52 protein-coding genes and 7 pseudogenes are annotated in these 56,237 nt (G+C 64.1%); 20 read left to right on the top strand and 39 right to left on the bottom strand.

The window, feature by feature from the left end:
- The first annotated feature begins 266 nt into the window (after nt 1-266).
- Nucleotides 267-590, top strand: coding sequence for a hypothetical protein (locus tag QTI66_RS31280; protein ID WP_286564232.1), 324 nt, complete (start codon nt 267-269; stop codon nt 588-590).
- A gap of 498 nt (nt 591-1,088) precedes the next feature.
- On the opposite strand, the gene QTI66_RS31275 is transcribed toward QTI66_RS31280, so the two are convergent.
- The 4 genes and pseudogenes from QTI66_RS31275 to QTI66_RS31260 all read right to left on the bottom strand — a co-directional run bounded on the left by QTI66_RS31275 (nt 1,089) and on the right by QTI66_RS31260 (nt 5,337).
- Complete coding sequence (locus QTI66_RS31275; RefSeq protein WP_286564231.1) at nt 1,089-2,360, bottom strand: peptidoglycan-binding domain-containing protein; 1,272 nt, start codon at nt 2,358-2,360, stop codon at nt 1,089-1,091.
- Between the two features lie 452 nt (nt 2,361-2,812).
- A pseudogene (gene tnpC, locus QTI66_RS31270) lies at nt 2,813-4,036 on the bottom strand (IS66 family transposase); the annotation flags it as partial.
- A gap of 352 nt (nt 4,037-4,388) precedes the next feature.
- On the bottom strand, nt 4,389-4,844 hold the full coding sequence (locus tag QTI66_RS31265; RefSeq protein ID WP_286564229.1) for an RrF2 family transcriptional regulator: 456 nt from the start codon (nt 4,842-4,844) through the stop codon (nt 4,389-4,391).
- A 90-nt stretch (nt 4,845-4,934) separates the two neighbouring features.
- Nucleotides 4,935-5,337: pseudogene (locus tag QTI66_RS31260) on the bottom strand (group III truncated hemoglobin).
- Nucleotides 5,338-5,436: 99 nt separating this feature from the next.
- Between QTI66_RS31260 and QTI66_RS31255 the strand changes: the two are divergent.
- Together QTI66_RS31255 and hmpA are read left to right on the top strand one after the other, a co-directional pair.
- Nucleotides 5,437-5,850, top strand: a complete 414-nt coding sequence (locus tag QTI66_RS31255; protein WP_286564228.1) for a PAS domain-containing protein — start codon at nt 5,437-5,439, stop codon at nt 5,848-5,850.
- A gap of 166 nt (nt 5,851-6,016) precedes the next feature.
- Nucleotides 6,017-7,230 (top strand): annotated as a pseudogene (hmpA, locus tag QTI66_RS31250) (NO-inducible flavohemoprotein).
- 665 nt (nt 7,231-7,895) lie between these two features.
- Here hmpA and deoA read toward each other — a convergent pair.
- Genes deoA through QTI66_RS31205 form a run of 9 tightly spaced genes read right to left on the bottom strand, consistent with a single transcriptional unit; the run spans nt 7,896 to nt 17,545 of the window.
- Nucleotides 7,896-9,233 (bottom strand): thymidine phosphorylase, encoded by a 1,338-nt coding sequence (gene deoA, locus QTI66_RS31245; protein WP_286564226.1) that lies wholly within the window; start codon nt 9,231-9,233, stop codon nt 7,896-7,898.
- Nucleotides 9,233-10,009 carry a deoxyribose-phosphate aldolase gene (gene deoC, locus QTI66_RS31240; RefSeq protein WP_286564224.1) on the bottom strand — a complete coding sequence of 259 codons (777 nt, stop codon included), beginning with the start codon at nt 10,007-10,009 and terminating at the stop codon, nt 9,233-9,235. The genes deoA and deoC overlap by 1 nt, the downstream gene beginning before the upstream one ends.
- A gap of 1 nt (nt 10,010) precedes the next feature.
- Nucleotides 10,011-11,633 (bottom strand): bifunctional UDP-sugar hydrolase/5'-nucleotidase UshA, encoded by a 1,623-nt coding sequence (gene ushA, locus QTI66_RS31235; RefSeq protein ID WP_286564223.1) that lies wholly within the window; start codon nt 11,631-11,633, stop codon nt 10,011-10,013.
- Nucleotides 11,634-11,655: 22 nt separating this feature from the next.
- Complete coding sequence (locus QTI66_RS31230) at nt 11,656-12,462, bottom strand: purine-nucleoside phosphorylase (RefSeq protein WP_286564222.1); 807 nt, start codon at nt 12,460-12,462, stop codon at nt 11,656-11,658.
- The gene (locus QTI66_RS31225) at nt 12,459-12,881 is read right to left on the bottom strand and encodes a cytidine deaminase (RefSeq protein WP_286564221.1); all 423 of its coding nucleotides are present in this window, start codon (nt 12,879-12,881) and stop codon (nt 12,459-12,461) included. The genes QTI66_RS31230 and QTI66_RS31225 overlap by 4 nt, the downstream gene beginning before the upstream one ends.
- On the bottom strand, nt 12,882-13,850 hold the full coding sequence (locus QTI66_RS31220) for an ABC transporter permease (protein ID WP_286564220.1): 969 nt from the start codon (nt 13,848-13,850) through the stop codon (nt 12,882-12,884). It abuts the gene before it with no gap.
- Nucleotides 13,843-14,988, bottom strand: a complete 1,146-nt coding sequence (locus QTI66_RS31215; protein WP_286564219.1) for an ABC transporter permease — start codon at nt 14,986-14,988, stop codon at nt 13,843-13,845. The genes QTI66_RS31220 and QTI66_RS31215 overlap by 8 nt, the downstream gene beginning before the upstream one ends.
- Nucleotides 14,985-16,529 carry an ABC transporter ATP-binding protein gene (locus QTI66_RS31210; RefSeq protein ID WP_286564218.1) on the bottom strand — a complete coding sequence of 515 codons (1,545 nt, stop codon included), beginning with the start codon at nt 16,527-16,529 and terminating at the stop codon, nt 14,985-14,987. The genes QTI66_RS31215 and QTI66_RS31210 overlap by 4 nt, the downstream gene beginning before the upstream one ends.
- A gap of 47 nt (nt 16,530-16,576) precedes the next feature.
- Entirely contained in the window at nt 16,577-17,545 is a 969-nt protein-coding gene (locus QTI66_RS31205) for a BMP family lipoprotein (protein ID WP_286564217.1), read from the bottom strand.
- 171 nt (nt 17,546-17,716) lie between these two features.
- Here QTI66_RS31205 and QTI66_RS31200 point away from each other — a divergent pair, with 171 nt between their 5' ends.
- Nucleotides 17,717-18,772: an adenosine deaminase family protein gene (locus tag QTI66_RS31200; RefSeq protein ID WP_286564216.1), complete on the top strand. Its 1,056-nt coding sequence runs from the start codon at nt 17,717-17,719 to the stop codon at nt 18,770-18,772.
- Nucleotides 18,773-19,376: 604 nt separating this feature from the next.
- On the opposite strand, the gene QTI66_RS31195 is transcribed toward QTI66_RS31200, so the two are convergent.
- Nucleotides 19,377-19,673, bottom strand: a complete 297-nt coding sequence (locus QTI66_RS31195; RefSeq protein ID WP_286564215.1) for a hypothetical protein — start codon at nt 19,671-19,673, stop codon at nt 19,377-19,379.
- A 33-nt stretch (nt 19,674-19,706) separates the two neighbouring features.
- Between QTI66_RS31195 and QTI66_RS31190 the strand changes: the two genes are divergently transcribed.
- From QTI66_RS31190 to QTI66_RS31170, 5 genes and pseudogenes are all read left to right on the top strand, one after another.
- Nucleotides 19,707-19,871 carry a hypothetical protein gene (locus QTI66_RS31190; RefSeq protein WP_286564214.1) on the top strand — a complete coding sequence of 55 codons (165 nt, stop codon included), beginning with the start codon at nt 19,707-19,709 and terminating at the stop codon, nt 19,869-19,871.
- A gap of 274 nt (nt 19,872-20,145) precedes the next feature.
- A complete protein-coding gene (locus QTI66_RS31185; protein ID WP_286564212.1) occupies nt 20,146-20,418 on the top strand; it encodes a YlcI/YnfO family protein in 273 nt (90 codons plus the stop codon).
- 85 nt (nt 20,419-20,503) lie between these two features.
- Nucleotides 20,504-20,734: a type II toxin-antitoxin system RelE/ParE family toxin gene (locus QTI66_RS31180; RefSeq protein WP_353506246.1), complete on the top strand. Its 231-nt coding sequence runs from the start codon at nt 20,504-20,506 to the stop codon at nt 20,732-20,734.
- Nucleotides 20,735-21,020: 286 nt separating this feature from the next.
- A pseudogene (locus tag QTI66_RS31175) lies at nt 21,021-21,362 on the top strand (IS3 family transposase); the annotation flags it as partial.
- Nucleotides 21,363-21,602: 240 nt separating this feature from the next.
- Nucleotides 21,603-21,866: a hypothetical protein gene (locus QTI66_RS31170; RefSeq protein WP_286564211.1), complete on the top strand. Its 264-nt coding sequence runs from the start codon at nt 21,603-21,605 to the stop codon at nt 21,864-21,866.
- Between the two features lie 250 nt (nt 21,867-22,116).
- On the opposite strand, the gene QTI66_RS31165 is transcribed toward QTI66_RS31170, so the two are convergent.
- The 9 genes and pseudogenes from QTI66_RS31165 to QTI66_RS31125 form a co-directional block, all read right to left on the bottom strand.
- Nucleotides 22,117-23,430, bottom strand: coding sequence for a YVTN family beta-propeller repeat protein (locus QTI66_RS31165; protein WP_286564210.1), 1,314 nt, complete (start codon nt 23,428-23,430; stop codon nt 22,117-22,119).
- A 48-nt stretch (nt 23,431-23,478) separates the two neighbouring features.
- A complete protein-coding gene (locus tag QTI66_RS31160; RefSeq protein ID WP_286564209.1) occupies nt 23,479-24,285 on the bottom strand; it encodes a creatininase family protein in 807 nt (268 codons plus the stop codon).
- A 500-nt stretch (nt 24,286-24,785) separates the two neighbouring features.
- A pseudogene (locus QTI66_RS31155) lies at nt 24,786-25,044 on the bottom strand (transposase); the annotation flags it as partial.
- 391 nt (nt 25,045-25,435) lie between these two features.
- Nucleotides 25,436-25,870: a hypothetical protein gene (locus tag QTI66_RS31150; protein WP_286564208.1), complete on the bottom strand. Its 435-nt coding sequence runs from the start codon at nt 25,868-25,870 to the stop codon at nt 25,436-25,438.
- 558 nt (nt 25,871-26,428) lie between these two features.
- Nucleotides 26,429-28,708, bottom strand: coding sequence for a 2OG-Fe(II) oxygenase (locus QTI66_RS31145; protein ID WP_286564207.1), 2,280 nt, complete (start codon nt 28,706-28,708; stop codon nt 26,429-26,431).
- 394 nt (nt 28,709-29,102) lie between these two features.
- Nucleotides 29,103-29,360, bottom strand: a complete 258-nt coding sequence (locus tag QTI66_RS31140) for a beta-barrel domain-containing protein (protein WP_286564206.1) — start codon at nt 29,358-29,360, stop codon at nt 29,103-29,105.
- 3 nt (nt 29,361-29,363) lie between these two features.
- Nucleotides 29,364-29,495 (bottom strand): hypothetical protein, encoded by a 132-nt coding sequence (locus tag QTI66_RS31135; protein WP_286564205.1) that lies wholly within the window; start codon nt 29,493-29,495, stop codon nt 29,364-29,366.
- Nucleotides 29,482-30,462: a Crp/Fnr family transcriptional regulator gene (locus QTI66_RS31130; RefSeq protein ID WP_286564204.1), complete on the bottom strand. Its 981-nt coding sequence runs from the start codon at nt 30,460-30,462 to the stop codon at nt 29,482-29,484. The genes QTI66_RS31135 and QTI66_RS31130 overlap by 14 nt, the downstream gene beginning before the upstream one ends.
- A gap of 421 nt (nt 30,463-30,883) precedes the next feature.
- Nucleotides 30,884-32,047 carry an ATP-binding protein gene (locus tag QTI66_RS31125; RefSeq protein WP_286564203.1) on the bottom strand — a complete coding sequence of 388 codons (1,164 nt, stop codon included), beginning with the start codon at nt 32,045-32,047 and terminating at the stop codon, nt 30,884-30,886.
- 451 nt (nt 32,048-32,498) lie between these two features.
- On the opposite strand from QTI66_RS31125, the gene QTI66_RS31120 reads away from it, so the two are divergent.
- Both QTI66_RS31120 and QTI66_RS31115 read left to right on the top strand, forming a co-directional pair.
- Nucleotides 32,499-32,669 carry a hypothetical protein gene (locus QTI66_RS31120; protein WP_286564202.1) on the top strand — a complete coding sequence of 57 codons (171 nt, stop codon included), beginning with the start codon at nt 32,499-32,501 and terminating at the stop codon, nt 32,667-32,669.
- A 236-nt stretch (nt 32,670-32,905) separates the two neighbouring features.
- Entirely contained in the window at nt 32,906-33,448 is a 543-nt protein-coding gene (locus QTI66_RS31115) for an H-NS family nucleoid-associated regulatory protein (RefSeq protein ID WP_286564200.1), read from the top strand.
- Between the two features lie 654 nt (nt 33,449-34,102).
- Here QTI66_RS31115 and QTI66_RS31110 read toward each other — a convergent pair.
- From QTI66_RS31110 to QTI66_RS31100, 3 genes are all read right to left on the bottom strand, one after another.
- On the bottom strand, nt 34,103-34,603 hold the full coding sequence (locus QTI66_RS31110) for a hemerythrin domain-containing protein (RefSeq protein WP_286564198.1): 501 nt from the start codon (nt 34,601-34,603) through the stop codon (nt 34,103-34,105).
- Between the two features lie 66 nt (nt 34,604-34,669).
- Complete coding sequence (locus QTI66_RS31105) at nt 34,670-35,260, bottom strand: uracil-DNA glycosylase family protein (protein WP_286564196.1); 591 nt, start codon at nt 35,258-35,260, stop codon at nt 34,670-34,672.
- A gap of 192 nt (nt 35,261-35,452) precedes the next feature.
- A complete protein-coding gene (locus QTI66_RS31100) occupies nt 35,453-35,953 on the bottom strand; it encodes a hemerythrin domain-containing protein (protein ID WP_286564307.1) in 501 nt (166 codons plus the stop codon).
- A gap of 284 nt (nt 35,954-36,237) precedes the next feature.
- Here QTI66_RS31100 and QTI66_RS31095 point away from each other — a divergent pair, with 284 nt between their 5' ends.
- Complete coding sequence (locus QTI66_RS31095; RefSeq protein WP_286564194.1) at nt 36,238-36,420, top strand: hypothetical protein; 183 nt, start codon at nt 36,238-36,240, stop codon at nt 36,418-36,420.
- A 506-nt stretch (nt 36,421-36,926) separates the two neighbouring features.
- Here QTI66_RS31095 and QTI66_RS31090 read toward each other — a convergent pair.
- Complete coding sequence (locus QTI66_RS31090; protein ID WP_286564193.1) at nt 36,927-37,898, bottom strand: hypothetical protein; 972 nt, start codon at nt 37,896-37,898, stop codon at nt 36,927-36,929.
- 188 nt (nt 37,899-38,086) lie between these two features.
- Here QTI66_RS31090 and QTI66_RS31085 point away from each other — a divergent pair, with 188 nt between their 5' ends.
- On the top strand, nt 38,087-38,497 hold the full coding sequence (locus tag QTI66_RS31085) for a hypothetical protein (RefSeq protein ID WP_286564192.1): 411 nt from the start codon (nt 38,087-38,089) through the stop codon (nt 38,495-38,497).
- Here QTI66_RS31085 and QTI66_RS31080 read toward each other — a convergent pair.
- Genes QTI66_RS31080 through QTI66_RS31070 form a run of 3 tightly spaced genes read right to left on the bottom strand, consistent with a single transcriptional unit; the run spans nt 38,477 to nt 42,296 of the window.
- The gene (locus QTI66_RS31080) at nt 38,477-40,078 is read right to left on the bottom strand and encodes an SCO family protein (RefSeq protein WP_286564191.1); all 1,602 of its coding nucleotides are present in this window, start codon (nt 40,076-40,078) and stop codon (nt 38,477-38,479) included. The two genes, QTI66_RS31085 and QTI66_RS31080, sit on opposite strands and share 21 nt — an antisense overlap.
- Nucleotides 40,079-40,091: 13 nt before the next feature.
- Nucleotides 40,092-41,012 (bottom strand): hypothetical protein, encoded by a 921-nt coding sequence (locus QTI66_RS31075; protein WP_286564190.1) that lies wholly within the window; start codon nt 41,010-41,012, stop codon nt 40,092-40,094.
- Nucleotides 41,013-41,039: 27 nt separating this feature from the next.
- The gene (locus QTI66_RS31070; RefSeq protein WP_286564189.1) at nt 41,040-42,296 is read right to left on the bottom strand and encodes a tyrosinase family protein; all 1,257 of its coding nucleotides are present in this window, start codon (nt 42,294-42,296) and stop codon (nt 41,040-41,042) included.
- 1,126 nt (nt 42,297-43,422) lie between these two features.
- On the opposite strand from QTI66_RS31070, the gene QTI66_RS31065 reads away from it, so the two are divergent.
- From QTI66_RS31065 to QTI66_RS31050, 4 genes are all read left to right on the top strand, one after another.
- On the top strand, nt 43,423-43,959 hold the full coding sequence (locus QTI66_RS31065) for a hypothetical protein (protein ID WP_286564187.1): 537 nt from the start codon (nt 43,423-43,425) through the stop codon (nt 43,957-43,959).
- Nucleotides 43,960-44,024: 65 nt separating this feature from the next.
- Nucleotides 44,025-44,744 (top strand): sugar transferase, encoded by a 720-nt coding sequence (locus QTI66_RS31060; protein ID WP_286564185.1) that lies wholly within the window; start codon nt 44,025-44,027, stop codon nt 44,742-44,744.
- 521 nt (nt 44,745-45,265) lie between these two features.
- A complete protein-coding gene (locus QTI66_RS31055; protein ID WP_286564306.1) occupies nt 45,266-45,949 on the top strand; it encodes a response regulator in 684 nt (227 codons plus the stop codon).
- On the top strand, nt 45,946-46,071 hold the full coding sequence (locus QTI66_RS31050) for a hypothetical protein (RefSeq protein WP_286564184.1): 126 nt from the start codon (nt 45,946-45,948) through the stop codon (nt 46,069-46,071). The genes QTI66_RS31055 and QTI66_RS31050 overlap by 4 nt, the downstream gene beginning before the upstream one ends.
- Before the next feature lie 43 nt (nt 46,072-46,114).
- Here the strand turns inward: QTI66_RS31050 and QTI66_RS31045 are convergent, their stop codons facing one another.
- The 3 genes from QTI66_RS31045 to QTI66_RS31035 form a co-directional block, all read right to left on the bottom strand.
- Nucleotides 46,115-46,609 carry a low temperature requirement protein A gene (locus tag QTI66_RS31045; RefSeq protein ID WP_286564183.1) on the bottom strand — a complete coding sequence of 165 codons (495 nt, stop codon included), beginning with the start codon at nt 46,607-46,609 and terminating at the stop codon, nt 46,115-46,117.
- 322 nt (nt 46,610-46,931) lie between these two features.
- Nucleotides 46,932-47,126 carry a hypothetical protein gene (locus QTI66_RS31040; RefSeq protein WP_286564182.1) on the bottom strand — a complete coding sequence of 65 codons (195 nt, stop codon included), beginning with the start codon at nt 47,124-47,126 and terminating at the stop codon, nt 46,932-46,934.
- 11 nt (nt 47,127-47,137) lie between these two features.
- A complete protein-coding gene (locus tag QTI66_RS31035; RefSeq protein ID WP_286564180.1) occupies nt 47,138-47,671 on the bottom strand; it encodes a DsbA family protein in 534 nt (177 codons plus the stop codon).
- Between the two features lie 159 nt (nt 47,672-47,830).
- Here QTI66_RS31035 and QTI66_RS31030 point away from each other — a divergent pair, with 159 nt between their 5' ends.
- Nucleotides 47,831-49,051 carry an alkene reductase gene (locus QTI66_RS31030; protein ID WP_286564179.1) on the top strand — a complete coding sequence of 407 codons (1,221 nt, stop codon included), beginning with the start codon at nt 47,831-47,833 and terminating at the stop codon, nt 49,049-49,051.
- Nucleotides 49,052-49,225: 174 nt separating this feature from the next.
- On the opposite strand, the gene QTI66_RS31025 is transcribed toward QTI66_RS31030, so the two are convergent.
- From QTI66_RS31025 to QTI66_RS39995, 3 genes and pseudogenes are all read right to left on the bottom strand, one after another.
- Complete coding sequence (locus QTI66_RS31025) at nt 49,226-50,932, bottom strand: IS1634 family transposase (RefSeq protein ID WP_286564177.1); 1,707 nt, start codon at nt 50,930-50,932, stop codon at nt 49,226-49,228.
- A 679-nt stretch (nt 50,933-51,611) separates the two neighbouring features.
- Nucleotides 51,612-52,022: an AAA-type ATPase lid domain-containing protein gene (locus QTI66_RS40000; RefSeq protein WP_444815075.1), complete on the bottom strand. Its 411-nt coding sequence runs from the start codon at nt 52,020-52,022 to the stop codon at nt 51,612-51,614.
- A 111-nt stretch (nt 52,023-52,133) separates the two neighbouring features.
- Nucleotides 52,134-52,588, bottom strand: a pseudogene (locus QTI66_RS39995) (sigma-54 factor interaction domain-containing protein); the annotation flags it as partial.
- Between QTI66_RS39995 and QTI66_RS39990 the strand changes: the two are divergent.
- Nucleotides 52,565-52,923: pseudogene (locus QTI66_RS39990) on the top strand (IS1634 family transposase); the annotation flags it as partial. The pseudogenes QTI66_RS39995 and QTI66_RS39990 overlap by 24 nt on opposite strands.
- 29 nt (nt 52,924-52,952) lie before the next feature.
- Nucleotides 52,953-53,285, top strand: a complete 333-nt coding sequence (locus QTI66_RS39985; RefSeq protein ID WP_444815074.1) for a hypothetical protein — start codon at nt 52,953-52,955, stop codon at nt 53,283-53,285.
- A 398-nt stretch (nt 53,286-53,683) separates the two neighbouring features.
- Here the strand turns inward: QTI66_RS39985 and QTI66_RS31010 are convergent, their stop codons facing one another.
- The 3 genes from QTI66_RS31010 to QTI66_RS31000 are packed head-to-tail and all read right to left on the bottom strand — an operon-like array spanning nt 53,684 to nt 56,003.
- Complete coding sequence (locus tag QTI66_RS31010; RefSeq protein ID WP_286564176.1) at nt 53,684-54,919, bottom strand: hypothetical protein; 1,236 nt, start codon at nt 54,917-54,919, stop codon at nt 53,684-53,686.
- Nucleotides 54,920-54,933: 14 nt separating this feature from the next.
- On the bottom strand, nt 54,934-55,545 hold the full coding sequence (locus tag QTI66_RS31005; protein ID WP_286564175.1) for a PIN domain-containing protein: 612 nt from the start codon (nt 55,543-55,545) through the stop codon (nt 54,934-54,936).
- 5 nt (nt 55,546-55,550) lie between these two features.
- Complete coding sequence (locus tag QTI66_RS31000; RefSeq protein ID WP_286564174.1) at nt 55,551-56,003, bottom strand: helix-turn-helix domain-containing protein; 453 nt, start codon at nt 56,001-56,003, stop codon at nt 55,551-55,553.
- Nucleotides 56,004-56,237 lie beyond the last annotated feature (234 nt).

Here is a 56,237-nt window from a genome sequence, read left to right as displayed (position 1 = left end):
AACATTTACTATCGTCGTCGCAATTCAGCCCCTGTTTGATGTTTAAAGGCGCTTGGCGCCGTTCTGCGGGGCGGGGCGAGGGGACTCGGTGGTAACGTGAGTGAGGTCAGGACTGTGCGATGGGGGGTCGGATGCGAAAGGCTGCGCAGCGCCTTGAAGCCGCTGTGGCAAAGCCCAGTTCTTCCGTTCTTCCGCCAAGTCGCCTGAATCGACCTGCCCGCCACCCAGACGGGTGATCGCGATGTCTCGCCGCAGTTCATCCTTCAATGACTGGAACGAAGCTTGTGCCGCGGCCAACCGTCTCCGGCGTCATCCAGATCCTCGATGCCACTGTAATGATAGAAGTCGAGCTGCCCCGTGCCCTGATTGATCAATTCTTCCGGGCGGATCGAATTGGACGTCCGGGTGTGGCGGACAGGCCAGTGAACGCCAAGAAAATGAACCGTTCGGAGCTCATGCGATGCATGACCTTCGCCGAACGGGACGTGGTCCGCGCGCGAGCGATCAACCTGGGAAGTTCGATGTCCGGGGAAGAAGAGCTGGGGAGCGCCGTCTTCGCAGTCGAGCGTCTGTTCGCCGCGGCGAAGTGACAGTGCTTTCGTCCTCACGCATGTCTGCGCGATCACGTTGTCATCGCCCAAGAGGGCGAAACGATTCTTGCGTCCTGATCACGTGCGGCGGCTGCCAGCTCATCGCGGTTCTCGTTGACATCACGCGTCCACACGGCCACTGCGTCTGGGCCGTCGCGCAATCCTCCGAGCTGTGCGCCCCGGTCGACGCTGATGGTGGGCCCATGTCGAATGCTGCGTCACGTTCATCCAAAGCCTCGCGCACCAGCATCAACGCAATAGCGGCTCCGTTGCCGTCGCCACAGGGGCGCCAGCTTCCAGCGGGCGTTCAAGGCGCGGACAAGCTGTCCGCCCGGTGCGTATCGGGCGCGCTTTGCTCAGAAGTGAACCGTCGCCCGCTCCCTTCAGGGTGAACGCCCAGGCAGGCCAACGGGCCAACGCGTACGGCGGCTGTCATCAATCTCCGGACATGCATTCACAGGGGCGCTGTGGTCGAGCCGCGCGATGCCCGTGCAAACGTCAGTAGCCGCAGACGGCAGCCAGGCGCGCCTGGGTTCGCGGACCGGGGATGGCATCCGGCTTCAGCGGCGAATTGTCTTTCTGAAAACTGCGCACCGCACGTTCGGTGCGTGGCCCCATCGCGCCATCCACAGGCCCGGCCCCATATCCGAGGTGGTTCAGGCGGTACTGCACGCCTGTCAGCCAGTCGGAACGCGGCACACCGGAGGCAGGGCGCGCTGAAGCACGCGGCGCCTCCCCGCCCTTGCGGAGCACGAAATTGTCGAAGCTTTCGACGATCACGGCCGATGGCGAGGGGTCGCTCGCTGCCGGCAGGGCGGCTGCCGCGAGCGTGACCGGCACCGCCAGTTCGGCGCCTCCGAATGCTGTCTCGATCAGCTCGACACCTTGCAGCACAAGCGCCGGTACGTGGGTAAGCAAGGTGACCTGGTTGCGGACAATACCGTCAATGTGACCCGTCTCCACCATCACTGCGCTCGCGTTCTTTTGCATCAGCGCGAATGGCTGCGACGCTTGGCCCCAACGCTGCACCAACGCCTCCAGGCTCTCGAACACCTTGCCGCCATAGTCGGCGAACCTGACCTGGCCGGCAGTATCGCGGAAAGCCATCACCGAATGACGGATCGGCTTTTCTTTCCCCTTGATCGCCACCTCGAACGCGAACACGACAACGCGCCGCGTACCGCGCGTCAGCTTCACCACGTCTTCTACGTTTTTCAGGTCGATCACGCGGCGGGCCTGAACGCCAGCCGCACGCAACGTTGGCAGGAGGTCGTCGATGAACGCCGCGAGCACGCGCCTGCCTTTATCGTCCACCGCCAAGTCCGCCACCTGCTTGCCTCGCGCGCGTGCCATGTCCGTAATGGTCACGAATACGCTCTTTCCCTTGGCCAGCTGGGCCACGTTGTTGGCGGCCTGGAAGGTGCAGGGCCCACTGATGCCTGCAGGTTTGACTGCGAGCCGGAGCCCACTCAACAGTTGCTGCTGCCGCAGCAAAGGCGTGAGCTTGCCGGTGACTCGCCCCATCGGCCCCAGCAACGACAGCAGGCGCAATGCGTCTTTACCGGCGCCGCTCCAGCTGCCCTCGGCCACGCCTTCACCCAGGCGTAGCAGATCGACGTAGCCGCCGGTGAACTCCATCGCCGTGGCGCCAGTCGTGGCCAGCGCCACGGCCCACCACTGCGGATTGTCCTGGACCCATTCCTCGAGGTCTTTCACCCGCTTGAGGCGTTTGGCGTCGAAGGCGTCGGCAATCGAGGAGGCGGATTCCATATCGTTTCCTGGAAATGTGCCTTCATCGTAGTTGCGCACACGAATCGCGCATCCTCCCCAGGAGGGACGGCGCGCCACGCGAAGCAGATGGTTTACGACAAAGGGCTTGGACAACCGATTCAGCTTGCCGCATTTCATCCTCATTTGAACCGCCTTTCGTCGATGACGGAGGGCAGCCATAAAGCGATATTGCTGCGTGTGTTCAAGGAAAGTGTCCGGCGAAGTCACATCGTGTGATGTGCCGGCAATAGGGCCGTGTTCCAATGAAGCTTATGAAGACGAATTTTGGTTCCATGCCCATTACTTGCCATCGTTGCGGCAAGCCTGCGCTTTGCAGCCCTAGCAAGGGCATTTGGTGCTCCTACTGCATGTCTGGTGAGCAGCGCCGATCGAACTAAGCAACTGGCCAGTTCACTTTGCCCCGAGCGGGGAGCGTGTAGTGACGACTGCGCTCAGGCTGACGGCTTCCAACGGTGCGGCAGCAGGTCGTCAATTTGGCTGGCCGGTTGAGTCGGCAGCGGCTCGAGCACATCCTTGAGGTACGCATAGGGCTCGTGCCCGTTGATGCGCGCTGAGTGCAGCAGGCTCATGATTGCCGCAGCCCGCTTACCGGCGCGCAGGCTCCCGGCGAACAGCCAGTTCGATCTACCCAAAGCGATCGGCCGGATGTTGTTCTCCACCCAGTTGTTCGAGATCGGTACGTCGCCGTCATCGACGAAGCGCGTGAGTTCTTCCCAGCGCTCAGGCTGTAGTCGATGGCCTTGATCGTCGCCGAACCCGGCGGCACCAACTGGCGCTGCGCCACCAGCCAGCGGTGGAAAACGGCAAGCAGCCGTCGCGACTTGCGCTGCCGTATTCGTCTTCGCTCTTCGGGCGTCTTGTCCTCGATCTCGCGCTCGATGCGGAACAGGCTCTGGCAGAAACGCAGCGCCTGGCGGCCGACTTGGCTGCCATGGTTGACCCACAGTTCGTGGAACTTCCTCCTGGCGTGCGCCATGCACTGCGCCGAGGTCACGCCCTTGTCGAAGCAGGCTCGATAGCCGCTGAACCCGTCGGTAACCAGGGTGCCCTTCCAGGCGCCCGGAGTATCCAGTCGCAGAAACTCGCGCACGTTTGTGCCGCTTCGGGTCTCGCTGAACTCGAACACCACCGCCTTGATCAGGTTGCTGCTCGGGGTGCAGTACGACCACATGTAGGCCCGGTGCGTCTTGCCATTTCCCGGCTTGAGCATCGCCACCGGCGTCTCGTCGGCGTGCAGCACCGCATGTCGCCGCAACTCGTCGGCCAGCGCCTGCACCAGCGGTTGAAGTTGCGCGCCGCACTCGCCCACCCATGCGGCAAGCGTAGAGCGGGCGATGACGTGCCCGGCGCGCTCGAAGACCGCTTCCTGGCGGTACAGCGGCAGGTGGTCCAGGAACTTGGCGACCAGCACCTGGGCCAGCAGGCCCGCGGTGGGGATGCCTTTGTCGATCACATGCGCTGGCACGGGAGCTTGCAACGAGCGTCTCGCAGTGGCGGCAGACCCACTTGCCGCGCACATGGCGCTCCACCGAGAAGACGCCGGGCTGGTAGTCGAGCTTCTCGGCCACGTCTTCGCCCATGCGCTGCATCTGGCAGCCGCAACCGCACACCGTGGACGCGGGCGCATGGTGCACGTCGCGCCGCGGCAGGTGCGGTGATCAATTGATCAATTGATCTCCAGCAAAGGGAACCACGACCGACCCGGCGTGCCGGCTCGCGCTGCTTTGGGAGCTTCCCGTACCCACCGTGATGGACCACCATGGATGTCCTCGGAAAGAGCCATGCGTGGGTTGTCTCGCCGACGGCAAATACATTCCCGGGACGCCTGGAAAACATCCACACCGCGCCATCCGGGGCACAAGAGAGTGCGTCTTCCATCGACATGCAGGACACCCCGTCCCCTTGAAACGGCGACGGCCTGGGAACGATTCGCCTTGGAGAACGGCGTTCGTTGCGTTGCAGATGGTCTGTCCTGTCGAATGGACAAGCATTTGGGATCTCGCGATCTCACGACAACGCCTTGCGATGAACTCTTACCGGGAGCGAGTCGACGCCGACGGGTCTGGTAGTCCGCAGGGCGTCGGTCAGCGTGAAACCGTCCAGGTGCGCCAGAAAACGCTGAAGCGCGCCGTCAAGGAGGCCGGCCAGCCCGCAGCGACCCGTCAGAGTGCAGGTGCTGTCGGTCCCGAAGCAATCAACGAGTTGAAAGTTCGCCTCGACCTCGCGCACCAGCGCGCCCAGGTTGATGTCCTCGGGCCTGCGCGCCAGCCGCAAGCCGCCACCCTTGCCGCGCACGGTCTCGATCCAACCTTGCAGGCCAAGCTGGTGGGTGACTTTCATGAGATGAGCTTCCGAGATGCCATGCGCCTGGGCGATCTCGGCAATGGTGCACAAGCGATCCGGACGTTGTGCTGCGTACATCAACAGGCGCAACGCGTAGTCGGTCATTGCGGTCAGCCGCATCGGCAATCTCCGTGCAGCGCACCGCCGCAAATGTGATGTTGACGCGCAGGCGAACCGGAAAGAAGCGCCGCACGGATCGCGCGAAATGAATCAGCCATGCTGCAGTTCCGTGGGTGCGGTCTCGGGTCGGCGGCTCATCTGGTAGCCATACCAGAGGCTTTCGGCGATCCGCTGCGCCGTGTCATATGCCTGTTCGCCCATGGCGGTTCGGCTGCGCGGCTGTGGCTTCGCGAAACAGGACCAGCCAGCGTTCGAACAGTTGCGCACTCAGGTTGGGCAAGGCCACATGCTTGGGCATGGGCGTACCGCGAAACCGGCCGCTGCCCAGGAGGATCGACGACCAGAAGTCCGTCAGCTTCAACAGGTGGGAGTTCCAGTCATTGACAAAGGTGTTGAAGACCGGGCCGAGTTCCTCATCCTGGCGCACCGAGTCATAGAAGTTGCGCACCATCGCTGAGATTTCCAGTTCGGTGCAAAGGGCAGACGGACGCATGGGACTTCTCCACGGGAAGGTTTATCTGTAATATATCTTATAGCCACCGGAATGCGTGCGCCAGTTCCGGGATTGACGTAGCTCAAACGAGGACAAGACATGCCATCCCACGAGCCCATCGAGGTCCTGATCCTTGAACAGGCGGCGGAAGCCGTCATCTATGCCAACAAGGCCGGCGTGATCGAACGGTGGAATGCTGCTGCAGTCGCGATGTTCGGCTACGCCGCGTCCGAAGCGTTGGGGCAGAACCTCGACCTCGTCATTCCCGAGCATTTGCGCAAGGCGCACTGGCGAGGATTCGACGCCGCGATGGAGAACGGCAAGACCCGGCTGGGTGGGCGCCCGACGATGGCCCGGGGGTTGCACAAGACAGGGCAGAAGCTCTACCTGGAAATGAGCTTTGCCTTGGTCGCGGATGCCTCCGGTTCGGCGCTGGGATCGGTGGCGGTGGCGCGGGATGTGACCGAGCGGGTCGAGCGCGACAAGGCGGCAATGGCGGCGCAGCCGCGTTGACCACCACAAGTTTCACGACGGCGCCAACGCGTCGGCAAGCCATGCAGCCTCCGACAGGAGGCGTTTGCAATGCGTCATTCCCTGCATGCCGCCAGCACCGCGTCCGCGTGAGATGAAAGCCACCGCAATCCCTCCCCCAAGACACCCAAAGAGCCAAGGAATGCAGATGCCAACGCCGTCCACCATTGCCACCGTCAAGGCCACCGCGCCGGTCCTCGCCGTTCACGGCTACGCCATCATTGAGCGGTTCTACCAGCGGCTGTTTCAAGCCCACCCGGAATTGAAGAACATCTTCAACATGCGGCACCAGGAACGTGGCGAGCAGCAGCGCGCCCTCGCCGCGGCGGTGCTGGCCTACGCCACCCATATCGACAACCTGTCGGTGCTGGGTCCGGCGGTCGAACGGATCACGCACAAGCATGCCAGCCTGAACGTGCAACCCGCGCAGTACGCGGTGGTGGGCGAGCACCTGCTGGCCGCAATCAGGGAGGTCTTGGGGGACGCGGCTACTGGTGACATCGTGGCTGCCTGGGGCGAGGCCTACCAGGCCCTCGCAGAGATCATGATTGCCGCCGAGCAGGCGCTGTACGAAGAGGCGCAGCGGCGCCCTGGCGGCTGGCGGGGCTGGCGCAACTTCGTGGTAAGGCACAAGCGCTCGGAGAGCGACGTCATCACCTCCTTCTTTCTCGAAGCCGAAGACGGCCGGCCGATCGCCGACTTCAAGCCGGGCCAGTACATCAGCATCGTGGTTGACGTGCCGCGCCTGGGCTTGCAGCAGGTGCGGCAGTACAGCCTGTCGGACGCGCCGAACGGGCGTTACTACCGGATTTCGGTCAAGCGCGAGAGCGAGGGCGCGCCAGCGAGCGCAGGTATGTCTCGAACCTTCTTCATGACCACGTCAAGCCGGACGACGTGGTGCGGATCACCCCGCCGTTCGGGCCCTTCTTCGTCGACATGGATGCCTCCACACCGGTGGTGCTGATCAGTGGTGGCGTGGGCTTGACCCCGCTGGTCAGCATGCTCAAGACCGTCCTGAAGAATACTGATCGTGAGGTTGTGTTTGTGCACGGTGCCCGGAACGGTGCCGTCCACGCCATGAAAGACCGCCTGAAGGCCTCTGCGGACACAAACAGGCGGCTGACCAGCATCGTGTTCTACGATTCGCCACTCCCCGGCGACGTTTTGGGCTACGACTACGACCAGCAGGGACTGGTGGACCTGCGGTGCATCGCAGGGTCGGCGGTCAAGCCGGATGCTGACTACTACATCTGCGGGCCACTGCCCTTCATGCGCGCGCAGGTGGAAGCGCTCAAGTCGTTGGGCGTTCCCGACGCACGCGTTCATTACGAGGTTTTCGGGACCGACGTTTTCGAGGAATAGGATTGGGCGGGGTTCGGGGCGCAGCCGGCGCCTGAAGGCGCAGCGCACCGCCACGCCGGTTGTCCAGCGAGGACGCGCGCGTACGACGGGAGATTCCGGACGCCTGCATCGAGGGGGTTCACTGCTTCAGCGGTGCATGGCTCGCTTGGCCGAGGCCTCCGCGGCACCTGAAGACTGCAATCCGCGCCAAAGCGTGTGCTGGCAGATCGACCCGCAAAGACAGAAACCGCTTCAGGCCGTCGAAATTCAAGGCCGACGGTGACGCGCAGTGGCGGGAAAGCGCCGGCCGCCGTTCGCGCTCAGTGGGGCCTGCGCCACCTTGAAAAGGCGCTGAGGCTGCCGAACCCGGGAAGGGGAGCGATTTCCGACAGGAGGCGGCCTCTCCGGATCGGCCATGGGCGCGTGTTCGACCGAGGGCAAGATCGCAGGCATTCAACTCGACAGACCGGACAGGCCACTGTCGGCGCGAGAGCAGACCCGAATGCTCCAAATCCCTTGCGGCCGGCTGCCCCAGAAGTCACAGGTACTCCGCACCTCCGGCAACCCAGGCAAGAAGGTCGCGAGCGTCGTCATGGTCGTTCTTGTACGTACAGGCTGGTGTCTGCCAGGTGGGCCCGGGCATTGTCCAGGCGGATCGGACGCCAGCAAGCAAAGCGGGAAAGTCGCTACGGCACGTGCCCGACCTCCGCGCAGATGACCGGAGAGGGAGCAAATGGCGTTGCCGACCCTTGCGGGTCCGATTCGATGCGCGCGGCCGCTTGCAGCGCCGCGATCGCCGCTTCGGCTTCGGCCCGGCTGGCCGCATGCACGCGCGCCAGCGGCTGTCCCTCGCGCACGCTGCTGCCCAGCGGCAGCACGTGCGTGATGCCGACGCGCGGATCGATGCGCTCGTCGGCGCGGCGCCGGCCGCCGCCCAGCGCAACGATCGCCAGCCCGATGGCGCGCACGTCCTGTTCCACCAGCACGCCGCCTTGCGGTGCTGGCACATCACTGTGCACCGGCGCCTGCGGCAGCCCGCGCGCTGCTTGCCGAAGGTCGCTCGGACCACCCAGGCCTGACACCATGCGCGCAAAGCGCTCGGCGGCCGCGCCGTTCTCGAGCGCGCGTGTCGCCCGGGCCTGGGCCTCGGGCAAGTCGGCCGCGAGGCCGCCAAGGCGCAGCAGCCGTGCTGCGAGCGCCAGGGTCACTTCGAGCAGTCGTGGCTCGCGTTCGACGCCTGTCAGAAAGTCGATCGATTCCTGTACTTCGAGCGCGTTGCCGGCGCTGTGGCCCAGCACCTGGTTCATGTCGGTGATCAGCGCCTGCGCAGGCAACCCGGCGCCGGACGCCACCTCGACCAGGCTGGTGGCCAGCGCACGGGCGTCGTCCATGCGCGCCATGAACGCGCCGTTGCCGACCTTCACGTCGAGCACCAGTCCCTGCAACCCGGCCGCGAGCTTTTTGGAGAGGATGCTGGCGGTGATCAGGGGCACCGATTCCACCGTGGCCGTCACATCGCGAATCGCGTAGAGCCGCTTGTCGGCGGGTGCGAGGGTGGGGCCCGCGCCGATGATGGCGCAGCCCGCATCGCGCAAAACGGCGAGCAGCGTTTCGCGCGGCGGCACGACCTGGTAGCCGGCCAGCGATTCGAGCTTGTCCAGCGTGCCGCCCGTGTGGCCCAGGCCGCGGCCGGAGATCATCGGCACCACGCCGCCGCAGGCCGCAACGATCGGCGCGAGCATCAGGCTCACCTTGTCGCCCACGCCGCCGGTGGAATGCTTGTCGAGCACGGGACCCGGTACATCGGGCCATCGCAGGACGTCGCCGGAGTGCGTCATGCCACGCGTGAGGGCCACGCATTCGCCGCGGTCCATGCCGTTGAGCAGGATGGCCATCGCCAGCGCGGCGATCTGGCCTTCGCTCCAGCTGCCGTCGGCCAGTCCGCGCACGAAAGCCTCGATCTGCGCCGGCGAGAGGGCGCCGCGATCACGCTTGCCGCGGATGACCTCGGCCGGCAGCAGCATCAGTAGTCTCCGGCAGCGGCTGCCTTGCCGGGGCCCTCGTGCCGCAGCAGCGCCGACTCGATGTCGGCCAGCAAGCCGCTGGCCCCAAAACGCAGGCGCTGCGGTCCGAGCGCCGACTCGCCCAGGATCTCGCGTATCAGCGCGATGTAGATCGCTGCATCAGCCACCGTGCGCACGCCGCCCGAGGCCTTGAAACCCGTCACGCCCTTGCGTGCGTGGCCGGCCATGCTTTCGAGCATCACGCGCGCAGCAACGGGCGTTGCGCCGGCGGGCGTCTTGCCGGTGCTGGTCTTGAGGAAGTCGACGCCGGCGTCGAGCCCGATCTGGCAGGCCTGGCGGATCAGTTCGGACGAAGACAGGTCACCGGACTCGATGATGAGCTTGAGCGTCTTGCCCGTACACGCCGCGCGCACCGCTGCGACAAGGGCGGCCGCGCCCGCCGCATCGCCCGCCGCGAGCGCCCGCCAGGGAAGGACCAGGTCCACCTCGTCGCCGCCGGCGGCGAGGATGGCGTGGGCATCGCGCAAGGCACGCCCGGTGTCGAGCGCGCCGTCGGGGAAGTTGGCCACGGACGCGATGCGGATCGATGGCGGCAGCGCGGCCCTGGCTTGCGCCACGAAGCGCGGCCACACGCACAGTGCCGCCGGCCGGCCCGCCGGCCCGAGCGCCCTGGCGCACAGCGCATCGATGGCCGCCGCGTCGTCATTGTCATTGAGGCTGGTCAGGTCCAGGCAGGCGAGCGCGAGGCTCGCGTCGCGGGTCGTGTCGGTGTTCACGCTATTTCCTTTGCACGTCGTCGCCCGGCGCGTAGTCCGCGGCCTTGAGCGGGCTGCGCCTGGCAATGTAGGCGCGCAGCACGTCGGCATCGACCAGACCGGTGTCGAGATAGCCCGGATGCGTCGCCAGCTTGGGATAACCGTCGCCGCCCCCGGCGGTGAAGTTGTTGATCGCGAGCCGGTACTCGCGACCGGGCTCGATGGGCTGGCCGTTGACCCGGGCTTCCTTCAATTGCTCGTCCTCGATCCTCATCTGCACGCCCGCCGTCTGCGGGAGGGCCCCCGAGCCCGGCGTCATCCTGGCCGCGGCCTGGAGGTAGCCCAGCAGTTCGGCGCCCGTGAGCCGCACCACCGCCACCTGGTTGCCGAAGGGCTGGACCTTGAGCACGTCGCGGTAGGTGATGGGGCCTTCGGGCAGCGAATCGCGCACGCCGCCCGAGTTCATGAGCGCGACGTCGGCACCCATCCTGTCGCGCATGGCCTCGGCGATCAGCCGGCCGAGGTTGGTCGGCTGCCTGCGCACCCGCTGGCGATCGCCATCGAACACGCCCACGGTCTCACCCACCGGCACCACCAGGCGCGCCTGGCCCTTGTCCTGGAAGGGCTGCAGGAAGGCGCGCACGCTGGCGTCCTCCGGGATGGGGTCGGTATAGGTGACCTTCTTGCCGTCCACCGTGTGCTTGAGGTTGACCGGGATCAGCTGGTACTTGATGAGTTCAATGCGGCCCGCCTGCACCCGGAAATCGGCCCGGCCCACGTATTTGCCCCATTCGTGCGCCTGCACGATCCAGGTGCCGTTCTGCCGGTCGGGCGCGCAGGGCGTGCCGGGCACGTAGGCGTCGTTGCGCAGGTTTTCCTGCAGCATGCAGACCGGGTTCTGGCTGTGGCCGCCCACGATCAGGTCGAGCCCGCGGGTGGCGCGCGCCATCTCCACATCGCCCGCTGCGTTGACGCCGCGGCGGCCGTCGGTGTAGTGGCCCATGTGGGTGGCGGCGATCACCATGTCGGCCTTGGCGCGCAGCTCGGGCAGCAGGGTCGCCGCCTCGTCGATGGGCTTGCGGAATTCGATGCCCGCGACGTTGGCGGCCAGCACCATCCTGGCCGTGTCGTCGGTGGTCAGGCCCATCACCGCGATCTTGTAGCCGCCGCGCTCGAAGATGCGCCAGGGCTCGAACATGCGCTGGCCGTTGCGATAGATGTTGGCCGAAAGCAAGGGAAAGCTCGCCCATTGGCGCTGCTTCTCCAGCACCGCGGGCGGCTTGTCAAATTCGTGGTTGCCCACCGCCGCGGCGTCGTAGCCGAGCAGGTTCATGCCCTTGAAGTCGGGCTCGGCATCCTGGAGGTCGGACTCGGGCACGCCGGTGTTGATGTCGCCGCCGTCGAGCACCAGCGTGTAGCCGCCGCTGGCCTGCACCTCGGCGCGCAGGCGGTCGAGCAGGGTCTTGCGTGCGGCCATGCCGTATTCACCGTCGGCATTGGCCCAGAAGCGGCCGTGGTGGTCGTTGGAGTGCAGGACCGTGAGCTGGATGGGCCCGCGCCCGGTCGGCGCCGTGGCGCAGCCGGGCAGGCCCAGTGCGGCAAGGGCGGCGAGGGCGGCGAGGGCGGCGATGAGGGGCATGCGCATGGCTTGGATCTTCCGCAGGAAATCAGATCGCTGCAATGACGGCTGCGAGCAGGCGCGATGCGTCCTGATCGGCGGCTTGCGCGCTGCGCAGGGTGTGGGCGTGGCTGAGCGCCTCGTCCGAGAGGCCTGCAGCCATGTTGGTGAGCATCGAGAAGGCCAGCACCCTCAGGCCCGCATGGCGCGCCAGGATGGTTTCGGGCACGGTGCTCATGCCCACCGCCTGCGCGCCCAGCAGGCGCAGCATGCGGATCTCGGCCGGCGTCTCGAACTGCGGGCCAAGCATCCAGGCATAGACACCCTCGTGCAGCACGATGCCCGCCTGCGCGGCCGCGGCACGGGCCAGCGCGCGCAGGGCGGGATCGTAGGCGTCGTTCATGTCGACGAAGCGCTCCGAGCCGGGCTCGTCGTGCAGCGGCGTGCGTTGGGGCATGTTGAGGTGATCGGCGATCAGCATCAGCGAGCCCGGGTGCATGTTCGCGTCCAGGCTCCCGGCGGCATTGGTGAGGACGAGGATGCGGCAACCGGCTGCCGCCAGGCTGCGTATCGGGCCCTTCATCGCCGCCGCGTCGCCGCTTTCGTAGGTGTGCTTGCGCCCGCGCAGCAGGGCGACCGAGCGGCCACCGATGCGGCCCAGCCGCAGCATGCCGGCGTGGCCGGCGACGCCCAGCGTCGGGAAGGCCGGCAGTTCAGGGTAGGGGATGTCCGCGGGCGCTTTGACCAGCTCGGCGGCACGGTCCCAGCCGGAGCCAAGTACCACGGCCAGTTCGGGTGCGGCGCCGGTGGCGCGGATGCGCGCAGCGCTCGCTTCGATGGCTTGCTGTGGGGTCATGTCAAAGGAAGATGCGATGGACCGAAGCTCGCCGGCAGCAGCTCGCCGAGCGTGTAGCGGCCGCGCACCGCGTGCAGGTCGGCACACCACACCGGCATGTCGTCGTCCGCGAACTCGCGCAGCTTCTGGCGACAGCCGCCGCACGGGGTGACGGGCGCATCGGCCACGCCGACGACCACGGCCGCCAGCACCCGCGTGCCGCCGGCCAGCACCAGGTGCGCGAGCGCCGAGGCTTCGGCGCACTGGCCCTGCGGAAAGGCCGCATTCTCGATGTTGCAGCCGGCGTGGACATGGCCGCGTTCGTCCAGCAGCGCGGCGCCGACCGCGAACCTCGAATACGGCGCATAGGCGCGCTCGCGGGCGACGCGGGCGGCGTCCACGAGTTGTGCCATCAGGCTGTCGTCAACGGAGGGCTTCATTCATCGCTCCTTCACATACGGGATGCCCAGCGCCTTGGGGGTGCGCGCCTTGCCGACGAAGCCGGCCAGCAGCACCACCGTCAGCACGTAGGGCAGGGCCTGGACGGCCTGTACCGGTACGGTGCCGATCCAGGGCAGCGCCGTGCCCTGCAGCCGGATCGACACCGCATCCAGGAAGCCGAACAACAGGCACGCGAAAAAGGCGCCGACCGGATGCCACTTGCCAAAGATCATGGCGGCCAGGGCCATGTAGCCGCGCCCCGCCGTCATGTGCGGCATGAACGACGGATTCTGCGCCAGCACCAGGTAGCTGCCGGCCAGGGAACACAGCGCGCCGTTGAGCATGAGCGCCCGGTAGCGCAGGGCGTTGATGGACACGCCCGCCGAATCGACCATGGCCGGGTTCTCGCCGGTGGCACGCAGGCGCAGGCCAAAGCGGGTGCGAAACAGCAACCACCACACGGCCGGGACCAGGGCGATGGCCAGGTACACCAGTGCGTTGTGGCCGAACAGGCCCAGCCCCAGCACCGTGCCCAGCCAGGGCAGCCCACGCAGCGCTTCGCCGGCGGCCGTCCCCCACGGCGCGAGGCGCACTGCGTCGGCCAGCGGGGGTGTCTGGCCGCCTTGCTGGAACCAGGCGATGCCCAGCACCACCGTCAGGCCGGCGGCGGTCATGGTGATGGCCATGCCCATCACCACCTGGTCGCCACGATGCGTCACGCAGCCGAAGCCCTGCAGCAGCGAGAGCGCCACGCCGACGATGAGCGACACCGCCAGGGCAAGCGCCAGGGAGCCGCTCAGCGCAGCGACGCTGCCGGCGGTGAAGGCGCACGACAGCATCTTGCCCTCGAGCCCCAGGTCGATGACGCCCGAACGCTCGGCCAAAGTGCCAGCCAGCGCGCACAGGATCAGCGGCGTCGCCACGCGCAGGGTCGAAGCGAGCAGGGTTCCGAGGGCGACTTCATCCATCGACGCCACCCCCTGCGGCGGCCTTGGGCGGTGTGCGGCGCGCCGCGCGCCACAGCCGCGCCAGCGTCGGCGCTGCGACCTGCGACAGGGCGCCGGAGAACAGCACGATCAGGCCTTGCAGCGTGAACACCATGTCGCGGCTGAAACCTGGAATCTCGAAGGCCAGTTCAGAGCCGCCCTGGTACAGCGCACCGAACAGCAGCGCAGCCAGCACGATGCCCACGGGGTGGTTGCGCCCGATCAGCGAGACCGCGATGCCGGCGAAGCCGGCGCCCACCACGTACTCCAGCAGAAGCCGCCCGTGCACGCCCGCGATTTCGTTGATGCCCACCAGCCCGGCCAGCGCGCCGGACAGCGCCATCGACACCATGACCTGCACCCGCGGCCGCATGCCGCCGTAGTGCGCCGCGTCCGGCGCATGGCCGACCGCGCGGATCGCATAACCCGGCTGCGAGTGCCACAGCAGCAAATACACGGCCACGGCGGCCGCCAGGGCCAGCAGCACGCTCAGGTTGAGTGGCGAGGCCGGCCATTCGATGCCGAGGCTGGCGAGCGCTTCGTGCACCCCGGGCAGATGCGCCGACGGCGCGAACGCGCGGCTTTCCACCGTCATGTTGCCGGGCTCCTTGAGCACGTGGACCAGCAGATAGGCCAACAGCGCCGAGGCGATGAAGTTGAACATGATGGTGGTGATCACCACATGGCTGCCGCGCCAGGCCTGCAGGGCCGCCGGCACCGCGGCCCAGCACATGCCGAACAGCATGGCGGCGCCGATCATCAGCGGCAGCATGGCCCAGCGCGGCAGATGCTCGCCCAGCGCCAGTGCCGCCAGCGCGGTTCCCAGCCCGCCCATCATGGCCTGGCCTTCACCGCCGATATTGAACAGGCCTGCGTGGAACGCCACCGCCACCGCCAGGCCGGTGAAGACGAAGGTGGTGGCGTAGTACAAGGTGTAGCTGACACCCATGCGGCTGCCGAAGGCGCCCTGGACCAGCAGCCCGAGCGCCTGCCAGGGGTCATGGCCGACCACCGCCACAACGATGCCGCAGGCCAGCAGCGCCAGTGCGAGGTTGACCAGCGGCAGGACGATGAGGTCGATCCAGCGCGGCAGATCGGCGCCGCCCGTCACCGCACTCATGCGACCTCGTCGCCCGCGCCACACATCAGGCGGCCCAGCGTGGTCTCGTCGCACTGGGCAACCGGTCGCTCGCCGACGATGCGCCCGCCCGCCATCACGAGCACGCGGTCGGCCAGCGTCAGGATCTCGTCGAGCTCGGACGAGACGACGAGCACCGCGCCGCCGCCCGCTGCCATCGCGCGCAAGCGGCCATGGATGAACTCGATGGCGCCGATATCGACTCCCCGCGTCGGCTGGCCCACCAGCAGCACGCGTGGCTTCGGGGCGGCCTCGCGCGCCAGGACCAGCTTTTGCTGGTTGCCCCCGGAAAAGTGGGTGCTGGGGAGATGCGTATTGCGCGGGCGTACGTCGTATTCGTCCATCATCCGCGCGGTGTCGGCTTGCATGGTCGACTGGCGCATCCAGCCGTGCCGGTTGTAGCGCGCGCGCTGCTGGTAGCCGAGCACGGCCGATTCCCAGGCCGCGAAAGGCAGCACCAGGCCGCGCCGGTGCCGGTCTTCCGGCACGTGGGCGAGCCCCGCTTCGCGCGCGGCCTTGGGATCGAGCCAATGCTCGCGCGTGAAGGTGCGCGAGCCGAGCACCAGCGTGCCGGACTGCGGCGCCAGCATGCCCGAGAGCACCTCCAGCAACTCGCTCTGGCCATTGCCCGAGACGCCCGCGATGCCCACGATCTCGCCCGCCCCCAGATGCAGCGACACGTCGACCAGGCGCGGCGTGCCCTGGGCGTCGCGCCAATGCAGGCCACGCGCTTCGAGCAGCGGCGTGCCGCTTTCAGCGGGCGTGGCGCCGGTCATGCGTCCCATTTGCACGCGGCGCCCGACCATGGCCTGCGCAAGCGCGTCGATGCTGGTGTCGACCGTGGCGCAGTCGAGCACCACGGCGCCCGCGCGCATCACCGTCACGGCGTCGCACAGCGCAACGATTTCCCTGAGCTTGTGCGTGATCAGCAGCACCGTGGTGCCGCGCGCGCGCAGGCCGCGCAGCGTGTCGAACAACTGCCCGGTCTCTTGCGGCGTGAGCACTGCCGTCGGCTCGTCGAGGATCAGGATGCGCGCGCCCCGATACAACGCCTTCAGGATCTCGAGCCGCTGGCGCTCGCCCACTGGAAGTTGTTCGACCGGCAGGTCCAGCCGCACCTGCAAGCCGCTCTCGCGCATCAGCGTTTCAAGGCGCGCGCGCACCTGCCTGCGCGCGTTGGGCAGCCGCCAATGCGGCTCGGCGCCGAGCAGGATGTTGTCAAGCGCTGAAAATGGTTCGACGAGCATGAAGTGCTGGTGCACCATGCCGATGCCCAGTGCAATGGCTTCGTGCGAGTTGCGGATCTTCACCGCCTGGCCGTCGATCTCGATCTCGCCGCTGTCGGCCTGATAGAAGCCGTACAGGATCGACATCAACGTGCTCTTGCCGGCACCGTTCTCGCCCACCACGCCATGCACCGTGCCGGCGGGCACGGTGAGCGTGACTTCGCGATTGGCGTGCACCGCGCCGAAGCGCTTGTCGATGCGCGTCATGCGCACCGCGGGCGCGGGGCTGCCGGTCATGAGATCTCAGCGCACCGCACGCAAGGTGCGCGAAGCCCGGGGGAGGGTCACAGCTTGCAGGCGTTATCGGCCATGTAGTCGGCTACCTTGATCTTGCCGGCGATGATGTCTGCCTTGGCCGCGTCGACTTGGGCCTTCATGTCGGCGCTCACCAGCTTGGCGTTGTACTCGTCCAGCGCGTAGTCGACCCCGCCTTCCTTCAGGCCCAGCGACGTGATGCCCGGGGTCGGCTTTTTCGCGGCGTTGAGCACCGCCACATCGACGCGCTTGACCATCGAGGTGAGCATGGTGCCCGGCTGCATGTGGTTCTGGTTGCTGTCCACCCCGATGGCCAGCTTGCCCGCGTCCTTGGCGGCCTGGTAGACGCCAGAGCCGGTACCGCCGGCGGCAGCGAACACCACGTCGACGCCCTTGGCGAACTGCGCCTTCGCCAGCTCGCCGCCACGCGTCGGATCGCTCCATGCAGCGGGCGTGGTGCCCGTCATGACGGAGGTCACCTCGATTTTCGGATTGGCGTACTTGGCGCCTTGCTCGTAGCCGCACTGGAACTTGCGGATCAACGGGATGTCCATGCCGCCGACGAATCCGACCTTGCCGCTCTTGCTGGCCAGCGCCGCCATCATGCCGACGAGAAAACTTCCCTCATGCTCCTTGAACACGATCGATTCGACATTGGGCAGATTGACCACCGAGTCGATGATCACGAAGTTGAGCTTCGGAAACTCCTTGGCCACCTTCTCGATACTGCTGCCCTGCGAGAAGCCGACGCCGATCACCGGGTCGGCGCCGCGCCCGGCCATGCGGCGCATGGCCTGCTCGCGCTGCGCCTCGTTGGCGATCTCGAAATCGAGGTAGGGCTTGCCGCTTTCCTTCTTCCACATCTCGGCGCCGCGGTAGGCCGCCTCATTGAAGGACTTGTCGAACTTCCCGCCCATGTCATAGACGATGGCGGGCTCGGCACCAGCCATGGTGGCGACGGCTGCGAAAGCGAGGACGAGGGCCTTGTTGAGCTTCATGGTGCGCATCCTTGGTTGGCGATCCGGCTGAGCGACTTCTTGCTGGGTTGCACGTCTTCCGTTCGAGGCTCTCGCGGAGCCCCGGGGCAGGATAGCAAGTCCCGCGCCGCGCAAGACCGGGGAGCACCCTATGTGTGGCTCCTCCACTAACATTGGGCGATGGCTGCCCCGTTGACCCGCGCGCTCGTGGAACGCCTGCAGGCGTTGCCGAAGGTCTTGCTGCACGAGCATCTCGACGGTGGCCTGCGACCGGCCACCCTGCTTGAACTGCTGCGCGCACGCGGCATGGACGCGCCGGTCCAAAACGCCTCAGCGCTGGTTGACTGGTTCAGCGCTCGAGCCCAGGCGGGCAGCCTGGCCGAGTACCTGCGCGGCTTCGCCCTCACGGTCGCGGCCATGGCCAGCCCCGCGGCGCTCGCGCGCGTGGCCTTTGAGGCGGCCGAGGATGCACGGCTCGACGGTTGCGTGCTGGCCGAGTTCCGCATCGCGCCGACCCTGTTCGAGCCGTTCGGCTTACCGCCGGAGGCCGCGGTCGAGTCACTGCTGACCGGCCTTCGGCAATGCCCGCTGCCCAGCGGGCTGATCTTGTGCGCCATGCGCGACCAGCCCAGCACGCAGAGCGAGCGTGTGGTGAGCCTCGCGCTGCGCTACCGCGACCAGGGCGTGGTCGGCTTCGACTTGGCGGGCGCCGAGCGGGGCCATCCGCCGTCGCGCCATGTAACAGCCTTTGCCATGGCGCGTGAGGCCAGCCTGCCGATCACCTGCCATGCGGGCGAGGCCGATGTGGCCGAACGCGTTCTGGAAGCGGTGCGGCTGGGCGCGCGCCGCATCGGACACGGCGTGCGAATGGCCGACACGCTGGGAGCAAAGGTTGGCAGCGCGGCACGCGCGACCTTCGACGAGGTGTGCGCCAGCGGCGTGCATCTGGAACTGTGCCCCACCAGCAACATCCACACCGGCGCTGCCGCCTCAGTGGCAGCTCACCCCATCCGGCGCCTCTGGCAGACCGGCCTGAGCGTGTCGTTCCACACCGACAACCGGCTGATATCGGGAGTCAGCATGAGCGGCGAGGCGATGGGCTTGTTGTGCGAGAACGGTTTGAGCCTGCACGATCTGGCGGCGATGAGCCTGCAGGCGGCTGCGCACTCCTTCCTGCCTGCGCCGGCACGCGAGAAGGCGCAGGCCGCGGTGCAGGCGTGGCAGCGCGCGTCTGGTGAACGGTCCTAGAGGAGCCTGTGCAGAGCTTGACAGGAGTTCGCAAGCGTGCCTTCCTTGCTGGCAGAGGCCGCTCAAATCTCGCTGCAACGATGCATCTTGAATGAAATACGCTCGAGAACCTCTGGTGATCGCGTCTCGATTCAGGCGCTTCTTCGCGCAAGCTTCACCTTAACTCCGGAGCATTCGCACTGGATTCGGGCGGAATCAGTTTCGAGGCGGCTTGCTACCGGACGGAGTAGGCGGTGCGGCCGAAGTGATCGACAAGCTCGAAGAGGACTTCAAGCAAGAGGACTGACCCTGACCGACCACCCAACTGACATGGGGGGCCGCATGGGCGGTGTCAAGCGACATCAGAAACTGCCCCGCACATTTGCACGCGCTCCTTCACGCCTGCTGATGGGGCTCGCGAAAAAAGCCGAACACTTGAGCCGCGCGTTCAGTAGAGATTGCATCGCTCACGCGCAACATGCCAGACCATGGCACCGGTCGCTCTCGAGGCTGCAAGCGTTCCATCTGGATCCGCAGCACGAACCTGAACACAAGGGGGTGTGCCCACTGTTCCAACCGTCGCATACCTTGCCATCGCGCCTACGCTTGAGCGCCGAGAAGCGCCTCAGTCTTCGTCGGCTTCAGTCACCTTTTGAGGCAGATCGCTTTCGTTCATGGGACGCGGCCCATTCATCATGAAGTCGACGGCATGGGGCGGGCCGAAATCCTCAGGCCGGCACGAACTGAGACCATTGATGATCTTGACGACTTGGCGGTGAATCCGTAACTCTTCGCCGTCTTCAAGCACGACGACGGCAAGCGCGTTTCCGATCAAATGGAACTCGCGAACGGCGCGATTGTCGATATGGACGTTGTCAGCGGTAGCGAGAGCTGTGAAGAAATCAGTGATGTAGAGGGCCATGCCTGTACTTTAGAAAATCCAGCGGATTCGCGCATGCAACTACTGCACGGTCATACGACCATTGCACTCATGGCGATCGCGATCGTGAGTTTTTTCACGCATGCACACAGCCGGATCCGGCTTTTCCCGCTTTCCGGCGCCCGGGAAAGCTGGCTGGAAATGCGGTTCTACGTGTCGGACCCACTTGTCCAGTCGTGAAAAAGCAGGTTCTTTCCTGCGAGAATTCCTTTTGCGCCGTGCGTGGCTGGGTGCGTATTTCAGCCCATCGTGGACGGCGCTTCAGGCTAATCGTAGACGACGTTTCAGCGTGATCGTGGACGGCATTTCAAAGCTGATCGTGGACGCTGCTTCAGCGCGATCGTGGACGATTTGGGAAGCGCCGAATGGGGCTTCGGGCGCAAAAGCGCGGGGCCTGTTGGCTTGACAGCCGCCAGCCCGCTAGACTGATGCGTCGCATTTGCAACGCACCACCATGAAGACTGCCACTTTCCCGTCCCTTCGAGTCGACTCCGACCTTCGCGAGGCGACAGAAAGCGTTCTTCGCGAAGGTGAGACCTTGTCCGGTTTGATAGAGACCGCGGTGCGAGACACCATTCACCGCCGCCAGGTCGAGACGGAGTTTCTGGCCCGTGGCCTCGCGTCCAGCGAGGACGCCAAACGTACTGGCGTCTACCACACTGCGACGTCCGTGCACGAAGAGCTTCAGCAGCGGCACAATGCACGGCGCAGGAAGGTGGCCGGGTGACGGCTGACTTTGAGGTCCGGTACACCACGGCGCTCGCGATGACCTATTACGTCTGTTTGACTTCCTCCTGGATCGCGCACAGACCGTGGAGGATTTTGACGCGGCCCAGCTCGCCATCGACACCATCAGCCTGGCGGTGGAAAGCCACCTGACGCGCACTCCGTTCATCTTTTGCAAGGTCGGTAGGAGCCCGTTCCTGCGCGAACTGGTCATTCCATTTCGTCGCTGCGGCTACGTGGCCCTGTACGAGATCGAGGGCGACGCGAAAGTCAACATCCTGGCCGTCCGGCACCAACTCGAGGACGACTACCACTGAAGCCGTTGATGGCGACCGCCGCTGGCCGCGTCATGGTTGGCGCCATGACCAACCCGAGTCAACTCTGAGGTTTGGAACGCAAGGGGTCGGTCCGCCGCGAGTCGGGCACCGATGCAATCTCACCCACGGAGAGCCGTGGTAGGCAGCGCACCCTGGCCGACCCCGATGCGCGCGTGGACGAGATTTACAGTCGCGGTGGCGCCTCGCCCCGACTGCGGGAAAGGTTCGCGTTGCTCGTTCATCGGCAAGGCACGCCTGTTCGGGGCCACATTGCGCTATTCCAGGCGCAGCTCAAGGCCGGTTTGCTGAGCGCAAAGCGATGATCGAGCGCGAACACGAACTGCCGATCAAGCGCCAGGCCGAGCTGCTGGGCCTCAGCCGAGGCACGGTGTACTACCACCCCGAGCCGATTTCCGAGAGCGAGCTGGCATTGATGCGCCGCATCGATGAGTTGCATCTTGAGCACCTGTTCGCCGGCAGTCGCATGCTGCGCGATCTGCTGCGCCTGCGGGGCATCGATGTGGGACGGCGGCACGTGGGCACGTTGATGCGACGCATGGGCATTCAGGCGCTGTATCGCAAGCCCAACACGCGCAAGAAGCACCCATCGCATCCGGTGTTCCCGTATTTCTCTTGCGTTTTCGTGGTGTACAGCGGCGTTGCCCCCGGTGTGTCGAACGACTTTCACTCCGGCCCGTAGGTCGAAAAGGGGTAGCCCCTTGCCCACGTGCGCAGCCCGATCTCATCCTTCCCGGCGTGCGAGCTTGCCCGCGTCCACCTGATGTGGGAGGCGCTGTTTTGTTAATCGTTAATCAAACAGAACGCAATCTGAGGTTGCTGCAACTCAGTGGCAGACAAGGAGAACGACTTGGAAGACGAACTTCGCCCCGTCAACGTCATTCGGGCTGATCTGGCCCGCGCCAAAGATGTGCTTGCTGCCTTGGGCTTCCACACCAAGGGCACCATCCATAGCTTCACCCGCCACCGCGTCACGCGCCTGGCAGAGGAACTTCGCATCGCCGAGGACGCGGCCATGCGCCTCGCAGAGACGGTCGCATTGAAATGGATCTATCGCTACGCCGGCGGCAAGCTCCTGGTGATTGACGAATCCAATGCTCCAAAGGGCCCCTGACACGCCAAGGGCAACTCCGGGGAGCGCGAGGAAACGTACCGGGCGAGCCTCTTGGTCAGACACCCGCTGCCATTGTCGTGCTTGCAGCCACAGTAGTCGCCGGCCGAACGCCGGTTGATTGTTTCGTCGTTCACGTCTTCGCTCCCTGCGTCGAGCGAGGCAGTCTTTGACCGTGGACGTTGGAACCGCAGCATGCTGCTCTTGCCCGCATTCTGGCGACCCTCAAAAGGCCAGAGGTCACATCTTCCGGCTATCGCAGGTTGCCGGTATGTCCCAACGAGAAACGCCCAGGCTGAGGCCAAACCGTCAATCCGTGCGGTTCGCGGCCGACCTTGATCTTGTCGACGTTGCCCGAGCGGGTGTCGAAACGGTACACGACATCGTCATATCGTCCCGAGAGCCACAGATAGGAGCCGTCGGCGCTGACATTGCCCATGTCCGGACTGCCGCCGCCGGGGATGGTCCAGTTCTTGGTGACCTTCCGGGTGGCAAAGTCAATCACCGAGACGCTGCCTTTGCCGCCCGGTTTGCCGTGGATCACGTTGGTACCGCGATTGGCCACGTACAAGCTCTTGCCGTCGCGACTCGGGTACAGGCCGTGGGCGCCGACGCCGGTCGGAACGAAGTCGATCTGTTTGAAGGACTCGGCGTCTACCACGTGCACGCCATCGGCCATCATGTCAGCGACGAAGAACGTCTTGCCATCCGGCGACGCACGAACATCCTGGGGCATGCCGGGGGTCGTGCAAATCTCCGCGCCAAGCTCGGTGGGGTCAGGGACTTTCTTCGGCTTTTTCCCTGGTGCAGCGATGAGCGCTAGCACCTCCGGGCGACTGAAGTACTGGCTCAACTTGATGGTTCCGACCACGCGGCGATTGACAAGATCGATCTTGGTGATCGCACCTGCAAACTCGCAAGTGAAGAAGGCGAACTTGCCGTCAATGGAAAAGTCGGCGTGGTTGATACCGCCACATGTCGGCGTTGCGATCGAATATTGCAGGCTCATGGTGCGTGGATCGCGGAAGTCGAGCCGTTTGTACGCTTCCGCTACCACGATGGCGGACTGACCGTCAGGCGACCAATAGAGGTTGTAGGGATCTTCGACGCGAATCGAGGCTCCGGGCTTGCCGGTTTTCGGATCAATGGGCGTCAAGCTGCCATCGGGGCGTCCTTCGGCATTGTTTGCGACCCACAAGGTGCGCAGGTCCCACGCCGGCACAACGTGCTGTGGATTGATCCCGACCTTGAACGTATCGATCACCTTCAACGCCACCGGGTCGATGACGGACACCGTATTTGCAGTGTGGTTCGGAACGTAGACGCGCTCCAGCGCTCCAGCCACCGCAGCGCTCATGTGGCGTGCTTCAATCTCGCTGTACAGGTTCTGTGGGTCGACGACGGCCGGCATTCCAGGCACCGTGACCACGGCCACGGCCACGGCCACGGCCGGTCGGGCAGCGTCGGGTGCCGCGGGCGTGGCAGTGGGCTGCGCGGCGACCCACCAAGCCGCCGACCCCAACAGGACGAGCAATGTTGAAACTGCTGAAACACTGTACTTTGGCATGGTCGGCTCCTCAGATCCACGGTCTACAGAACGGGTATCACAGCGGCCTCAGCGCGCAGCGCTCCTCGCAGCGCGGATGGCGGTCGCTGTCTTCGTCACGATCAATTCGACGCCGAGCTGGCCCAACGCTGCACTGGAGGCGCGCGGATCGCCTGTGACGCCGTTGGCCTCGCCTTCGCGTGGATCAAGTGTCATTTGACCCGGGCGAACCAGCGCGGTGTCTATCGCCATCATCAGCGAAGTGTCGGCCGCGCCTGCATGCACGCCAATCTGGGCGTCGTTCAATCCCTTGGCCTTGAGCGCCTGCACGTAGTCGGTCTGGGTGACGCGGTAGTAGTCGCCGATGAAGTGGGCCCGGGCGGGTGTTGCCGCCCAATCGTGATTGAGACGCGTCGCCACTGCTTTGAGTTGGGCCTGGTATCCGCCGTGATCACCGATCAGCACCACATCGACAAACCCGTTTTGCTTGAAACTGCGCGCAGCACCCTCCAGGACGCCCTTGAATGCGTCCTCAGGCACCGAAATCGTGCCCGCAAAGCGCATGTGCCCTGCGGGTGGGACGATGCTGCCTTCGGGCACGTAGGCGACCACCGGCGCGACCAGCGTGTGTCCCAGCGAAGCGGCGATCCGTCCTGCAAGCACCTTCACGCGCACATTGTGTTTTCCCAGCGCCATGTTAGGACCGCTCTGCTCGGTGCCGCCGACCGGAATGATGATCGTCGTCGTGCCGGCGCGCACGGCATCGCGGACCTCGGTGGAGGTCAACTCCTCAAGGTAAACACTGGTCGGGGCGGACCAGCTCGCGGTGCTGCAAGTGATCGCCAAGATCATCAGCAGGCGAGGGGGGATGAGCATCTTCGGTCCAAGGTGGTTATGTACTGAGATTTTGTCAAACCTGCGAACATCCGGAGCGCGTCAAAAGCGCGGGATCCCATGTCGCGCATTTCCATGACGGGGCAAGCGTACGTTGCTTAGACAAGTCGGTGCGTCTTGCTTCGAGCATTCTCCCGTTTCGGCACTGATGAAACTGGCGTTCAGCCGAACTCCTTCCAGAAAGCGTGAACTCCACAGGTTGGTTGGGAGGCAACGTGTCGCATCGCGTTCAGGTATGTACGACGAAAAAACTCGACCAAGCTTTGATCATCATCAATCAGTAGCGCTCCCAAGGAAATGCGCGTACTGACCCTCCATGTTCCGACCGACCTGGCCGTCAAAGTGGATGAGGCCTCCCGGCTTCCCGGCTGGCGGCAGCGGCGGAGACTCCGAGCTCGCGTTCCCTAACCACATGGCCCTGCCGAAGATCGCCCGCGGCGAGAGCAGCGGGCGTGTTTAGACGCCCGGAACGGCCGTCATCCGGCCGGACGATAGCGCTGGATGCTTTGTTCGATCTGCCGCTGGCGTGCATCGATCTTGCCAGGGGTGAAGTTCCGATCTCGACTGTTGACCGCCTTGAACTTGCTGCCGTCGATCGCCACGATGGCGTGCGTGAACAGCTTCAACTCTCGGCACGCCGATGAAGCGCTTGCAGACGTTGCGGATGCCGGGACCATTGTCATGGCGGAAGTTGGAGATGGTCTTGAAGTCCGGCGTCAGATGGCCGGTAAGCCACATCACTGGAGGAAAACTAGTTTGCGGCGGTCAGACCGCGTTGTCATCGATAAACCTGAGGATTGAATGAGTCGCGTGCAGCGGCTGGGTTGCTTCGCCGTGAATTGTGCTGTGACGACGGTGCTGCATCGCCACCCCCATCTCCCTACTCAACCCCTACTTCGATGCTAGTAACTAAATCTGTTCACGGGATGTCGTATGGACGTCAAAAGCCGCCCAGCTCCAGTAAAGAACTGACAGGATAAGGGGAAGACGTTAGGACTCCTAAGGATCGGATGTCCGCGAAATCGGGTCTACTTCAACTTCATTTCATGGGCCGGATCTTTCCATAGATTACTCACTGCCGGCTCGGCGCCATGAAGCTCCACACAGGTGGGTGCGCGCTGTCTCCCAATACTCATAATCCCATAAGGTAGTCGTAGCTGCGCGAAACGCGATCGATCAGCACTGGATCGCGCGCGCCCGTGGTATCGAACTGCACGCTCACTCTGTCATCGGGCAGCTGAAGGACCGTGGCGGTCACGGTGGCGCCCGTGCCGAGCCGGCCCACGATGGTGCCGCTACTGCGGTCCTCAAGGCTGATGACCATGCCTTGGGCGCGTAGCGCGCCCGCGGCGGCCGCGAAGCAACGGTCGAAGCTGGCCGTCGCGATTCCCGGGGCTTGGTAGCCGTAGTACACGCATCCCGCCAAGGCCAGCGCGGCAGCGCAGGCAAGGGTGCGGGCCATACGCACCGTTGTGACGTACGCCTGCGCCGCAGTCCTTGCCGGACCAACTTTCCGGGGATTGCGCTCACCGTTCACTTTGTCATGCTTATCCGCGAAGTTCTCCACGACGTCCTCCCTGTAGTTCTTGACGAACTTCTGCGCACACCAGGAAGCTCATTGTTGCATGCAAGATTGGTTTTCCCAATCTGCGGCTGGCGCGCGCGGAGGAAACGACCTGCTCATTGCACGGCGAACTGCTTGTCGTGACCCGCCCCTTGATCACGTTCGGAACGGCGAACTCGCTGAGCATCTGACCGGCGGTGGTGAACAGCGCCGTATGCCTAGGAGCACCGCCATGGTGCGCGATGTTGGCCGCCCCCATCTCTTGGCCCAGATGCTGGTGCAGGGTCGGGCGGCGCTCGTCGGGGCTGGGCAGGCTCGGTCAGTGGCGACGCCTCCAGTGTTTCGGCCACGTACCGCAGCAAGGTTGCGTGACAGGATGGAAACGCGGTCCATTGGTCGCCCGCAGACCAAATCAACCAAACGCCTCGAACACAAAATACGGACAACCCCCGCGCGATCGCATCGAAGAGTGCCCTCAATAGCCAAGCCTCGTCCGCGGCACACCTGTTCTATTCCCTGGCATTTTGATCGGCAGCGCACGGCACGGCTTCGCACGCGCTGCTATTGCAACAGAGCCAGATCCTCCAGATCCTGCTTGCGCTGTGCCACCCGTCTTTCATAGCTGGCCTGGTTCTTGGTGCACACCAAGCTGTACGGGCGCCCGCGTTTATCGGTCGCGCAGTCCACGTCGCACCCCTTGCGTCGGATCGTTTCCTCAACATGCCGGCGATCCGGTTCACTTGCCTTGAACGCCCAAGTCCGCTGGCCGGGGTTGGCCAGGAACTGGCTCAGTTCACCGCAGCGGGGACATTGGCAACCGGGCGCGGCAGCGCGAGTCCAATCGCTGGGCGCTTCGAGGGCAAGCGCCATTCGCGCGCGGAGATGTTCCAGGCAGACGGCACGCAAGCGCTGAACGGCTGCGAGCGTCCGGGTTCCGGTCTTTCCGGTCAGTTGACGGACGGCGGGCAGGATGACAGCGTCGACACCATAGGTCTTCGGCCAAGCCAGTAGATGACCCACCGCGGAGTCCGTCATGTTGGCGTCGATCCGCGAAAGCGCCGACACGATGTCGACAACAAAGCCGACATCGATGCGCTGCCTCTGCCATGCAAACTCAGCCTGCAGCCCTTGCGCCGGATCGCCTGGCAGCGCCAGGACCAAAGCCTTCCCGGCAGGGACGAGGCCGTCTGCCAGCGAGTCGACTCGCGCGCTGCGAGCCAGCAAGTCAGCGCAGCTGCAAGGGCACATCTCGGCGTTGGAGGCAACGATGCGCTGGACCAATTCTCCGGCCCGCTGCGCGGGCAGCAGGCCCAGAGCGATCAGCACCGCGTCGTTGTCGCTCTTGCCATGGCCTCCCGCGGCGATCATGTCGACCATGATCGCCTCGATGCGCTCTGTGTCCTTGAGTCGGGCCATCAATGCGAGCATCCTGGCGCCTTCACTCTCGCCGTCCCGCTGCGAATAGCAGGTGGACTTGCGCCAGGTGCGCAGCATGTGGCCAGAGAGTTGATGCGCCTCGCGCCGCAAGGGCGATTCGCGATCTTCGCCGCTCGCGACCCAGCGTTGGGTCAACTCTTCCAGGTAAGGCAAGGTGACCGGCAAACCGGCCTGATTGAGAACCGCGAGGCGTCGCTCCTTCGGCCAAAGTACCAGCGCCGCCCGACGGTAAGTCCTCTCGAAAGAAGCACCTTCGTTGCCCGTCGCCTCCTGGAAATACTGCTCGTCGGGTTCCATGTCCGCCAAGGCATCGGGCGGGGAAAGTTCTGCGTCTTTGATCGGAAAGTGACCCATCGCCGCCGGGCTACCATCGGGGCGGCCCCAGTCGGAGAGAGTCCTGCTGCAGTCAATGATCTCGCCGATCTCGAAGTGCTCGTCGCTCTCATCATCGTCGCTCCTCCAACGGCGCGTTCGGGAATAGCCGGTGTACTCGGCAGAGCCGCTTTCTTCGATTGTCAGCAGCGCGACATGAAGATCGCAGCCGGACTGCTGAGCCGACGCGGTGAGCACAGCGGCCGCGGCGGCGTCGGCGCCTTTCAGCGTCGGGAACGACAGTTCGGCCGGCGTGTAGGCGTGCTCGAGCGGGAAGACCAGCTTCTCGGGCGTATCGTCGTCAGGCGCTGCCTTGCGAGCAGACCAGCGCTGCAGTAGCGCCACGAGGCCGGCTTGCTCCTTGTCATAGCTCGGCGGCATGGGCAAGCGGCCTCGCCCCTGGCGCAGCAGGTTATAGACCAGCACCATCCGGCAACCCGAGGTCACTGGCAAAACCTCGTGCACGCAATCGGCATAGAAGGCTGCGAAGGCCGCTTCCGAAGGATCTTCGCAGCGCACATCCAGCCGCACTTCGCGGCCCTTGTGCCGCACCAGCAGTTCGCCGCCCGCGTGCAATGAGGGCAGCGTGATGATGAGCGTGGCGAACATGCCGGGCGCTTTCTCGGTGTCGCGGTGGCCGACGAAATGACTGCCCTGATCGTAGATCAGGAGCTTGTATAGGTCGGCCGCCACAGGTTCGCTCACTCCGAGCCCTGCGGTGGCTCGTGCCACGATAGCCTCCAGGGTCCGTGCCCAGCTCTTGCCTTCGATCCGGATCTGATTGGCATCGATCTGCCAAGTGCGCCGGACAGTGGTGTCGAGCAGGGTCTTTCCACCGCGGCCGTAAGGTGCATGCTCCGCGACGGCGATGAGTTGCTCGGCCTGGGTCGCCAGCAAGGGTAGGGCAATCGGACCGACACCGTTCACCTCCAAGCGGGGAAGCAGCAGTTCGGTCACGCCGGCGGCATAGAAGTCCCCAGGTGTCCGGACCGTGCTCAGCAGCGCGGCCAGTTCGTCTGCGATGGAAGACATGGCGTGCTCTCTCAGGGGCTCTCAGCACCGGCGAATGGGCGCTGCCAAGGCAATGGTACAAGCATCCCTTGCACGAATTGCCATGCGGCTGCTAATTCGCCCCCCGCGAATGCTGGTCTTCGCTCAAGCTGCTCGACGCCAAGAATGATCTCAATGATGCACAGGCCAAACTGGGTGCAAAGCATGCACAAGATGAGGTAAGAGACCTGCGCTTTGCTTCAGAAGATCTGAGTCCACCATTGCCAGAATCGCCAGACACTTCTGGCCGTGCAGCAGTCCCAGCAGAGCCCTCCTGCCGCGACCCAAGCTGCGCTTGACAAGGCGGTCAAGCCCCGGTGTACGTCCAGTTCGCTGGTGGGTGCAACGACCATTTATCGATGGCCTGTGGGACACGCTAAATGACAACGGGTTCAATGTGCCAGGTGCGGATCGTATCAACAAAAGCCAAAGCAACGAAGTGCGCGACTTCGCCGACATGGCTGACGAGAGAGAGCGCGCCGAGAAGGTCGCCCAGGTAGTCGGCCGACACATAGAAAACCTTGCCATGCACCAGCATGGTTGTCCGTTGAGAAAAGGCTGTGAAGCGGATGTCGGCGCTCTGGCCGTTGTGTACGCGGTCGATGTCCTGCAGACGCAGGTGCGCCTCGACCACCAATCACTGCTGGCGCGGAACAATTTCCGCCAAGGTATCCCGCCCGCGGATGACCGCCCCCGGCGCGGTGACCTGCAGGCCGATCACCTCGCCAGCCACCGGCGCCACGATGACCTGCCGCTTAGCGGCGTCCACCGTCTTGCGCTGCTCCTGTTCGATTTCGGAAAGCTGTGCCAGCGTCGCTTTCAGTTGATCGCTCGCCTGCCGACGGTAGTCGCTCTCCAGGCCTTTGATGCGCAGGTCGATTTCCGTCAGGAGCTGCCCGGGTTGCGTCCCGCATCAAGCGCTCCGCCGCCAGTTCGAGGAAGAAGAAGCCGAACTTCGGATTCTGGAAATACATCTGCCGTACTTCGTCGTAGGTCACCAGCAGAAGGGCTCCGGCCTGTTCGCAGACTACCGTCTGTGTTCGCTTGCGCTCCCGGTTGATCAGGCCCAGTTCTCCGATGAAGTCGCCCTGCTCGAGTGCCACGTCGGCTTCCACCGCGCGAAAGCGCCCACCCAGCACGAACATGACTTCTGCCGCATTGTCGCCTTGGCGAAAGAGCGTTTCGCCGGCCCGAGCAGCCTTGCGACGCGAGAATGGCTTGAGCCATTCCAGCGAGAGACCGCCTGCCGAGGCTTCCATGATCTGGCGCGTGAGGCGCAACAATTGCCAAAGTCGCCACAGGTTCAAGGGCAGCAGCGTCAGGTGAAGCAGCATCACCGGGTAGACGTGGCCCAGCGCGCCATAGGTGATGAAGGCCATATTGGCGACGATGCCCACCATGCGCAGGTGCAGCATCGTTTTCATCGAGAAGGTGGCCAGCGTCATCAGCGCGCCGAGATACCCGAAGGCCTCTATCCATTGCATGCCGGTAGCTCCATGGGTCGGTGTTGGTGGCAGTGGAAGCGGCTGCACTCGCATGTGTCCGCACGCATGACGCCAGCCAGCTGCGCACATCCTGTGGTCGATGGCCCGGCTGGCTCCCGCGTCTGACATGACGATGCTCTCCCGTCTTGCAAATGAAGTAAACCCACACGTATGCTGACCCGTTCGTTGTCGATAGATCTCGCGAACGTCACCGCGTCGCCAGTGGCGTTGGCAACGTTGATCGGCGAGCAACTGTCAGCTCAAGAGGGTGTTGAGGCCCCGCTTACGTTGATAAAAGTTCGACACAGGAAAGGCTTAGCGAACCGCCTGCCCCGAGTCATGCGGCGCCGCCCGCGAGGGCGTCGTCGAAGCGTTGTCAGGGAGAGTGCAGGCCAGCCATTGAGCCGCGAATTCAGGCAGTCTGGGGCGCCGCCTCTGTTGAGCGAACCGGAAGGCCACATCGGCGAGGGCGCTACACGCGAGCCCTTGGTCAAACAGGGGAGGGGAACTTCACGACGGCCTAGACTTTTCCGAATGACCCTGCGTTTGGCTCAGAGCCGACTGCGGCCGCTTGAGGCAAGGCTCAACGCAACACGCGCCCGCAATGCTGCAGCGTGGATAGAGGAGATGCCACCAAGCGGCAATGCACCGCTCGTGTGAGCCCACTCAACTATCACCGCGACGGCGGGTGCTGCAGGCGTTGCCAACCGATCACCGGCCAGTCACTTCGTGCTTGGTCGGTTTCGCCGCCATAGACAACGCTGCCCCCTTCCAAAGCATCGGGGAAGGCCGCCGCGAAGCTTCGAAGGCCCCGGAAGTAATCGGCGTTGACTGTCGCGCCGGCCTTGATCTCGACAGCGCGAAACTTCCGTCCCGAGGGAATCAGCAAGTCGATTTCGTTGCCTGTCGCATCGCGGAAGAAGTACATCTCTGCCGACTCGCCCTGATTAAATCTGGTTTTGAGGGCTTCGATGATCACCAGATTCTCGAACAAGCTGCCGACCAGCGGATCGCGCGCCACCTGCGCGGCGCTGCGCAAGCCAAGCAACCAGCAGGCCAGGCCCACGTCGTGAAAGTACAGTTTGGGGCTCTTCACGAGCCGCTTAGACGTGTTGGTGAACCATGGCGGCAGCACGTGCACGATGTAGCTGGTCTGCAGCAAGTCAAGCCAAGCCCGGGCGGTGGCGTGCGAAACGCCGGCATCGTTGCCCAGACTGGTGAGATTCACGAGTTGCCCAATGCGACCTGCGCACAGTCGCACGAAACGATCGAAGCGCTGAAGGTCGTGGACGGCCGCCAACTGGCGCAAGTCACGCTCCACGTATGTCGTGAAGTAGTCGCTGAGCGCTTGCGAGGGGTCCAGATTGCGGTCGTGAATGCGTGGATAGAAGCCCGTGAGCAGTGTTTGCGCCAGCGACGGCACCCGATGCAGCCGAGCCACCTCGGCAAGGGAGAACGGCAGCAAGCGCAACACGGCAGTGCGGCCGGCCAGGGACTGGCTCACTTGGGACATGAGTTCAAACTGCTGGCTTCCCGTCAGGATGAAACGCCCAGGTGTCGCGTCGGCATCGACCATCGCCTGAAGGTAGGAGGGTATCTGCGGCGCGCGCTGGATCTCGTCGACGATGGCGCCTCCTTCGATGCCCTTGAAGAAGCCACGAGGGTCTTCGACGGCGAAACGCCGCGTGTCGGGATCCTCCAGCGTGACGTAGGGCTTGTCGGGAAAGAGGCTGCGGCAGAGTGTCGTCTTGCCACTTTGACGCGGTCCCGTCAGCGTCAAGACCGGATACCGGCGTGCCAGTTCGGAGGCGAGCGGGGCGACGTCGCGGGGAATCATGAACGCCATCCTATGACGGGTGTGCAAATTGAAGATTCAATCTTGCATTTGCAGAATCTATTTAGTTGCCTGTGCGCGGCAGAAATGCCATTGAAATGAATGATGTTGTTTGCTGGGTTCCGTGGCTCAGGCTGCACATCAGTGCCGTGAACTTAGACCGCTTCTGCGCGCGGGCTCGCGCCGACATTCCGCAGGATCGCGCCGCCCGAGATCGGCTTGATAGGTCCGCGATCGTCCCGCCGCGTTAACAAGGCGTCAAGAAAACTGCGTCGCGTGTTCTCCTTGAATGCCGCTGAGTGAATGCCGCTGAGTGATTGCGGCGGGGTCTGATCCATACCCACATGGAACGCTACCCGGACACCCCTGTCGCAGCGACTGATGAGGCTGCAGCAACGACCAGCTGACGCAGGACACACGGGAGCGGTTCGACGATCTCCGGCATCACACACCCATGCCCCATGTGATCGGGGCTGGCAAGATTGCCCTCGGCATTGCATCAACCACCGAACTCGTGCAGCTGTTGCGCGGGGAGCGCCCCTTTCCGACCGCAGTATTGAACGTGGCCACGAAGGTGGCGACCGCGGCCGGGGCGACCGCTGTAACGGCTTTTCTGTTCAGCTGAGCCAACTTTCCCGGGATCGAACTGCACGGACTTAGCCAAGGGCTGCGCCAACGGACCCAATGAGGAGGCGACGCATTTGCCGCTCGCACCCCCTCGGATCAAAGTTCCAGCGGCGCGCCGGCACCCTGCACTTCAGCCATACGAGACAGGTCGGACATTCCTCGCTGAATGTGGGCTGTTTTCTCCTACGCCGGCCGTGAAACAAATCGTTCAGGCTCGAAGCCCATGATGGAGACATGGGTCTGCTCCTGGCGTTGCAACTTTTCGGGAGTATCACAGTCGGACCGTCACTCTCGCTGATGGCACAAAGCTACATTCAAATTCAGAAGCAGATCGAAGCGCTTCAACTGAAAGCAAAGAAACTGCGAGACAAGGAAGTTGGGGGCGTGATCGAGCGCATTCGCGTCGCCATTGACCACTACGGCATCACCGCGGACCAACTCTTCGGTCCCCGGGCGACTGCTTCCAGAGCGACATCGAATGGCTCTCTCCGGACGGTCAAATTCTCCGATGGCAACGGCAACAGCTGGTCGGGGATGGGCAAGCGTCCGTTATGGCTGCGCGATGCATTGAGCGAGGGTCGGACACTGGACGAGTTCAGGACCGACGCTCCACCACCCGCCAAGACCGCGACCGCCAAGCCTGCTTCAAAGAAGCGCAAGACCAGAACGGTCTATCGCGACGACGCCGGACACACGTGGACCGGCATGGGGCCACGGCCGCGTTGGCTTAAAGATGCGCTGGCGGCAGGCAAGACGCTTGAAGAGTTGAGCGCCTGACATCCTGCCGGCGCGGGGATTCGGTGGCGATTCCAGGCCTGCAGAAGTCTGCCGGCTCGACCGGTCGCGGTCACGGATCAGGCGCGATGCTGCGCGAGAACCACGAGCGACAAACCAATCAAGCCGGATGCGAGGCCAAGCCAGTAGAGCGATCTACGTCCTCATGCGCTACGTGATGCAGGATGACCCCAAGCAGTCCCCAAGGCCAACAGGCTCGTCGAGGCATTGACGCCCGACCAGCCGGGCTTTGTGCCCTCGAGCAGTTCGCAGCCCTGCGCAATTTCCTTCTTCGTCGAGAGAGGCCTCTCAGCACTGGAGGCGCTGTTGAAGCGTTGAAGCTCCGAGACTTGCGACGGGGCGTGCGCAAACAGCGAGTCTTTACCCTCGATAATGCCCCTTATCGAGGGCAAGGCGAATATGGAAGTTGGCATTGACGCCAGCATCTCCATCTCGTGCTTGTGTCAATGAATGTTGCGCACTTGCTCTTTCTGGGCAGGCGTTAACTATCTTGTCCGCCGGACAAGGTAGTTGACGCCGGCCACTGAGCGCTGCGCGTGTCGCGCTACGTCGGCCACGCTTAGGCATAGGCTGCTGCAACGCTGGATTTCCGCTCGTGAATAGGCCCGTGGGCTACCTTCGTGAAACGATCCGCACTCACTTCTTCATGAGCGCCATAGCGCTCGAGATCGAGGACGCGATCGCTGCCCACTCGTCGCGCGTGAGGTGCGCCGTCGATTCCCAATGCAGGAACGAATCTTCCGCGTTGAGATGCGCTATGGTCAAGGTTCGATGCTCTTCCAGCAGGCCTTCGACCCCAACAGCTGCACCTACATTACCCGCCGCTGCAGCCCTGAGTTTGGGGAGGACGCGCGACAACAGGCGGTCGCCGCGTTCGCGCATCGTGACGAGGCGCTGTAGAAGGCCATCAGCTTCAATCGAGCGCCCGCGCAGCACCGACAACAGCATCACGCCCTTGGGCCGGTGCGTGGCTTCATCAAAGTGCTGTAGGCGCTCGACGAGTTCAAGCAGCGCCCCCGCCTGGATGGCGTTGGCGCAGCCCCCGCTGCTTGCAGCTTTATCGACCGCTGCCAACAACTCCCGGATCCTCGCGTGCTCGGCGCATAGGACCGCGCGTGCGCTTTCGGCTGCCAGCATGCTGCACCTCCTTAGGAAAAAATCCTGGAAATGAAAATACGCCGCATTGGTCTGAGCAAAAGGCCGTCAGCCGACTGGGCCGATTAGAGGGAACGCGATGTTTGCCTCCCCTTCGGAAGCGACGCGTTTCACGTGGCTCGTGGCCGCTTGAGACTCTGGTCGGGCGTCTCCAACTTGCCTGCGCAACAGTGCCACTGACGCCGCTAACGCGCGCACGACGTTGCGACCGGCATCGTGCTGCCAGTGACCGGAAGCTTGGACGCTTGCCGCGCACTCGTATTTGAAGCGCTTGACCGCGTTGGTCATGTACAGGTCTTTCCGGGACCAACCGAGTTCTACGAGTACGCGGTCGAACAACTTGCCTGCCGGGCCGACGAAGCGCCTGCGAAATCCTCCCGGTCGCCCAGTTGTTACACCATCATGATCCTGCGCGAACGACATCGTCTCCGCCCGACAGCGGAGGAGGCAGGGAAGGAATTCGCCGACACGTGATTGGGGTGCATGGCCGTGCGCCGGGGGAACGCCGTTGCGACTGTCGAGATTTGGATGGAGTTTAGCCATGAGCACTGCGAGCACGCGATGTCCCGCCACGGGCAATTGGAAGGTCAATGAAGAGCCGGAGCCCGGGTCGAAGAATGGGTAGCAGATCGTGACCATCAAGCCCTTCCTTAAACGCGAGGGTGCACTGGGCTTGTACTGATGGAAGGGGGACATCACGTGCGTGTGACCCAGGCGGATCATGTTCGTGACACTCGGGGTCAGACGGGACATTAGGCTCGTCATCGCACTCTCCGGCAAAAAGTGCGGCAGCCAAGCTGCCGCCCAAACCCACACAGGAAATAGCAGCGGTCAAGCAGGCGCGCCGGTCAGCTCCGCCATCAATTCTTCTTTACGCGCCTCGAGTTGCTCGCGCATGGCCACAAGGTCCAGACCACGTGCGGCGCGCGCCTTCACGAAGATCTCGTTGCGCTCTTCCTTAACGTGGTGATCGATGTACTCGCCCAGCACGATCACCTTCGCGTCGAATTTGTCATCGACGTCCGCAGCGCCCTGAATCTGGGCAATCAAGTCCTTGGCGCTGGCATGCTCGACTTCCGCTTCGTCGAGTAGATCGGTGTCTTTGATGGCTTCGCGCAGCGCCGGATAGAAGATCTCTTCCTCGACCTGCGCATGCACGGTCAGCTGCGTGCAGATTTCGTTAGCGAGGTCGCGCTTCTTCTGCGAGGCACTCGCCGCCTTGGACTTTGTGAGTTCCTCATAGGCCTTGAACATCTTCTTGACGTTGCGATGGTCGCTGTCGAGCAGGCTGCAGGCATCCGGATCTGGGCGCTTGGTAGTGGTATTGGGCATCGTGGGCTCCGAGATAATTGATGGGGGAGTCGAAAATGCGGCGCGCGCCTTTCTACTCTCGTAGGATGGCATCCAATGCCATTGGCAGTGAACTTGCTGGGAGCCTCCGAGCTTCATTGCAAGGGCGGCCACAGAGGCCAATCTCGAAGATCAAGGCGCCGGGTGGATGCGCTCAAGCTGGTCGGTCGCGATGGGATTGGCTTGCGCGTGGGCAAGCTCGGCCAAGCACTTCGAGCTGACCATCGGCGACACCACCTTCACCTTCGCGCAAGCGCGATGCCATCGTGGCCGAGGCGGCACTGGACGGCCTCTACATCATCCGCACCTCAGTGAGCGCGTCGCAGATGGACGCAGCCGGCTGCGTGCGCCACTACAAGTCGCTGGCCAACGTCGAGCGCGCGTTCCGCTCGCTCAAGACCATCGACCTGAAGGCGCGCACAAACTTACTACCAAAAAGCACGAAGTAATGTTGTGCTCGCCGTAATCGAGTGGCCGCTAACTCCTTGAATTCATTGGCTTTTACGAAAAGGCAACAGACGCACTTTTACTACTTTTCACGGATGTCGAGTTGCGGCCCAAGTCAAAAACGCGAGTACCGGCAGGAAGGCATGGGATGCGGGCCAGATGCGAAGTACGCGGCCGCGGTAGAACGCATGCAGCCCCACCCGCCCCGTGGCTTCATATTTGGCTCGCAGGATGCCAGTGATCAGTAGGCGGCTCAACAAGGAAGATCTGCACACCCAGGCCCGACAGCGGCCGCAAAGCAGAAAGCCAGCCTTGGCAACCGCCGACCAAGGTGTCGCCGGCGTGCGAGAACACAACCATCAATATGGCAACTCAGCGCAGGCCTGTCAGTTCCGGCAGTCGGGTCATTCAGCGTGGCGGGCCCACCAAGCCCAGGCGCACCCTGGTCGGCCGGGAAGCGCGAACGGGAGAACTCCACCTGGTGTCGAATTGCGCCCGTCTTCCGAGTTCATAAATCCCGATGACGACCGCCTAGGGTCGCACAGTAGGAAGCAATCAGGGCCCCGAGGACTAGCGACAGGAATATCCACAGCGATCCATAGGCTGTGCCTTTTCGTGCAGCGTCTGCAGCCGCCTTCGCCTTGGTCTTTGCCTCTTCAAATGCCGTCTTGGCCCGAGCGTAGGTTTCCATGACGCGCTTCTCCGCGTCCTGTGGGCTCAATCCAGTTCGCTGTGAAACCATTTCGCTCACGTATCGACTGTCCTCGGGCGAGAGCGTTCCAGTGCGCAAGGCGTTTGCAAAAATGCGACCAACCTCCGCAGGAGAAGCACTGTCTGAGGGGGCAGCATTTCCCGAAGTGCCCGTCCCGCCCGCGCCGGGAGATGAAGGCGCCGCGCCCGGAGTTTTCCGGAATAGGGAGTCAGTCATGTAAGCCATCGGTCCGGTGCTTCCATCTTCGCCCAGCCGGTTCGCTCCAACTGTGCCCGCCGCAGCCATAGCCCCACCCGCGACCGTGCTGGCCACGCCCATTCCGGCCTTGGCGCCAGCACTAACAGCTGAACCAACGGCAGAAGCTAACAACGCGAAAGTGACCAGCGTGGCAACGGCCCACGAGAGAATGCCGTGTGCCGTATCGCGGAAGCGTGCCTCTTCGGTATGAATGCCGCTCCATTTCGTTCGCAGGCGGCCGGCGAGGTAGCCGCCAAGCCCAGAAGAAGCGAGCTGAGTGAAGGTGATCCAGAAAATGCCAGCTATGCCAATTGTCTTGGCTTCTGCGCCTTCACCTTCCCAGGGGGAGGCCAAGCCAAGTCCCATGCCCGCGCCCAGCAGCATCATTATCAGCGTCAGCGCCGCAGCAACGGCCGCCCCGGCAAACACCGCCGGCCAAGAGACGCCTGAGCGGGAGGCGCCATCGGGTCCTGCCGGGTCATGGCGTGGGCCGATATCCGGCAAGGTTGATTCTTGGGTGTAAGTAGCCATGTCGTCTTCCTTCAGTGATGGTGCGTCCAATGGAACAAGTCGGACACAGACTCTTATGTACGAAAGTTTCCCTGGACAAGGTAAGCAATCAACGACTGGGATAAAGTCGGGAGTAGGCCTTCGCTTCGGCAGGATTCACGCCGCTGAGAGGCACCACGACGGGATGTTGGCCTTCGCAAGAAGATGCCATGCCACTCGGCAGGACTCGCACCAACGAGGTTGCCTTCACATCGCGGGTCACATCGGTCGACCACCTGCTCTGCGACGATGAATGGTGTTGCCCGCGCAGGCTTGTCGAGCACCTCATTGCCCACGCGGGCCACTACTTGCGTGCCAATTGGCTGGCCGAAACCACGGCCGACCGCGCCGTGGTCCGTTTGGATGACTGGAAGATGGCCGGCGGGCCGCTGCCGGACATGGTCGCGTCAACAACCTTGCTGGAGGTCGACGGCGAGTACCTGGTGATGCCGAGCGTCGCCGGCGCTAGTCGGGCGCTTGATCGCGCCTTAGAGACCAGGAGCCGCTGCGGCAAGAATCTGATCCAGTCCGCGCCACCGCCGACAGTGCCGCTCTTCCCATCAAGCGTCATGAGCGGTTGACACAGGGTCCGCGACACGCTGAGGCGCCATCCACACGCTCACCAACGAACCTGCGGCGTTCAGCACAACGCCGCCCCACAGGCCCCAATCGCTATCCTGCGCCGCGCCCCAGCCAAGCAACATGGCACTGCCCCCCGCGGCCAATGCCACACCGAGCCAGCGCTGCTCGCGCCGGGCCAACCAGGCCAGTAAAGCGAGGTTGATCATGGAAGCGAATGCGATCAATGGCCAAGTCCAATACAACCCCGGCAGCTGCGGCAGTGCAACCAGGCTGCCCATACTCAGATACGTCAGGCCACAGATGGGACACTTGGGGAAAAGTGCCAGGGCCATTGCAAGAAGGGCCGACGTCCAACCGGGGAGGCCGCGCGCTGTAGGAGTGTTTCGCTCTCGCGGCGCCGAAGACGTTGATGAGGCCGGCGCGGCCGACGACGGGATCACATTCTCCTGTGAGACCGACAGCGACTGCTGCACATCCTCAAGCAACTCTTCTTCGCGCCATTGCAACCGGCGGTGGACTGCTGCCACTCTCCCGGTCGCGTCCAGCAAAAATACTTCTATTCGGTGCCTGTTGACCACGTTGGCCACGAAATTGACGCCCAGGCCCAATGCCTGGCTCAGGCGCTCATGGCCCTCGATGACACGCAAGACGCGGTGCCCCGCCGCGAATTGCATGCCCCGACTCGCTGCGTAGCCGCGCAGGCGTTGCGGCGAATCGAACATGGGATCGTAGGTGATGGCAGCGATCCGCACCTTGTCGAAGCATCCGGACTGCCGCAGCAGGTCTTGCATTCGAGCGAGTTTGCTGACCGTCAGCGAGCATTTGCGGGCGTTGTCGCAGCGCGTGTAGAAGAACGCCAGCACCGTGGGCGCTCCGACGAACATGTCGTCCCAAGTCAGGCGCTGCGCGTCCTGGTCTTCCAAGACCACATTGCTCAACCTGGTGTTCGCACAACCCGTAGCCGCATGGCCACTCTGCTGCCATGGCGGTGTACCGCTGTCGGCGCCATGCGGCATGGGTAGCGCCTGCACGGCCTGCGTCAATGCCGCGCGCTGCTCAGGCGCCAACCCGGGCTGCTCTAAAAGTGTCTGCAATGCGGCACCTTCCCCGCCCGCTGCGGGCCCCAGCCATTGCAACGCGCGCATCACCTCATCAAAGGCCGGCGCCGCGTCCTCATCCGAGGCGACGCCGCCATACCGCGAGAGATCGACTGCGTCGTCGGACTGCGACAGTGCGGTCAATGCCGATGTCACGAAAGGTGCGAGCGATGAATGCGGCGACGTGACATGCCGCAGGGCCCGCGCCGCGGCCGCCACCAGATAGGGGTTGTGGCCGCTTTGCAGTTCCTCGAGCACGAAGGGAAGTGCTGCCGGCCACGGCCTCGGCCCACGCGACAGCGCCAACAAGGCATGCCCGCGCATCCGCACCACTGCCGCAGCACCGCGCTGCCAGTAGGCCGGATGGCTTTCTTCGAGCAAGTCGAGCAGTTCGGCATGCGCAGCCGAGTTCGCTGAGACAGCGTCCACGGTGGCACGAAAGCGTACCTCCGTCCACCCGTCGGTCGCCAGCGCCTCAGCCATGGGGTGCTTGGCGTCAGTCGCCAACACGCTTGCTGTACTGCGCCGCGATACGGGCCAGGGCATCGGGGCTATCTTTCCCCTTGCGCTGTAAACCATCGACGTAGTCCTGCAAGGCCTTGTCGCCCGCCAGGGTCTTTGCATCGCCGAAGTGCGCCAGCGCATTCAGTCCCAGTGAGCGCAAGGCATCGCTCTCTTTTTCGTCAAGCGCAATATCGCGCGCGCACTGCTGCAGGCGTTGCGGCGCCAATTGGTGCAGCGCGGCTGCAGCGATTTGGCGGACCTCCATCGGCTCGGTCTGGCTGCGCAGAACCGTCTCGAACATGCTTGCCGAGCCACCATCGGCCGCGAGAACCCGCAAGGCTTCTCGGCGTGCCAGCGCATTAGGTGGATTTTCGGCAATTTGGCGCGCCACTTCGAAGGCCCCCGCATGTACGTCGTAACTCAAGAGCTGCAAGGCTTTCTCCGCCGGCAGCACGGCTTTGACTGGGTCTTGCAAGCCTTCCAGGAGCATGGCTTGGGTATCGCCATCGTTTTCACGCGCCAGAATGCCCAAGACACGTTGGCGCACTTCGAGGTCTGGGTCGCCACGCAATGCGCGCAACGCCGAAAGATATTCCGGCCGGAAAGGGGCAAACAAGCTTCCGCCAAAAGTCGCCGATTGCAGTGCCGACAATGCCGCGTAACGTACCTCGGCCGGCGTCGCGGCATCACGCACCAACCCCAACACGGCACGGAAGCTGGCCTTGCTGCCACAGATTTCGTGCCATCCCAGACGCATGGCGGCGGCGGCGCGTGCCTTGGGTTTCGCCTCCGCATCCAAGGCCAGCGCCAGGCCCTTCGAGGCGGCGGTCGCGCCCTTGGCGACCTTCTTGGCGGCGGACTTGGACGGGCTCTTTGCCGCGATCTTGCGCGGCGGCGTCTTGCGTGCAGGCATGATCAATGGCTCCGAAGCGTCGACGATTCAGCGGAAGGGAACATCATCGTAGGCAAAGCCCAGCATCGACGCTGGTACCACACTGCCTTGATAGTCGAGCATGTCACGAACGCGCGGCTGCGGCCCGGGCATGCTCACAGTCGGTGATCGCGACAACGTGCCCCCCGGCGCATTGACCGGCCGCGGAGGCGTGACCACTCCGTTCCAGGGCCACATCGTATCGTTGAGGTTGTGGCCGACGCGCAAGCTGGTGGGGGTGGCTCCGCTGGCATAGGAAGCAGGTTGCGCAGGGTCATAGCGCTTGTTCGTGTGTTGCCAGCGAGCCCACAGGCGATCGACGTTGCAATGCAGCAGGAAGAACAAAGGATCTCTGGCCGCGGTGGGGACGCTCGTGATCGGGCCACTGAAGGATGAGGTGTGCGCGATGCCATGCGGGTTGCCTTCCATCGAGGTGAAAGCCGCAAAGTTTGTCCCCAGCGCCAGGGTGTCGGCCTCGCTGAACACACCGCGAGCGGCCATGGTTGCTGGGTCGAAACCCGGCTGCGAGCGCCGGATCACCCCGAGCACGCCATCGGTGGTCCAGAAGGTGAGCGGATTGGCGGGGTGGAATTCGGCGTTGCCGAGCCCGTCCGTCTCTCCCAGAAACTCGCGCGTGAACAGGGACGCCGCCGGGCGATCGAAGCGCCAATAGGGCAGTGCAACCGAGGGGTCGATGGCCTGCAGTTCGCGCTCAAGGTCCAGCAGGTAGGCGCGGTGCCACGGTAGAAATCCGGCAGCGCCATGCGCTTCGTTCGTTGACGCCTGCACATGCATGTTGCGGAAATCCGCAAAGCGGCCCGTGCCGCGGTCATTGAGTTGTGCCAGTGCGGCGACAAACCGGTCACGCTCTGCGGCGGAGAACCGCGCGGCGTCCTTGCGCACCCGAACCATGACCGGTCGCCTGCCGATGACATTGTTCTTGAATCGAGCAACGATACGAACGTCACCATCCGCCACGCTAGGCCTGCCGAAGCGCCCGGAAACCATCACTGTCACGGAGCTGCCATTGCGCGGCAATGCCACTTTTAGCGTTGGGGTCGGCTTGGGAGCGGTGGGACTGGCTGCCCTGAACAGCAGGTCACCACCTGTCGGATCCCGTTCGGACGCCAGGGTAACGATCACCGTCGATGTCGTCGGGGGAGCCAGTGGCACGTCGATCAGGCGCAGGCGCAGGGGCGAGGGCGCCCATGTCAGATAGCGTGCATCCTTGCCACGACTGTTGTTGACGGTGATGTCTACTTCCATGGCGCAGACTCCTCCAGTGGTTCCAGTCGCTGACCCTAGCTCAACGGCGCAAAACGGGCATCCACCATATTGCGTAGTCCCACTCACTTTTCCCCTTGCGCTCGCGCGCGATCGTTGTGGGCCTCGCCTCGCGTGAGGCAGCCGGCGCCCGGCCCGTTCCCCCGAGTGTGCAACCGCTCAAGGCGATCTCAGCACCAGGCGGCTCTCTGGGCGCAGGAGGCGATGCGGCGCGCCTTCGTCCGCGCCTTGGGTGACGCCTGCCGAGTACCGGGGGCGCCATGCGGCAGCGGCCTTGGATGCGCAACGTGCTCGGCCCGGCCGCGCGCAACCGGTCGATGCAGAGCCGGCGGTGAACTGCTGGTTTGCTTCCAATTGAAGGAACGTGGGGCGGCGTCCAGGTCTCCTTCAGATTGTTCTTGTCGAGCCGGCTTGGTTGGGACAGAACTTGCAAGGCTCTGACGCGAATTTTCAACGCAGCCGAACGACTTTGCGCGTGCGATGCGCCGGTCAGGCCGAGAGCACGGCATTCCAGATCGTGGCCGCTGCTTGGACCGCAGTTTGCGGGCGGCCCAGATGAACTGGCCTTTGCGGTGCGATGCAGCCGAGACGAAAAAGAGGTTCACGTCACTTGAGTCGCGGACATCAACCGCACAAACATCGGCAATCGCCACAACATCATCAGCTTCCGTCTTACATCCCTCTGCTCTTCAAGAGAGGAAAAGCACCTACCAATGTGAAATTTTCACATTTGTCCTCTTCTCCAGGAGCATGCAATGACAAGATCCGACATGCGGGGTGCAACCGCGGTCCGTCGAAGAGCGAGGCCTTCCTTGAGCTTCATTATTCATCTCAAGCACAGGGCGCCGCGCGCCTCGCTACGTCCACACCCCAGCCCACGCAAGCCACGGGTTGGAGCAGTCCCTGCCGAGAGAGCGGTGCCTTGGCAGATCGCAGGCGCGGTCCGGCGCGTCATTGCACACGCCGGGCCGGAGACAACAGCCATCGACATGCAGCTTTTTGCAAGGCTCGCACTTGCCAAGCGACGACTGAGGCACGGCCTGCGTCGGACGACGGTCCTTCGGCTTGGGGTCGTCGAGTCTGCGATCTCCGATTTGGGAGATCCTCAATGAACGCCGCCACCATGAACCCTGGCGAGCCTGCGACCACGTCGCGATCTGGCTCTTTCGACAGTCTCGTTGAACTTGCGAGCCCGAATATCAGCACTCTTTCGGCCGAGATTTGCGATGCATGCAACACCATCAACATGGGGTCCGCGTGCTACTGCAAATGTTGCTCGCAAAAGTTGCCGGCGTTCTATGCGTGCACCAAGGACAACGCGAAGAGCCTCGACGTGCGCGAGACGGTTTTGCCGTGGCACCCCTTGAGGATGCCCGTTCGGGCGTCGATGATGGACTTCGCGGCCTTCGCGGTGGTGATCAACTTGCTCGTGGTGGTCACCGTATCCATCACCGCGAATCCGGGCGGCAGCAGCAGCGCCGGCGCTGGCAATGGATCCAGTGGTGGTACGGCCGGGGTTGGTGGTGCAGCAGGCGGTGCAGGAGTCGGCGTCGCCGGAGCCGTCGCTGGTGGAGCCGGCATTGGAGGCGGAACGGGAGGCCGGCCCGGTGGGGGTGGTGGCCCCGGCGGCGGCAATGGCCGCTGATATGTAGAAACCTTACACGAGACGATCTCATCCCCAATAAATTCTTACGGGCGAAGGACTCTTCCATGTTCGATCATCCAGTCCAGCGTGCCCTGCGGCCCGACACGCCAAGCTGGCCGAATCCGGTCGGCCTTCACAGGGAAATCCTCTCGGAACCCCAATGCCTCACACCCTCTCAACGCGCGCTCAAACGCACGGTGGACATTGTCGGAGCGTTGACCTTCTTCGTGTTCCTCGGGCCCCTTTACCTACTTGTTGCCACGGCTGTGCTCGTCGGAATGGGGGGGCCGGTGCACTATGGGCAGACTCGCCTGGGTCAGGGCGGCCGCCCCTTTCGTTGCTACAAGTTTCGTTCGATGGTGATGGCGGCGGACGAAGTTCTCCAGCGTCATTTGGAGAATGACGCGGCAGCGCGAACTCGGTGGAACGAATTTCAGAAGCTGGACAACGATCCACGCATCACTCGCGTCGGGCGCGTCATCAGAAGGCTGAGCCTCGACGAATTGCCACAGTTCTTCAACGTGCTGAAGGGCGACATGAGCTTGGTCGGTCCTCGTCCTTGCATGGTTCGCCAGCGCAGCCTGTACGGTCGCAATTGGGCGCACTATTGCCACATGCGGCCGGGCATCACTGGTCTTTGGCAAGTGAGCGGGCGCAACCGCCTTCCGTACGCAGCACGCGTCGCCCTTGACGCCCGATATGCCTCGGAGTGGTCGCTGCGACTGGACGCAACGATACTCGCGCGCACGTTCTGGGTAGTTGTGCGCGGCGATGGGTCGTCTTGATTGACGAAATCTGTGACTCTCTGCCCCTTTTTGGGAGCGAACCATGCGATTGATCATTGAAGCTCATGGGAGACGCCGCGGGCAATGCGGCCGATGGCACGGTCCTTGTGGCGGTGATCGAGCGCACGAGCGCAGCCTCGTCGGATTGGGCATGACCCTCGCCGAAAGCCGTTCTTTGTTGACTCAAGCTCAATCGGCGTTGGTGCCGCGTCATATCGGCGCCTGGATGTCTGAACGCACGCACTGCAATCGCTGCGGGACGTCGCTGCGCCACAAGGACAACCGGTCCGTCGTGCTGCGCACCGTGTTCGCAAAAGTCAAGATCGCCAGCCCGAGGCTTTGGTCATGCAACCGCGCAGCAAAGCTGGGCGCCCCGCGTAGTTCCACGAGTCCCTTGTGCTTCGCACGCCGCGTCCAGGCGGCATCGGCACACAAGGAGCCAAGCGTCACGCGAAAGCGCCGTGACCCATGGGCAGTTAGCTTCGAGGCAATTCGACAAAAATGTATGCGCGAGACTCATGATGATCAGGGTCGGAATAGCTGACGGTCACCCCATCGTGCGCGGCGCGTTGCGCAATCTGCTGTCAGGGCAGCAAGGCGTTGTCGTGGTGGGCGACGCGTGCGACGGGCACGCGGCGCTTGAGCTGGCCCGCTCAATGCCGCTTGACATTCTGCTGATTGACCTGGCGCTGCTTGGACAGAGCAGCCTTGAAGTGTTCTGGAGGATCCGGACTCAGGCGCCGGAGGTTGCCATCCTTGTTTTCACCGGCTATGCGCACGATCAATTCGTGGTGAGTCTCTTTCGCCAGGGCGTTAGCGGCTTTCTCAGAAAGAATTGCGATTTAGTGGAAATCGTTACGGCCATTCGCGTCATATCGGCCGGTGGGCGCTATATCAGCCCTACTGTGGCTGACCAAATGGCTGCCGAACTCCATGGGGATGGCAAGGAGCCGCACGACAAGTTGTCGGAACGAGAATTCCAAGTGTTTTTGAGACTCGCCAGCGGGCAGCGCTCAGGGGTGATTGCCCGCGCCCTCTCGCTGTCCGTGAAAACAGTGAGCACCTATCGCGCGCGTGTCCTGGAGAAGCTGCAGCTCACCTCCAACGGCGACCTCACTTCCTACGCGGTGAAGCACCAACTTCTTGATGAGCCAAAAACCATGTGGAACGGCTACGGGCTCATGGACCTAGCGCGACCTCGATGATGAGCACGCTGGACATGCGTGCCGGCACCGATGCAGCGCTGGAGCGCTGGAGCGCTCGTCAGCGTCTTTGGCTCGCGCGGCTGCACCACGCATACCTGTTTGCCAGCCGGCGCACCGTGTGAAGTGCTGGTGACCTACCTGTGCTCCCTCGTCTGCTGACGCGGGTCACCGACCTTGAACGGTTGAACAGGAAAACACCGAACGCCTCATCGACGCCGTACAACCACCCACGCCTTGACCGGCCCCCACACGTTCAGGTAATTGAGAGTTATTGCGTCGCAACATGTGCGGAATGTGAGGCTTGCGTCTGGAGACGAAGTACATCGCGGCGATGATCGCCCGCGCCCCGCAGTAACAGGCGACGGCCAGCGCGTAGTGTTCCTGTGCGCCGGCCGAACTCTGCGCCGAGATCACGATCAGCAGGAACATGATCAGCAGGGTGGACAGCCGGTGCTGGCGGCTGTCGGTGTCGAAGCGATTGGCGTAGATCGTGTGGCCCGCCCAGATCCACCACAGCGGCTGCTGAGACCCGATGTGGCCCTCATGCGCTTCGATCAGGATTTCGCCGGCGGCGTGCAGGGCAACGACGAAGATCAGGTCGAAGAACAGTTCCAGCCACGTCGCGCGCCGGTGAGGGTCGAAATATCGCAGGTCCTTCATGGGCCATCATGGGCCGGGAGCCCGGCCCTGCGCGTAGGGCGCCAGTGCAGGCCCCGTCTTGCCGAGGCAAGGTGCAGGGCATGCAGGGCGCGGCGCTTCGCTCATTTCCTCCCACCTTGCGAAGGCGCACGATCAGGCAGCCCTGTTCCACTTCGGGCGGCTCGAGCTCCAAGCCGCCGGAGCGCAGGAGGATGCGCCGCTCGAAGATGCCGTACGGGATCTCCAGCCACCGCACCGACAGGCCGGGCACCAGCGGCACAGGGCGCGTTCCGCGCACGACGGATGGCGCCGGGCTCGCCGACCACCTGGATGCGTTCGGCGCTCACGCCCGGCATGGCGACCAAACAAGGTAGATCGCGCGGTCGTTTACGAACAGGTCCACCGGCGGCTCCGAAACCACCTGGGCCTGCTGCACTGCTGCGGGACGAAAGAACTGGCGGTGCAGCCGCTCGGCCTGGTTCATCGGGTCGCATGCCTGCGCCCACATCCAGCCGCTGGCATCCCTTTCGCGCGCCATGGGAGCGGAGCTCAGGAGGCTCCCGCCGCGACCAGCATGATCGAGGCGAGCAGGGAAGCCTCGTCGTGCCCGCCCCGGTGGAGCACGCCGTTGATGAAGAAGCTCGGCGTTCCCTTGACGCCGCTTTGCAGCCCGCCCGTCATGTCGACCTGGACCTTGGACAGGAACACGTGGTCGGAGAGGTCGCTGGCGAACCGCTTCAGGACCAGGTGCAGGGCGGCGGCGTACTCCATCAGGTCGGCGGGCGCCAGTGCGTCCTGGTGCTCGAAGAGCAGGTCGTGCATCTTCCAGAACCGGCCCTGGGCCCCCGCCGCTTCCGCGGCCTCTGCCGCGAGCTGCGCGTGCGGGTGCACGTTGACCAGCGGGAACTGGCGGAACACGACGGCCAGCGTGTCCGGCAGGTCCTGCTCCAGCTTCTTCACGACCCCGTAGGCCGCACCGCAGTGCGGGCACTCGAAGTCGCCGTATTCGACCAGCACCACCGGTGCGTCCGGTGAACCGCGCAGATGGTCGCGCTCGTTGATGGGAGCGGTGGATTTGTTCATGCACCGAAGTTAGCCGCGCGCCGCCGACGTTTATTTCGGTTTCCTGCTGTCCATGGCGGCGGCCGGCTGACATTTGGAGCCTGGACACGCGGCGTCCGGTTTCGCCGCCGGCCCAGGGTAGACACTGCGGCTCGTCATGCCCGGAAGAAGGAGTTCTTTATGTCCGCCACCATCGAGTCGCCCGCCGCGAAAAACCAGGCCGCCGAGCCCCAGGACGCGGAGCAGCGGCTGCTGTTCCAGCCCATCAGAATCGGTCGCTTCCAGTTGCCGCACCGCATTGTCATGGCACCGCTGACCCGGTCGCGTGCGCGCCAACCGGGGAACGTGCCGTGGGCGCTGAACGCCTGCTACTACCAGCAGCGCGCCTCGGCCGCGCTGCTCATTTCCGAGGCGACGCAGATCTCGATGCAGGGGCAGGGCTACGCATGGACTCCGGGCATCCACAGCCGTGAGCAGGTAGAGGGGTGGCGCCTGGTCACCGATGCGGTGCACGAAGCCGGCGGACGCATCGTCCTGCAGATGTGGCATGTGGGCCGGATCTCCCATCCCTCGCTGCAACCCGACTGCATGCCACCGGTCGCGCCCTCCCCCATCCGGCCGGAGGGGATGGCCTTCATCGAGAACGACAAGGGCGAAGGCGAACTGGCGCCCTTCGTGACGCCGCGAGCGCTGCAGTTCGAGGAAATGCGTTACCTCGTGCGCCAGTACGAGCGCGCGGCGCGCAACGCGATCAAGGCTGGTTTCGACGGCGTGGAGGTCCACGGTGCCAACGGCTACCTGCTCGACCAGTTCTTGTGCAGCGGCACCAACCGCCGAACCGACGCGTACGGTGGTCCGGTCGAGAACCGCGCGCGCCTGCTGCTGGAAGTCGTCGACGCGGTAACGCAGGTCTGGGACGCCGACGCGGTGGGGGTGCGCCTGTCGCCGATGGCAACGGCAAACGACATCCGCGACGAAGATCCCCTGACCACCTTCACCTATGCCACGCGCGAGCTGAACTCCCGCAAGCTGGCCTACCTGCACGTCGTCAACCCGGCCATGGCCGCGCTGGAGAGCAAGACGCCTCCCAGTGCGGCGGCCATGCAGATGCTGCAGCGCATTCGCCAGGCCTGGAGCGGCCCGCTCATGCTCGCCGGCGGCTTCGACCCCGAGACGGCCGAACAATGGCTGAGGGAGGGCCGGGCCGACCTAATTGCCATCGGCCGCAAGTTCATCGCCAACCCGGACCTTCCGGAACGGCTGCGCGCGCATGCGCCTTTGAATGCGGACGACAGGTCCACGTACTACGGCGGCGGCGAGCAGGGCTACACGGACTACCCCAGCCTGGCGCAGGAGCGCGGCGAGGCGCCCAAGGCTTGCGTGGACGAGAGCTGGCGCTAGGCTCAACCGAGCGGGTTGGCGCGCCAGATGTCCTGCGCATCCGGAGAGCAGGAGAGGTCTGACCGCGGATCGCTCGGGGGCACCGGCCTTTTAACCCGAGATTCCCCGGAGGGCGAAGCGAGTTTGCCTTTGCACGACAAGGACTTGGCGTGAGATCGGGGTTCCGGCTTCTGCCTACAACTGGATCTGCTGGATGAGGTCGAGCGCGCGCTGCTGCTTGACGTTGGGCGTGGTGAGGACCTCGAAGGTGGACGCCTCGGGGCCGGCCTGAGGGGCTCGGCAGGTATTGCGCACGATGGAGGCGAGCTCGGCCATGAGGGTGGAGAAGCTGTGCACCGGCGTGCCATCGGCCAGTGTGTGGCGCGCCGCCTTGGCCAGCGCCGCCTTGGAGCGCTGGGCCGGCGCGACGGGATCGCGCGTGGCTTTGGCAAGTTGGTCGGTGTCGGCGAACATCAGCTCGCGCCAGGCCTCGCGCATGTGCCACTCCACGTAGTAGGCGAGCATGCACAGGAAGATGTGCGCGCGCACCCGATCGGCGGTGCGGTGGTGGATCGGGCGCACCTTCAGGTCGATCGTCTTGAGCGAGCGGAACGCGCGCTCGACGTTGGCCAGCGACTTGTAGTGGCGCACGCAGTCGCCCGAGTCCATCTGTGTGGGCGGCACCGACGTGCGGATGATGTAGAGGCCGTCCAGGGCCGCCTCGGCGGCGATGGCCTCGTGCTTGCGCGAGAAGGTGAAGGCGTTCTCACCGATGGCCAGCTCGAAGTGCTTGGCCATCTTGTACTGGTTGATCACCTTGCCCACGCGCAAGCCGATCTCATCCTTACCGGCGAGCTTGAGCGCATCCACGCGGGCCTTGATCTTGTCCAGGTGGGCCTCGGTGGCCGCGAGCAGTTCCAGGCGCTTGTGCGCGCGCAGCTTGGCGAGCTCGGGATTGCGGCACGCCACCAGCCGTTCGCCCGGATAGTCCGGCGAGCTCAGCTCGAGCAGGTTGCGCTCGTCGAACAAGCCCAGCTGCAGGTGCCCCTGCTCGACCAACGCGCGAATCGAGATGCTCTTCAATGCGCTGATCCACCCCACGCCCTCGGTCTCGCGCATCTCCTGGATCGCCTTGTTGGAGATCATGCCGCGATCACCCACCATCACCAGTTGCTCGACGCCGAAGTCCTCGCGCAGCCGCTGGACCTCGGGCAGCAAAGTCAGGCTGTCGGCCACGTTGCCCTCGTGCACCGAGACGGCCACCGGGCAACCACGCGCATCGGTGAGCAAGCCGTAGTTGACCTGCAGCATGCCCTTCCTGCCGTCGCGGCTGTAGCCGAGCTTGGCCAGCGGGCAGCAGCTGCCCTCGAAGTAGCTGGAGGACAGGTCGTACAGCACCAGGGCGCCAGCGCTCAGATGGCGCGCGGCGAGCTTCTTGTGGATGCGATCCTGGCGCTCGAGCAGCCAGTCCATCGCCGCGTACAGGTCGTCCTCATCGGCGTCGGCGACGCCGAAGTCCTCGGCCAGCGTCGTGGTGTGCCACCAGCGCGTGGTGGCCAGCTTGGTGTGCGGCGCCACGATGCGCGCGGCCACCATGGCCAGCACCAGGTCGCGTTCGCGGCACGGCTTGGAGGCCAGCAGCGAAGCGAAGCCCAGGCGCTGCAGGGTCAGCGCAACGGCCTGCACATGGCCGTGTGCTGACGACGCGGTGATCTCCAAGCTCTGTGCGGCGGGCTGCAATGCCTCGCCGCGCAGCGCCGCACGAATGGCCTCGATCTGGGCGGGCGACAGACTCGACAGATTGGCCAGCGTGCGCTTGGCGACCTTGGAGCCCTGGCGGTAGGACTCGCGCAGCAGCACGGTGGGGGACGAACCGCGATTCGGCACGACGTGGATATGCATGCCTACATATATAGGCCATTTGAAAGCAAATATCAAATAAATTACATGCCTACATTTCGAAACACATGAAGCGGCTCAACTCGTTGATTCAAAAGGGGATTCCCGCTCAAAACCGCGGGGTGACCGAGGAAATAACGCGAGCCGAGCGACGTTCCCGTTGTCGCATGCGTCGACCTGCGTGGGATTCCCCGCACGCAGGAGCCTCGATGCCGATGGCATCGGTGTAGCGCCGCAGCTTGACTTGCACCATTCTTGGCCATCCCCTCCCATCAGGTCCGCAAACCGCCCCATGACGACGTCCAAGTTCAGCTGGCCCAGGGGAGGCACCTACCCTTCCTGCATTGCGTGGACTGCGCCACAACACCGCGTGGCGTGCGACGCAGAGGCAGGTGCCCGCAGCGCCTAATCTAGATTTGATCAGGTCGATCGCGGCAGGTAGCTGCTAGCTGGGAGTACAGGTCCGGGCTCGAGGTGCCGGAATGCCCACGACGCCTGAGATCCGCGCTTTCTGGACAACGAAGTCGATGAGCTTGCAGGCGGCGAGGCGATGGTTTGGTTGCAACCGGGCATGCGCTCAGCAGAAGAACGTTCTGGCGTCCGTCGGACAAGGAGATGACCATGCAGCACACTGTCGATAGAGCCATGCCGATGCAAAAATGCACCGGACAGAGAGACCGTCCTAGACCGTCAGGTCGGGGCTTTCATCTGCGAACTCACGCTGCTCGATCCCCAAAACTTCAAACTTTCTGTATAAGGTCGACCGAGCTATGCCCAAGGCGCTTGCAACAAGATTGACTTTCCTGTACTTGCGTAGCATCCCGATGATGAGTTGACGTTCATATTCGATGTCGGTAGTCGCTTTGGGGGCTTCATCACTGCGTGCCGGAAGCGGCGTGACGATGAGTTCTGGGGGAAGATGCTCAGCGCTGATAACCCCGTCCGCGCAAAGCAACGCGGATTCGATGACGTTGCGGACCTCGCGCGCGTTACCTGGCCATGCATAGCATGCCAGCGCCGAGTTGGCCGCCGAATCGATGCGGGTTTGCTGCAGCTTATGCTTTTGCTCCAAGACAGCGCGGAAGTGCGTCACCAGGATGGGAATATCTGGCGCTCGCTCCCGTATTGGCTTGATTTTCTTATGAACGATCTTGAGCCGATAATAAAAATCCTGGCGGAATTTGCCCTCGGCCACCAGCTCTTCGAGGTTTCGGTGGGTCGCGGCGATAATTCGACAGTTGGACTTCTGCGGCGACGAGGAGCCCACACGCAGGAAGCTCCCGTCTTCAAGCACCCGCAACAAGGCGGCCTGCATGTCAGGGGCAGCTCTCCTATTTCGTCCAAGAACAATGTCCCGCCTTGGGCAGACTCGAAGTACCCAGCGCGCCCTTTCGGGTCCGCGCCTGAAAATGCGCCACGGATATATCCGAAGAATGTGCTTTCCAGGAGCTCCGGGCTGATGGCGCCGCAGTTCACTGCCAGGTAGGGCTGCTCCTTGCGAGGACTGGCTGCGTGAATTTGCCGGGCGATGAGTTCCTTGCCTGTACCGGTCTCGCCGCTCAGCAGCACGTTGACGTCGGCCAAGGATATTCGCTCGATTTCCTTCAGGGTTTTGATGGTTTCGGCGTCCCCGCCAGCGCGATGGGCGACCTGCTGCATGCCGACTTTGCATTGGCCGAGAAGAACACGCTGTACCGCTGCTTGGACAAGCTCACGGCGCACAAGGAGGAGCTGTTCAAGTTCCTGTGCCGGCGTTGGGTGAGTTGTTCGGGGCGAAGTTCGACGTGCTGCTGTACGACCTGACCAGCACCTACTTCGAGAGCGACGTGGAGCGCAGCGAACACGACAAGCGCCAGTACGGCTACAGCCGCGACAAGCGCGGCGACTGCCGCCAGGTGGTGATCGCGTTGATCGTCACTCCCGAGGGCTTCCCGCTGAGCTATGAGGTGCTCTCGGGCAACACGGCCGATGCCACAACGCTGGGCGAGTTCCTTGATTCCTCGCCTACTGCCTGCAGGTCACCTTGAAGGCCCAGCTCAAGCGCCTGGCGCAAGGCATCACGCCGGCCGAGGTGATCGCCAAGTTCAAGACCATGCAAATGGTGGACGTGCATGTGCCCACCACCGACGGCAGGGAACTCGTGCTGTCGCGATACACCCAGCCCGAGGCCGATCACCGCATGCTGCTGGACCTGCTGCGGCTGAAGTGCCCGATCAACCTCCGCCGAAGATCACCGCCAAACAACGCCGCATCACTGCCGAACCCATCCCCATGTAGTGGAGACCTTCAACCTCGTGCTCAATCAAATCAAGCACTTAGCCCGCTTTACATCAGCCAGTTGAGAAAGATGGGCTAGTGGGCATCGACGACTGGGGGGATTGCAAAGGGTCACTACTACGGAACCATCGTCGTCGATCTGAAGCGCCGCGAGCCGATCGATGTCTTCGCTGGCCGGGAAGCGACGGCACGGCGGCCTGGCTGCGTGCCCATCCCTCCATCCGGATCATTGCCGCCTACTCCGAGGCGGCAAACATTGCACTCCCAGCCGCCACCCAGGTCTCTGGCCGTTGGCACCTGTTGTGCAATCTGCGCGACCACGTCGAAAGAATGCTGAATCGACTGGGACCGCATATGTGCAGCCGTGACGTGTAGTAAAAATTTGCTAAACAAGTAGTAAAGTTGTGCTCAATGGCTTTTTTCTGGGCTTATTCCAAGCCCCAATCAAAAAGTCAACAGACACACTTTTACTGCTCCTCACGCCCGGCGTCGTGGTGTTCCGGCGCCGGCAGCCGGCAGTCCGAGAGATCGCCGCAACCAGGCCGACATGGGGCGGTCTGGGGCCAGCACTTGCTCGATGGTGACCTGTGCCTGTTCGGTCTGCTGGGCGTTGGCCGCAGCTTCGATGGCCAGTCGGTGGGCTTCGTGGACGTCCAGACCGTTGAGTTCGTAGCCGTGGCCCATCGACATCCAGTGCAGCGCTGCCAATGCCGCCTGCACGGCGAATCCGGGGTTCTTGACCAAGTGGTCGCGTGCGGCACGCGTTAGGGTCTTGGGGTCGCAGGGTGATGCCCAGGCCAGTTGGGTTGCCCGGTCGAACAGCTTGAGCGTCTTGGCGGTGGCGAACCACTTGCCGGGCTCGCCCGGTGCCGATGCGATGAGGTGGCCCAGCAGCTTGTCCGGTGCCAGTTCGGGGTACTTCTTCGCCAACGCCCTAAAGGTCGACAGGTTAGAGTTGGCCTGGTTGGCCATCAGCGCGAACTGGTCGAAGGCTTCGGCGCGCCGGCCCGCTGTCAGCAGCGCGTCTTCGGCGAAGTGCGCGATGGTTTCGAGGCTGGTGGTGCTGCCCGCGCGGTCGCGCACGTAGGCAATGGCCTCGTCGACCTGCCCGCGTGCAGCCAGCACGCGTGCGCCCCAGACCAGGTATTGCCAGATCGGCCGCGGGTCCATGGCCAGCAGTTCCAGCAACTCGTCGTGGCGGCCGGCCTTGAACAGGGCGCTATAGCAGAGGGTGGTGCCGGAGAAGAAGGCGTAGGTGCCGCGCTTGCGCTCGCGCAGCACGCTGCGCTGGGTCGGCAGTAGCTGGTCGGCCCACACTGATGCGAGTTCGGGCGTGGAGCAGAGGTCGCCCCAGTGGTCGCCCAGGTGCTCGATGTAGGGCGGGTCGTCCTCCTGGATGGCCGCGAAGAGGCGGTCGAGCCACTTCATGCGCTCGGCGGCGCCCACGTGCGCGCTGCTGATGATGGGCACCAGTTCCCGGACGGCAGCGTAGGTGGCGTTGCCCAGGGCACCCGAGGAGCTGTCGATCTGGTTCAGGGCAGGGGAGAGCCTCTCAAGGAACAGGACGGCACCCTCGGCTGCCGTGGCTGGGTCTAGTCGGGCGACGGCGCGGATTTCGGTGAGGGCTTCGTGGATGCGCCCGATCGCGAGCTTGGAGCCTTTCCAGCCGAACGCAGCCCGGCGGAAGCGAGCGCGGAATGCCCAAGGATGCATGAGCATTCTCGGGGTCAGAGGCGCACGGCGCCTCGTTGCCAGGCGTCGTGCAGGGCTGACGCCGTCAAGGTCTGGCCGTCGGCGGCCAACCGTTGCAGCAGCCGTTTTGCGGCGTGCGCGGAGCGCAGCGTGGCGCGCAGGGCGGCTAAGGCCGAAGAGACGGCGGCGGGATCTTGCTGGAAGTGCTCCAGCAAGAAGGCATCGGGGCGCTGAACCTCGATGCCCTGGCTTGAGAGCTTACGAACGCCGAAGTCGCGGATGTTCTTGGTGACGAGGCTGACGACCTGGGTGCTGGGATAGAAGTCACCGGCCAGGATAGCTGCTGCGCAGGCGGCGACGTGGGTGTCCTTGGTGGAGCGCATCGCCGGCGCCACTCTGGCGAACTGCGCCTGTACCTGCGGCGTCGTGATCTCCGCTTGTGGCAATGCCGCCCGCATGAGTTGTTCGTGCCGACGCGCCGACTCGGCATCCGGCTTGCGGCCGGTGTCGACGAGCGCCCGGCTCAGCTCGTCGAGAATCAGCGGGCTCCAGCGCAGGCGGATCAGTCCCTGGTAGTCGAGGTGGATCAACAGGCCACGGGTGGTGGCGCCGAATTGCGTGTCGGCGTCGGCGACGACAGGGATCACGGATCTCAGCCCGCGAAGATCTCGCTGTCGAGTTCGGCGCCGAGCTGGCTCAGGGCCTTGCGGCGTCGGGTCTGCTCTTGGCGGTGCCAGGTCAGGACGGCGGATTGGAGGACCCTTCGCTGGTTACCCACCTGCTGGTGCAGCGGGATGTCGCCGGCTTCGATACGGGCCACGATGTAAGGGCGGGACACACCGACCAGGTCAGCCGCCCCCTGGGTGCTCAGAACCGGGTCTGTTGCTGGTTCGGACTTGGTGGTCGTCGTCTTTCCGGTGCTGCCGCAGATGCTCGGGTTCTGGAAGAGCTGTGCGAACTCGCCCTTGATCCGCCGTGTGGCCTGGGGTGTCAGCTTGACGTGGCGCCGCACGACCTCGACCAAGGGGTCGATGTCGATATTCACCGACAGCGCCGGAGGGGCGATGCGCTGAAAGTCTTCGGTGGGCTTGCGGGCGGTCTTCATGGGCGGAGTCTACCAGAATTACTCGAAACTCGCGAAACAGACGAAACGCCACCGGCGGTCGACGTGAAAGTGGTGGGCTTGTCCGTCAACACAGGCACAACAACCACCGTCGATCACTTCGCCAGACGATCGACCTGAAGGTGCGCCCGATCCACCACCGCACCGCCGATCGGGTGCGCGCGCACATCTTCCTGTGCATGCTCGCCTACTACGTGGAGTGGCACATGCGCGAGG

The organism is Variovorax brevis (genome assembly GCF_030317105.1).
Lineage (GTDB): Bacteria > Pseudomonadota > Gammaproteobacteria > Burkholderiales > Burkholderiaceae_C > Variovorax > Variovorax brevis.
This window is presented reverse-complemented; position numbering and strand designations above follow the sequence as displayed.

Coding starts and splice junctions, on each gene's coding strand:
- QTI66_RS31090 (WP_286564193.1), bottom strand. CDS start 37,898: ATGGCTACTTACACCCAAGAATCAACCTTGCCGGATATCGGCCCACGC.
- QTI66_RS31205 (WP_286564217.1), bottom strand. CDS start 17,545: ATGAAGCTCAACAAGGCCCTCGTCCTCGCTTTCGCAGCCGTCGCCACC.
- ushA (WP_286564223.1), bottom strand. CDS start 11,633: ATGCGCATGCCCCTCATCGCCGCCCTCGCCGCCCTCGCCGCCCTTGCC.
- QTI66_RS31075 (WP_286564190.1), bottom strand. CDS start 41,012: ATGCCTGCACGCAAGACGCCGCCGCGCAAGATCGCGGCAAAGAGCCCG.
- QTI66_RS31080 (WP_286564191.1), bottom strand. CDS start 40,078: ATGGCTGAGGCGCTGGCGACCGACGGGTGGACGGAGGTACGCTTTCGT.
- QTI66_RS31230 (WP_286564222.1), bottom strand. CDS start 12,462: ATGACCCCACAGCAAGCCATCGAAGCGAGCGCTGCGCGCATCCGCGCC.
- QTI66_RS31160 (WP_286564209.1), bottom strand. CDS start 24,285: ATGCTCATCCCCCCTCGCCTGCTGATGATCTTGGCGATCACTTGCAGC.
- QTI66_RS31195 (WP_286564215.1), bottom strand. CDS start 19,673: ATGGCCCTCTACATCACTGATTTCTTCACAGCTCTCGCTACCGCTGAC.
- QTI66_RS31280 (WP_286564232.1), top strand. CDS start 267: ATGACTGGAACGAAGCTTGTGCCGCGGCCAACCGTCTCCGGCGTCATC.
- QTI66_RS31000 (WP_286564174.1), bottom strand. CDS start 56,003: ATGAAGACCGCCCGCAAGCCCACCGAAGACTTTCAGCGCATCGCCCCT.
- QTI66_RS31105 (WP_286564196.1), bottom strand. CDS start 35,260: ATGGTCACGATCTGCTACCCATTCTTCGACCCGGGCTCCGGCTCTTCA.
- QTI66_RS31040 (WP_286564182.1), bottom strand. CDS start 47,126: ATGGCGCGCGAAAGGGATGCCAGCGGCTGGATGTGGGCGCAGGCATGC.
- QTI66_RS31190 (WP_286564214.1), top strand. CDS start 19,707: ATGCAACTACTGCACGGTCATACGACCATTGCACTCATGGCGATCGCG.
- QTI66_RS31165 (WP_286564210.1), bottom strand. CDS start 23,430: ATGCCAAAGTACAGTGTTTCAGCAGTTTCAACATTGCTCGTCCTGTTG.
- deoA (WP_286564226.1), bottom strand. CDS start 9,233: ATGCTGCTGCCGGCCGAGGTCATCCGCGGCAAGCGTGATCGCGGCGCC.
- QTI66_RS31110 (WP_286564198.1), bottom strand. CDS start 34,603: ATGCTGGCAGCCGAAAGCGCACGCGCGGTCCTATGCGCCGAGCACGCG.
- QTI66_RS31060 (WP_286564185.1), top strand. CDS start 44,025: ATGTTCGATCATCCAGTCCAGCGTGCCCTGCGGCCCGACACGCCAAGC.
- QTI66_RS31120 (WP_286564202.1), top strand. CDS start 32,499: ATGCCCCATGTGATCGGGGCTGGCAAGATTGCCCTCGGCATTGCATCA.
- QTI66_RS31275 (WP_286564231.1), bottom strand. CDS start 2,360: ATGGAATCCGCCTCCTCGATTGCCGACGCCTTCGACGCCAAACGCCTC.
- QTI66_RS31055 (WP_286564306.1), top strand. CDS start 45,266: ATGATCAGGGTCGGAATAGCTGACGGTCACCCCATCGTGCGCGGCGCG.
- QTI66_RS31030 (WP_286564179.1), top strand. CDS start 47,831: ATGTCCGCCACCATCGAGTCGCCCGCCGCGAAAAACCAGGCCGCCGAG.
- QTI66_RS31045 (WP_286564183.1), bottom strand. CDS start 46,609: ATGAAGGACCTGCGATATTTCGACCCTCACCGGCGCGCGACGTGGCTG.
- QTI66_RS31050 (WP_286564184.1), top strand. CDS start 45,946: ATGATGAGCACGCTGGACATGCGTGCCGGCACCGATGCAGCGCTGGAG.
- QTI66_RS31070 (WP_286564189.1), bottom strand. CDS start 42,296: ATGGAAGTAGACATCACCGTCAACAACAGTCGTGGCAAGGATGCACGC.
- QTI66_RS31225 (WP_286564221.1), bottom strand. CDS start 12,881: ATGAAGCCCTCCGTTGACGACAGCCTGATGGCACAACTCGTGGACGCC.
- QTI66_RS31085 (WP_286564192.1), top strand. CDS start 38,087: ATGCCACTCGGCAGGACTCGCACCAACGAGGTTGCCTTCACATCGCGG.
- QTI66_RS31210 (WP_286564218.1), bottom strand. CDS start 16,529: ATGACCGGCAGCCCCGCGCCCGCGGTGCGCATGACGCGCATCGACAAG.
- QTI66_RS31065 (WP_286564187.1), top strand. CDS start 43,423: ATGAACGCCGCCACCATGAACCCTGGCGAGCCTGCGACCACGTCGCGA.
- QTI66_RS31035 (WP_286564180.1), bottom strand. CDS start 47,671: ATGAACAAATCCACCGCTCCCATCAACGAGCGCGACCATCTGCGCGGT.
- QTI66_RS31100 (WP_286564307.1), bottom strand. CDS start 35,953: ATGCCCAATACCACTACCAAGCGCCCAGATCCGGATGCCTGCAGCCTG.
- QTI66_RS31115 (WP_286564200.1), top strand. CDS start 32,906: ATGGGTCTGCTCCTGGCGTTGCAACTTTTCGGGAGTATCACAGTCGGA.
- QTI66_RS31220 (WP_286564220.1), bottom strand. CDS start 13,850: ATGGATGAAGTCGCCCTCGGAACCCTGCTCGCTTCGACCCTGCGCGTG.
- QTI66_RS31215 (WP_286564219.1), bottom strand. CDS start 14,988: ATGAGTGCGGTGACGGGCGGCGCCGATCTGCCGCGCTGGATCGACCTC.
- QTI66_RS31265 (WP_286564229.1), bottom strand. CDS start 4,844: ATGCGGCTGACCGCAATGACCGACTACGCGTTGCGCCTGTTGATGTAC.
- QTI66_RS31010 (WP_286564176.1), bottom strand. CDS start 54,919: ATGCATCCTTGGGCATTCCGCGCTCGCTTCCGCCGGGCTGCGTTCGGC.
- QTI66_RS31125 (WP_286564203.1), bottom strand. CDS start 32,047: ATGATTCCCCGCGACGTCGCCCCGCTCGCCTCCGAACTGGCACGCCGG.
- QTI66_RS31025 (WP_286564177.1), bottom strand. CDS start 50,932: ATGCATATCCACGTCGTGCCGAATCGCGGTTCGTCCCCCACCGTGCTG.
- QTI66_RS31145 (WP_286564207.1), bottom strand. CDS start 28,708: ATGTCTTCCATCGCAGACGAACTGGCCGCGCTGCTGAGCACGGTCCGG.
- QTI66_RS31255 (WP_286564228.1), top strand. CDS start 5,437: ATGCCATCCCACGAGCCCATCGAGGTCCTGATCCTTGAACAGGCGGCG.
- QTI66_RS31185 (WP_286564212.1), top strand. CDS start 20,146: ATGAAGACTGCCACTTTCCCGTCCCTTCGAGTCGACTCCGACCTTCGC.